General features: G+C 45.2%; 64 protein-coding genes and 2 tRNA genes (2 of these 66 cut by a window edge). 28 read left to right on the top strand and 38 right to left on the bottom strand.

All coding sequences use genetic code 11. From position 1 onward, the window contains the following. Positions 1-937, top strand: partial view of a tripartite tricarboxylate transporter substrate-binding protein gene (locus tag LZT21_RS09150; RefSeq protein WP_233924287.1) — the 3' portion only. Its footprint begins 80 nt before the window's first position; only the last 937 of its 1017 coding nucleotides appear in the window; its start codon lies off the left edge, out of view; it ends in the stop codon at positions 935-937. Here the strand turns inward: LZT21_RS09150 and LZT21_RS09145 are convergent. The 3 genes from LZT21_RS09145 to LZT21_RS09135 are packed head-to-tail and all read right to left on the bottom strand — an operon-like array spanning position 934 to position 4495. Beyond that, positions 934-1590, bottom strand: coding sequence for a hypothetical protein (locus LZT21_RS09145; RefSeq protein WP_233990330.1), 657 nt, complete (start codon positions 1588-1590; stop codon positions 934-936). The genes LZT21_RS09150 and LZT21_RS09145 overlap by 4 nt on opposite strands. Beyond that, complete coding sequence (locus LZT21_RS09140; protein WP_233924285.1) at positions 1587-2804, bottom strand: exo-alpha-sialidase; 1218 nt, start codon at positions 2802-2804, stop codon at positions 1587-1589. Before LZT21_RS09140 ends, LZT21_RS09145 begins: the two co-directional genes overlap by 4 nt. Further along, positions 2801-4495: a glycosyltransferase family 39 protein gene (locus LZT21_RS09135; protein WP_233990328.1), complete on the bottom strand. Its 1695-nt coding sequence runs from the start codon at positions 4493-4495 to the stop codon at positions 2801-2803. Before LZT21_RS09135 ends, LZT21_RS09140 begins: the two co-directional genes overlap by 4 nt. Before the next feature lie 201 nt (positions 4496-4696). On the opposite strand from LZT21_RS09135, the gene LZT21_RS09130 reads away from it, so the two are divergent. From LZT21_RS09130 to LZT21_RS09115, 4 genes are read left to right on the top strand one after another with little or no spacing between them, the layout of a single operon-like run. Beyond that, a complete protein-coding gene (locus LZT21_RS09130; RefSeq protein WP_233924283.1) occupies positions 4697-5146 on the top strand; it encodes a phosphate-starvation-inducible protein PsiE in 450 nt (149 codons plus the stop codon). A gap of 3 nt (positions 5147-5149) precedes the next feature. After that, positions 5150-5851, top strand: coding sequence for a pirin family protein (locus tag LZT21_RS09125; RefSeq protein WP_233937330.1), 702 nt, complete (start codon positions 5150-5152; stop codon positions 5849-5851). Positions 5852-5873: 22 nt separating this feature from the next. Then, positions 5874-6803, top strand: coding sequence for a DnaJ C-terminal domain-containing protein (locus LZT21_RS09120; protein ID WP_233990326.1), 930 nt, complete (start codon positions 5874-5876; stop codon positions 6801-6803). Between the two features lie 17 nt (positions 6804-6820). Continuing rightward, a complete protein-coding gene (locus LZT21_RS09115) occupies positions 6821-7138 on the top strand; it encodes a chaperone modulator CbpM (RefSeq protein ID WP_233924280.1) in 318 nt (105 codons plus the stop codon). Here LZT21_RS09115 and LZT21_RS09110 read toward each other — a convergent pair. Both LZT21_RS09110 and LZT21_RS09105 read right to left on the bottom strand, forming a co-directional pair. Beyond that, positions 7130-8782 carry an ABC-F family ATP-binding cassette domain-containing protein gene (locus LZT21_RS09110; protein WP_233924279.1) on the bottom strand — a complete coding sequence of 551 codons (1653 nt, stop codon included), beginning with the start codon at positions 8780-8782 and terminating at the stop codon, positions 7130-7132. The two genes, LZT21_RS09115 and LZT21_RS09110, sit on opposite strands and share 9 nt — an antisense overlap. Before the next feature lie 6 nt (positions 8783-8788). Further along, on the bottom strand, positions 8789-10420 hold the full coding sequence (locus tag LZT21_RS09105) for an NAD(P)/FAD-dependent oxidoreductase (protein WP_233990324.1): 1632 nt from the start codon (positions 10418-10420) through the stop codon (positions 8789-8791). A 37-nt stretch (positions 10421-10457) separates the two neighbouring features. Between LZT21_RS09105 and LZT21_RS09100 the strand changes: the two genes are divergently transcribed. Both LZT21_RS09100 and LZT21_RS09095 read left to right on the top strand, forming a co-directional pair. Further along, the gene (locus LZT21_RS09100) at positions 10458-10877 is read left to right on the top strand and encodes a GNAT family N-acetyltransferase (protein ID WP_233937328.1); all 420 of its coding nucleotides are present in this window, start codon (positions 10458-10460) and stop codon (positions 10875-10877) included. A gap of 5 nt (positions 10878-10882) precedes the next feature. Further along, a complete protein-coding gene (locus LZT21_RS09095) occupies positions 10883-11434 on the top strand; it encodes a YaeQ family protein (protein ID WP_233924276.1) in 552 nt (183 codons plus the stop codon). Between the two features lie 24 nt (positions 11435-11458). On the opposite strand, the gene LZT21_RS09090 is transcribed toward LZT21_RS09095, so the two are convergent. Further along, positions 11459-11701 carry a hypothetical protein gene (locus LZT21_RS09090; protein WP_233924275.1) on the bottom strand — a complete coding sequence of 81 codons (243 nt, stop codon included), beginning with the start codon at positions 11699-11701 and terminating at the stop codon, positions 11459-11461. Positions 11702-11808: 107 nt separating this feature from the next. Between LZT21_RS09090 and LZT21_RS09085 the strand changes: the two genes are divergently transcribed. Continuing rightward, positions 11809-12720 carry a DMT family transporter gene (locus LZT21_RS09085; protein WP_233937326.1) on the top strand — a complete coding sequence of 304 codons (912 nt, stop codon included), beginning with the start codon at positions 11809-11811 and terminating at the stop codon, positions 12718-12720. Between the two features lie 16 nt (positions 12721-12736). Here LZT21_RS09085 and LZT21_RS09080 read toward each other — a convergent pair whose 3' ends face one another. The 5 genes from LZT21_RS09080 to cfa are packed head-to-tail and all read right to left on the bottom strand — an operon-like array spanning position 12737 to position 17655. Next, on the bottom strand, positions 12737-13690 hold the full coding sequence (locus tag LZT21_RS09080; protein ID WP_233990322.1) for a tripartite tricarboxylate transporter substrate binding protein: 954 nt from the start codon (positions 13688-13690) through the stop codon (positions 12737-12739). A 47-nt stretch (positions 13691-13737) separates the two neighbouring features. Continuing rightward, positions 13738-14709 carry a DMT family transporter gene (locus tag LZT21_RS09075; RefSeq protein ID WP_233990321.1) on the bottom strand — a complete coding sequence of 324 codons (972 nt, stop codon included), beginning with the start codon at positions 14707-14709 and terminating at the stop codon, positions 13738-13740. A 42-nt stretch (positions 14710-14751) separates the two neighbouring features. Beyond that, positions 14752-15330, bottom strand: a complete 579-nt coding sequence (locus LZT21_RS09070) for an HdeD family acid-resistance protein (protein ID WP_233924271.1) — start codon at positions 15328-15330, stop codon at positions 14752-14754. 53 nt (positions 15331-15383) lie between these two features. Further along, positions 15384-16457 carry an alpha/beta hydrolase gene (locus LZT21_RS09065; RefSeq protein ID WP_233990319.1) on the bottom strand — a complete coding sequence of 358 codons (1074 nt, stop codon included), beginning with the start codon at positions 16455-16457 and terminating at the stop codon, positions 15384-15386. A gap of 28 nt (positions 16458-16485) precedes the next feature. Continuing rightward, positions 16486-17655 (bottom strand): cyclopropane fatty acyl phospholipid synthase, encoded by a 1170-nt coding sequence (gene cfa / locus LZT21_RS09060; RefSeq protein ID WP_233937321.1) that lies wholly within the window; start codon positions 17653-17655, stop codon positions 16486-16488. Positions 17656-17737: 82 nt separating this feature from the next. On the opposite strand from cfa, the gene LZT21_RS09055 reads away from it, so the two are divergent. The 3 genes from LZT21_RS09055 to LZT21_RS09045 are packed head-to-tail and all read left to right on the top strand — an operon-like array spanning position 17738 to position 19507. After that, complete coding sequence (locus LZT21_RS09055) at positions 17738-18268, top strand: cytochrome b (protein ID WP_233990317.1); 531 nt, start codon at positions 17738-17740, stop codon at positions 18266-18268. Positions 18269-18287: 19 nt separating this feature from the next. Further along, the gene (locus LZT21_RS09050; RefSeq protein WP_233990316.1) at positions 18288-18878 is read left to right on the top strand and encodes a YceI family protein; all 591 of its coding nucleotides are present in this window, start codon (positions 18288-18290) and stop codon (positions 18876-18878) included. Between the two features lie 35 nt (positions 18879-18913). Next, positions 18914-19507: a YceI family protein gene (locus tag LZT21_RS09045; protein ID WP_233924267.1), complete on the top strand. Its 594-nt coding sequence runs from the start codon at positions 18914-18916 to the stop codon at positions 19505-19507. Positions 19508-19607: 100 nt separating this feature from the next. On the opposite strand, the gene LZT21_RS09040 is transcribed toward LZT21_RS09045, so the two are convergent. Beyond that, a complete protein-coding gene (locus LZT21_RS09040; RefSeq protein ID WP_233924266.1) occupies positions 19608-20765 on the bottom strand; it encodes an aminotransferase class V-fold PLP-dependent enzyme in 1158 nt (385 codons plus the stop codon). A 100-nt stretch (positions 20766-20865) separates the two neighbouring features. On the opposite strand from LZT21_RS09040, the gene LZT21_RS09035 reads away from it, so the two are divergent. Together LZT21_RS09035 and LZT21_RS09030 are read left to right on the top strand one after the other, a co-directional pair. Then, complete coding sequence (locus LZT21_RS09035) at positions 20866-21633, top strand: hypothetical protein (protein WP_233990314.1); 768 nt, start codon at positions 20866-20868, stop codon at positions 21631-21633. Between the two features lie 2 nt (positions 21634-21635). Continuing rightward, positions 21636-22460, top strand: a complete 825-nt coding sequence (locus tag LZT21_RS09030) for a mechanosensitive ion channel family protein (RefSeq protein WP_233924264.1) — start codon at positions 21636-21638, stop codon at positions 22458-22460. A gap of 14 nt (positions 22461-22474) precedes the next feature. On the opposite strand, the gene LZT21_RS09025 is transcribed toward LZT21_RS09030, so the two are convergent. Further along, the gene (locus LZT21_RS09025; RefSeq protein ID WP_233990312.1) at positions 22475-23458 is read right to left on the bottom strand and encodes a tripartite tricarboxylate transporter substrate binding protein; all 984 of its coding nucleotides are present in this window, start codon (positions 23456-23458) and stop codon (positions 22475-22477) included. 47 nt (positions 23459-23505) lie between these two features. Between LZT21_RS09025 and yjgA the strand changes: the two genes are divergently transcribed. Further along, positions 23506-24015 carry a ribosome biogenesis factor YjgA gene (gene yjgA / locus LZT21_RS09020; protein ID WP_233924263.1) on the top strand — a complete coding sequence of 170 codons (510 nt, stop codon included), beginning with the start codon at positions 23506-23508 and terminating at the stop codon, positions 24013-24015. Positions 24016-24042: 27 nt separating this feature from the next. On the opposite strand, the gene LZT21_RS09015 is transcribed toward yjgA, so the two are convergent. From LZT21_RS09015 to LZT21_RS08995, 5 genes are read right to left on the bottom strand one after another with little or no spacing between them, the layout of a single operon-like run. After that, a complete protein-coding gene (locus LZT21_RS09015) occupies positions 24043-25056 on the bottom strand; it encodes a tripartite tricarboxylate transporter substrate binding protein (protein WP_233990310.1) in 1014 nt (337 codons plus the stop codon). Between the two features lie 22 nt (positions 25057-25078). Next, on the bottom strand, positions 25079-25396 hold the full coding sequence (locus LZT21_RS09010) for a hypothetical protein (protein WP_233924261.1): 318 nt from the start codon (positions 25394-25396) through the stop codon (positions 25079-25081). Beyond that, on the bottom strand, positions 25396-26757 hold the full coding sequence (locus tag LZT21_RS09005) for an acyclic terpene utilization AtuA family protein (protein WP_233990308.1): 1362 nt from the start codon (positions 26755-26757) through the stop codon (positions 25396-25398). The genes LZT21_RS09010 and LZT21_RS09005 overlap by 1 nt, the downstream gene beginning before the upstream one ends. Beyond that, entirely contained in the window at positions 26757-27242 is a 486-nt protein-coding gene (locus LZT21_RS09000) for a hypothetical protein (protein WP_233937315.1), read from the bottom strand. Before LZT21_RS09000 ends, LZT21_RS09005 begins: the two co-directional genes overlap by 1 nt. Positions 27243-27267: 25 nt before the next feature. Beyond that, positions 27268-28596, bottom strand: a complete 1329-nt coding sequence (locus tag LZT21_RS08995; protein ID WP_233924258.1) for an ATP-dependent RecD-like DNA helicase — start codon at positions 28594-28596, stop codon at positions 27268-27270. Between the two features lie 75 nt (positions 28597-28671). Between LZT21_RS08995 and LZT21_RS08990 the strand changes: the two genes are divergently transcribed. Further along, positions 28672-28950 (top strand): hypothetical protein, encoded by a 279-nt coding sequence (locus LZT21_RS08990; RefSeq protein ID WP_233937313.1) that lies wholly within the window; start codon positions 28672-28674, stop codon positions 28948-28950. Positions 28951-29039: 89 nt separating this feature from the next. Further along, complete coding sequence (locus tag LZT21_RS08985; RefSeq protein ID WP_233924256.1) at positions 29040-29195, top strand: hypothetical protein; 156 nt, start codon at positions 29040-29042, stop codon at positions 29193-29195. A gap of 92 nt (positions 29196-29287) precedes the next feature. On the opposite strand, the gene LZT21_RS08980 is transcribed toward LZT21_RS08985, so the two are convergent. Continuing rightward, positions 29288-29491, bottom strand: a complete 204-nt coding sequence (locus LZT21_RS08980; protein ID WP_233924255.1) for a hypothetical protein — start codon at positions 29489-29491, stop codon at positions 29288-29290. Between the two features lie 196 nt (positions 29492-29687). After that, positions 29688-30857 carry an MFS transporter gene (locus tag LZT21_RS08975; RefSeq protein WP_233990306.1) on the bottom strand — a complete coding sequence of 390 codons (1170 nt, stop codon included), beginning with the start codon at positions 30855-30857 and terminating at the stop codon, positions 29688-29690. A gap of 143 nt (positions 30858-31000) precedes the next feature. Here LZT21_RS08975 and LZT21_RS08970 point away from each other — a divergent pair, with 143 nt between their 5' ends. Beyond that, complete coding sequence (locus LZT21_RS08970) at positions 31001-32272, top strand: O-acetylhomoserine aminocarboxypropyltransferase/cysteine synthase family protein (protein ID WP_233990304.1); 1272 nt, start codon at positions 31001-31003, stop codon at positions 32270-32272. 146 nt (positions 32273-32418) lie between these two features. Here LZT21_RS08970 and LZT21_RS08965 read toward each other — a convergent pair whose 3' ends face one another. The 7 genes from LZT21_RS08965 to LZT21_RS08935 all read right to left on the bottom strand — a co-directional run bounded on the left by LZT21_RS08965 (position 32419) and on the right by LZT21_RS08935 (position 38999). Further along, entirely contained in the window at positions 32419-32862 is a 444-nt protein-coding gene (locus tag LZT21_RS08965; protein WP_233924252.1) for a nuclear transport factor 2 family protein, read from the bottom strand. A gap of 97 nt (positions 32863-32959) precedes the next feature. Then, complete coding sequence (gene moaE / locus LZT21_RS08960; RefSeq protein WP_233924251.1) at positions 32960-33412, bottom strand: molybdopterin synthase catalytic subunit MoaE; 453 nt, start codon at positions 33410-33412, stop codon at positions 32960-32962. 1 nt (position 33413) lies between these two features. After that, positions 33414-33671 (bottom strand): molybdopterin converting factor subunit 1, encoded by a 258-nt coding sequence (gene moaD / locus LZT21_RS08955; RefSeq protein WP_233924250.1) that lies wholly within the window; start codon positions 33669-33671, stop codon positions 33414-33416. 37 nt (positions 33672-33708) lie between these two features. After that, the gene (gene glp / locus LZT21_RS08950; RefSeq protein ID WP_233924249.1) at positions 33709-34947 is read right to left on the bottom strand and encodes a gephyrin-like molybdotransferase Glp; all 1239 of its coding nucleotides are present in this window, start codon (positions 34945-34947) and stop codon (positions 33709-33711) included. Between the two features lie 5 nt (positions 34948-34952). Beyond that, entirely contained in the window at positions 34953-36395 is a 1443-nt protein-coding gene (thrC, locus tag LZT21_RS08945) for a threonine synthase (protein ID WP_233924248.1), read from the bottom strand. A gap of 25 nt (positions 36396-36420) precedes the next feature. Continuing rightward, on the bottom strand, positions 36421-37731 hold the full coding sequence (locus tag LZT21_RS08940; protein WP_233990368.1) for a homoserine dehydrogenase: 1311 nt from the start codon (positions 37729-37731) through the stop codon (positions 36421-36423). An 11-nt stretch (positions 37732-37742) separates the two neighbouring features. Continuing rightward, a complete protein-coding gene (locus LZT21_RS08935) occupies positions 37743-38999 on the bottom strand; it encodes a pyridoxal phosphate-dependent aminotransferase (protein ID WP_233924380.1) in 1257 nt (418 codons plus the stop codon). Positions 39000-39102: 103 nt separating this feature from the next. Between LZT21_RS08935 and LZT21_RS08930 the strand changes: the two genes are divergently transcribed. The 8 genes from LZT21_RS08930 to LZT21_RS08895 are packed head-to-tail and all read left to right on the top strand — an operon-like array spanning position 39103 to position 46762. Beyond that, complete coding sequence (locus LZT21_RS08930) at positions 39103-39480, top strand: Mth938-like domain-containing protein (RefSeq protein WP_233924247.1); 378 nt, start codon at positions 39103-39105, stop codon at positions 39478-39480. Next, entirely contained in the window at positions 39477-41153 is a 1677-nt protein-coding gene (locus tag LZT21_RS08925) for a glycosyltransferase family 39 protein (protein WP_233990302.1), read from the top strand. The genes LZT21_RS08930 and LZT21_RS08925 overlap by 4 nt, the downstream gene beginning before the upstream one ends. Before the next feature lie 4 nt (positions 41154-41157). Continuing rightward, on the top strand, positions 41158-42351 hold the full coding sequence (locus LZT21_RS08920) for a DegT/DnrJ/EryC1/StrS aminotransferase family protein (RefSeq protein WP_233990300.1): 1194 nt from the start codon (positions 41158-41160) through the stop codon (positions 42349-42351). A gap of 37 nt (positions 42352-42388) precedes the next feature. Then, on the top strand, positions 42389-43336 hold the full coding sequence (locus LZT21_RS08915) for a glycosyltransferase (protein ID WP_370634818.1): 948 nt from the start codon (positions 42389-42391) through the stop codon (positions 43334-43336). Between the two features lie 9 nt (positions 43337-43345). Then, positions 43346-44209: a formyltransferase gene (locus LZT21_RS08910; RefSeq protein WP_233990295.1), complete on the top strand. Its 864-nt coding sequence runs from the start codon at positions 43346-43348 to the stop codon at positions 44207-44209. A 46-nt stretch (positions 44210-44255) separates the two neighbouring features. Beyond that, on the top strand, positions 44256-45305 hold the full coding sequence (locus tag LZT21_RS08905; protein ID WP_233924242.1) for a bifunctional UDP-4-keto-pentose/UDP-xylose synthase: 1050 nt from the start codon (positions 44256-44258) through the stop codon (positions 45303-45305). A 16-nt stretch (positions 45306-45321) separates the two neighbouring features. Further along, positions 45322-46257, top strand: coding sequence for a polysaccharide deacetylase family protein (locus tag LZT21_RS08900; RefSeq protein ID WP_233924241.1), 936 nt, complete (start codon positions 45322-45324; stop codon positions 46255-46257). A gap of 37 nt (positions 46258-46294) precedes the next feature. After that, entirely contained in the window at positions 46295-46762 is a 468-nt protein-coding gene (locus LZT21_RS08895) for a peroxiredoxin (protein WP_233924240.1), read from the top strand. On the opposite strand, the gene LZT21_RS08890 is transcribed toward LZT21_RS08895, so the two are convergent. Continuing rightward, positions 46736-46912: a hypothetical protein gene (locus tag LZT21_RS08890; protein WP_233937307.1), complete on the bottom strand. Its 177-nt coding sequence runs from the start codon at positions 46910-46912 to the stop codon at positions 46736-46738. The two genes, LZT21_RS08895 and LZT21_RS08890, sit on opposite strands and share 27 nt — an antisense overlap. Positions 46913-46969: 57 nt before the next feature. Between LZT21_RS08890 and LZT21_RS08885 the strand changes: the two genes are divergently transcribed. Beyond that, complete coding sequence (locus LZT21_RS08885) at positions 46970-48643, top strand: PhoH family protein (RefSeq protein ID WP_233937306.1); 1674 nt, start codon at positions 46970-46972, stop codon at positions 48641-48643. Then, a complete protein-coding gene (locus tag LZT21_RS08880) occupies positions 48624-49157 on the top strand; it encodes a C40 family peptidase (RefSeq protein ID WP_370634813.1) in 534 nt (177 codons plus the stop codon). Before LZT21_RS08885 ends, LZT21_RS08880 begins: the two co-directional genes overlap by 20 nt. A gap of 9 nt (positions 49158-49166) precedes the next feature. Here the strand turns inward: LZT21_RS08880 and dnaB are convergent, their stop codons facing one another. The 5 genes from dnaB to rpsF are packed head-to-tail and all read right to left on the bottom strand — an operon-like array spanning position 49167 to position 52137. Continuing rightward, positions 49167-50606 (bottom strand): replicative DNA helicase, encoded by a 1440-nt coding sequence (dnaB, locus tag LZT21_RS08875; protein WP_233924379.1) that lies wholly within the window; start codon positions 50604-50606, stop codon positions 49167-49169. Between the two features lie 51 nt (positions 50607-50657). Beyond that, entirely contained in the window at positions 50658-51110 is a 453-nt protein-coding gene (gene rplI, locus LZT21_RS08870; protein WP_233924238.1) for a 50S ribosomal protein L9, read from the bottom strand. A 13-nt stretch (positions 51111-51123) separates the two neighbouring features. Then, a complete protein-coding gene (gene rpsR, locus LZT21_RS08865; protein ID WP_233924237.1) occupies positions 51124-51396 on the bottom strand; it encodes a 30S ribosomal protein S18 in 273 nt (90 codons plus the stop codon). A gap of 13 nt (positions 51397-51409) precedes the next feature. Beyond that, positions 51410-51703: a primosomal replication protein N gene (priB, locus tag LZT21_RS08860; protein WP_233924236.1), complete on the bottom strand. Its 294-nt coding sequence runs from the start codon at positions 51701-51703 to the stop codon at positions 51410-51412. Positions 51704-51753: 50 nt separating this feature from the next. Then, complete coding sequence (rpsF, locus tag LZT21_RS08855; protein ID WP_233924235.1) at positions 51754-52137, bottom strand: 30S ribosomal protein S6; 384 nt, start codon at positions 52135-52137, stop codon at positions 51754-51756. Positions 52138-52454: 317 nt separating this feature from the next. Here rpsF and lexA point away from each other — a divergent pair, with 317 nt between their 5' ends. Next, positions 52455-53159, top strand: coding sequence for a transcriptional repressor LexA (gene lexA, locus LZT21_RS08850; protein WP_233924234.1), 705 nt, complete (start codon positions 52455-52457; stop codon positions 53157-53159). Between the two features lie 13 nt (positions 53160-53172). Here the strand turns inward: lexA and LZT21_RS08845 are convergent, their stop codons facing one another. The 5 genes from LZT21_RS08845 to uvrC all read right to left on the bottom strand — a co-directional run. Beyond that, on the bottom strand, positions 53173-53622 hold the full coding sequence (locus LZT21_RS08845) for a hypothetical protein (RefSeq protein WP_233924233.1): 450 nt from the start codon (positions 53620-53622) through the stop codon (positions 53173-53175). Between the two features lie 120 nt (positions 53623-53742). Further along, a tRNA-Cys gene (locus LZT21_RS08840) sits at positions 53743-53816 on the bottom strand. 49 nt (positions 53817-53865) lie between these two features. Next, positions 53866-53941, bottom strand: a tRNA-Gly gene (locus LZT21_RS08835). A gap of 44 nt (positions 53942-53985) precedes the next feature. After that, positions 53986-54558 carry a CDP-diacylglycerol--glycerol-3-phosphate 3-phosphatidyltransferase gene (gene pgsA / locus LZT21_RS08830; protein ID WP_233990293.1) on the bottom strand — a complete coding sequence of 191 codons (573 nt, stop codon included), beginning with the start codon at positions 54556-54558 and terminating at the stop codon, positions 53986-53988. A 48-nt stretch (positions 54559-54606) separates the two neighbouring features. After that, positions 54607-55796, bottom strand: the 3' portion of a protein-coding gene (gene uvrC, locus LZT21_RS08825) for an excinuclease ABC subunit UvrC (protein WP_233990291.1). It continues 700 nt past the right edge of the window; 1190 of the gene's 1890 nt are visible here — the last part of the coding sequence; its start codon lies off the right edge, out of view; the stop codon is at positions 54607-54609.

Here is a 55796-nt window from a genome sequence, read left to right as displayed (position 1 = left end):
AAGCTTGGCCTACGCCCAAAGCAAAGCCGATGAAAAATTTCCTACTCGGCCCATTAGCTTAATCGTCCCCTTTGCGGCAGGTGGGCCAACGGATATTGTGGCGCGTCTAATTGCAGTGCCAATGGGTAAGTCACTGGGCGAAACCATCATCGTTGAAAATGTCTTGGGGGCTGGCGGTACGGTTGCTGCTAATAAAGTCGCCAAAGCTAAACCGGATGGCTATACCTTATTTATTTATCACATCGGCATGGCTACTGCGCCTGCTCTAAATGATAAATTAGCGTATGACCCAATGAAAGATTTCGAATACATCGGTCAAGTAGTCGATGTACCCATGGTGCTATTAGCACGTAAAGATTTCCCTCCTAATAATCTCAAAGAACTCATTGCTTATTTGAAAAAGAATGAGAAAAAAGTCACCATGGCTAATGCTGGCCCAGGAGCAGTTTCACAATTATGTGGCTTAGTCTTTATGGATGCAATTGGTGTAAAACTCACAACCATTCCTTATAAAGGCACTGGCCCCGCATTCAACGATCTTTTGGGAGGGCAAGTGGATTTATTATGTGATCAAACTACCCAAACCTTACCGTTTATTAAATCCGACAAAGTCAAAACCTATGGGGTCACCACACCAAAACGGTTACCCAGCATACCCAATATCCCTACTTTAGATGAGTCTGGATTAAAAGGCTTTGATGTCAAAGTGTGGCACGGTATCTATGCACCTAAGGGCACGCCTGCGCCCGTACTAAAAAAACTCAATACGGCTTTGAAGGCGGCTTTAAGTGACCCCACCATTAAAGCGCGCATGGATGAATCGAGTATCGATATTGTGCCAATGGCAAAAGTATCTGAGCAGGGCCTAAAAGATCACCTTGAGAAAGAGATCAATCGCTGGGGCCCACTGATTCGGAAAGCCAATATTCCTGATTAAGCTTCATCTGTAAATCCCTTTATTGGGTTTGGCCGGTAGTAGTTAATTGCCAAACTCAATAAAGCCCAAAGGCACAAAAAGGGGTCGATTAAGTAGTCCCATAAATTGCTCGACTCATGCCATTGAAATGCCCACGCTGCTAAAGCCAGTGCGATTGCCAATACCAAGCCATAGCTACGCGCCCACCAAACAATTAAGGCTACTAGTAGCACAGCCAGCAAAAAAATCCACGACCCATATCCCCATGCATACGGGTCAAACATACTTAAACCTAGGGCGAGTGGATAAAAAACCAGTGCGATAAAAACTAAGCCTAATTTGAACTGCAGCGGTAGCAATAATTTCTCGCGCAAGAAAAAACTAGCCCATAATAAAAAGAGTGTAAGCACACTCAAATCACCAACCATACCCCGTACATATGCAACTAAAGGTAACTCGAGGGGAGCGCCTAAATAATTCCAATACTCGCTGGGCAAAAATAAAGTCCCGGTTAAGCCGCAAAGCAATAAGCTACGCATGAGTAATGAGAAACTTTGCGCAAAAATCAACTCACTAAACCAAAGTAAAATGATTGAACAAGTGATGGCCATTTCTAACAAAGCGAGTAATTGCTGTCCTGACAATGCGGTAATGGTATCGAGAAATGTACTCATGATGGGCTGAGGTCACTCCGCCGATTTTTAAGCCACTCTGCAGGCAGCTGTAAGTGACGAATTTTTTTTCTATCCCAGGTGTAAACCAAATGCGCATCGCCATTGCTGGTCACAGTTAAAAATGGATAGGAAAATTCGCGGCGTTCGGCTTCAGGTAATTTGCTATCGTCTTCAAGCACAGAAATTAAGCGCCAAGAAGAATATCGAGTCTCTTGCGGAGTCGCCATCAATAAGACTAAGCGATGCCGACCCACTGCCAAATCATTTAATACCAATAATCTAGTGCCATCGGGTAATTGCACTCCGGCAATCGCAGAATTGGGATTAGGCAACAGCAGGTCACTAGCCTGCTCCCACCAATAACCAGCGGAATGGGTCATACTAATTGGAATTTGGGCTGGCCCAATGCTACGCGCTTGTCGAAAAAAAGCTGTAGCTTGTTCGGTCGACTCAATAAAAACAAGCGGCTGTAGGCTTGTTCTTCCCGAGCTCATACGACGCTTATCAATGACTCGGTGCGCATCAAGACGCAGGAACTCACCAAACTTACCCAGCAATTCATGATAAGAAGGTAAGCCTAAACGACCATCAGCAAAACGGATGGCAGATGATTTCACTAAAGAACTGAGGTTTAAGAAAGGCGAAGTAATTAAGCGGTTTGGCCGCTCCCAATTAATACCTTCATCATTAGATACGATCGTGCTAATTGAACTACCAGCCCAACCACCCACAGATACTGTGACAAAAAATAGTCGTAAGCGTCCATCGGTATCCCATGCTGGAACTGGGTTACCCAATTTAGCGATATAACGCGATAGCCCTTTTTCGGCAGTAACGCGATCCATTACTACGGTTGGCTCACTCCAATGACCCGTTTTGGTATTGAGCATCGAAGAAAGAATCACTACATCAGCCGCCCCCTCACGGCTTCCAGCAAACCAAAATGCCCTTAAATTACCATCACTTAATGGAATTAAAGATGCTGCGTGCACAGAGGCTGCCATTGAGCTAGCAACCCAAGCACCAGTCTGCTGAGGATCAAACGCGTTCCACATTAGATTCGCAGCTACATTACTAGGCGTTTTTTCTCTGACTGCTGCCCCAACATCAAACAAGGGTGGCCTAAACTCAGACCAAACTGGTAAGCCATTCAGATAAAAAATGGCATAAGCAGCAGCAAGCAATAAAGCCGTTAAACTAAAAATTCGCTTCATCGACAAGCTTCCTTTAGTCGCAGGCTAGTTGGTAAATCAACAGCAGGTGCGGCAATCAGGTATTCGTTCACAAATAAATTTTGGTTAATTTGACCTAACAGAATCGCCAAAATTTCATCCTCGCTTTGCCGTGCGCGCATTTCACTACGCTGTCCAATAATTTTACAACCCTCGCACAAAACCAATTGTTCTGCAGGTGATGAATGCACGGCAAATAAAGGATATTGGCTGCTGAGCTTAGCTATATTGTGGGCTGCATCTTGTTGATAGCCATGAATTCGAGCGCCAGGCATAAGCAAGCGATATTCTTCATCTTTAGCCCGATAATCACACGGTACCCATACATCTTGATTCTCGATTGCTGCAATTGTTGCCGGACTATAACGCCCTAATTGCGACTCTAATGGCCCAAGGCTGCTAGCTAGCAAGGTGCAAGCAATAAAACTGCTCACTAAAGCGCTTAGTTTAGTTGCCTCCCGGCGCCAGAGCCCGATTAACACAGTGCCTAACGCGGCAGCCAATAGAACCCAATGCCAAAAAGCAAATGGCCATGATAAATTCCACCCAAACCAAACGAATGCCAGCACTATCAAGAGCTCAAGCAGTAAGGCAAGTTGAAATCCCCAGAGCGGCAAACGATTCCAATGTATAGCAATGAGGGCAGCAACAGCTGGCATGACCGGCAATAAATATCGACCGGAGCGTTGACTTGGCAAACTAAAAATTAAGAGGAAAGCAAGGATGAGTAACCAGAGGAGCACTTCTTCCATGCTGCTCCGATGGCGCTCACGCCAACTTTGCGCCAAGGTAGAAAGCAAAACAAAAATAAATAAACCCGTGTTCGCGAGGAAAGCCACTAGTAGCATCCATAGGCTATCTCCACCCCATAGCAAATCCTGTAGATAGGCAAAATTACGTATCTCAAATTTACCCGCATTTTCGCCGACCACGAATTCACGCCAAACTGCTGCCGGCTCTGGATCAATTACAAACCATAAAGAAAAAATTGCTAGCGCTAGAATGCCAATGCCAATGATCTTTAAGCCATCGCTACGCATGACTTGAGTAATAGAACGATGTCGAAAACGCCAATACCAAAGGCTTAAAGCAAGGCATACCGGTACAACATAGGCAAATGACTTATAAAGAAAAGCAATACCAAAACACCCCGCTGCGCAAAATGGAAAAAGCCATTTTGATTCAAACGCTGCGCGACCCCAATACAACAAAGCAAAGAACGGTAAGGTAAGCCAAAAGACTTCGGGTGGATCGGTGAGAAAGGGGCGCCCATATCGATAGCTCGCAAAAAAACTGAGCCAAATGAAGGCTGCCAAACAGCCAGTACGCCAGTCGCGGGTAAAGCGCCGCACCGCTAGGAATAGAAAAAATGCGGTCAGGCCAGTATATAAGACACTCGGCCAGCGCAAATTCCATAAAGACCAATGATTACCCCAGCCCGCTGTGGCGATGCCTTGCCAAAATAATAAGGGGGGCTTAGTATTTTGCATCCCCTCTAGGGCCGATTGCAGTGGCAACCAGGTCTGCGCTTCTGCAGTCATACGCGTAATATGCATATACACATATTCGTCACCATTTTTGGGGGCAAAGCGACTATCTAAGCCAAAAAGGTAGGTGAAAATAGCCAGAGCCAGTATCAGCCAAGCTACTCGAATCGATATTTGTCCCCGCATCCCCCTAGTTTATCTAGTTATCGCTTGTGCCTCTTTTTAAGCGGTTGTCATACCCGCAAAATACCCCTAGTAAGAGTCCAAATAACAACGAATAGGACTCAATTAAGGGGAAACTGCGTTCTATTAGCAGTTTTTGGCCGAATCGTTTAGCATCATCAATGCCCAATATAAATTCAACCTGGCACCATGAAAGGAGTCTTCATGCAATCCGATACACCACGTGAGGTTTCAAAGCTAGAACGCAATTTTGAGCGCTGGTCGATTCCGTTTGGCAACCTACTGGTCTCTATTTTTCATCGGCTGGCTTTATTTGCTATTGGTATGGCTACGGTTTGGTCAGCGGGAGACGCCTTTATTGCCATGTTCCAAAAAGGCTTTGCCACTGTTGGTGAACTCATTTTGCTATTTATCTATCTAGAAATTGGCGCCATGATTGGGGTTTACTTTAAAACCAACCGGATGCCAGTTCGCTTTCTCATAGCCGTGGCAATAACGGCAGTGACCCGTTTGATCATCGATATAGTTAGCACTAATCATGAAGCTAATCTGCAGATATTAATTATGGCGGGAGCGATTTTATTATTAGCTTTTTCCAGCGCAATCATTCAATACTCTTCAACTACATTTCCTGATAAAGTCGACCCTAGTTAAAGCATGCAATTACTCCGTAAGTCAAACGAACGTGGTTATGCAGATCATGGTTGGCTAAAAAGTTTTCACTCTTTTTCTTTTGCGGGGTATCACGATCCCCGCTTTATGGGCTGGGGCAATTTAAGGGTGATTAACGAAGATTGGGTGGCAGCTGGCAAAGGTTTCGGTAAACACGCTCATCGGAACATGGAAATTATTACGTATGTACTCGAGGGTGTGCTTGCACATGAAGATAGCATGGGTAATGTCGAAGGCATTCCACCAGGTGACGTACAACGGATGAGTGCAGGCACAGGAGTAACCCACAGCGAGTTTAATCATGCGCACGATACCACCACCCACCTCTTACAAATTTGGCTTGAGCCAAGTACAGCAGAAATTACCCCTAGTTATGAGCAAAAAACGATTCCCACCTTAGAAAAAGAGGGTCAGCTGCGCTTAATTGCTTCACCTAATGGTGCTCATAATTCAGTAGTTATGACGGCTGACGCCAAACTCTATGCTGGTTTATTTTCTGGTGCGCAAACTGCTGATCTCAAACTTAATCCTCAGCGTAAAGCTTATGTACATTTAGTTCGGGGAACATTAATGGTTAATGAACAGCTTCTACAGGCAGGTGATGCCTTACTCATTGCCGAGGAAGAACATCTCCACCTTAGGCAGGGGCAGGCTGCGGAAGTGCTAGTGTTTGATCTGGCACCTTAAAAATTATCTGTAAAATCAAACCATGAAATTTCAGGACTATTACGAAACGCTTGGTGTTGCCCGCACCGCAACTCAAGATGAGATTAAACAATCCTACCGTAAACTGGCGCGCAAATACCATCCCGACGTAAGCAAAGAAGCAGGCGCCGAAGAGCGCTTCAAGCAAGTTGGTGAAGCCTTTGCGGTACTCAAAGACCCAGAAAAACGGGCGGCCTACGATCAAATGGGCAGCCAATGGAAAAGCGGTCAAGACTTTACTCCGCCACCCGATTGGAATTCAGGCTTTGAATTCAACGATGGCAACTATGGTGGTGACCAAAGTGAATTTTTTGAATCCTTATTTGGGCGACAAGCACGTGGAGGTCAACGTCAACAAAGACGTAGTGCCAATATGAACTTTAAAGGCCAAGATCATCACGCCAAAATTATGATTGATCTCAACGATGCCTTTCAGGGTGCTAAGCGCAGCATTAGTCTGCAAATGCCTACTTATGATCAGAATGGTAATTTAGTCGCACAGGAACGCAAACTTGATGTCACTATTCCCAAAGGTATTCGCGCTGGGCAAAGTCTTCGCTTAGCGGGGCAAGGTGGGCCAGGCATGGGTGAAGGTGGAACTGGCGATCTCTACTTAGAAATTGCTTTTCATCCTCATCCCCTTTATCGTGTTGATGGCCGCGATATCTATATGGATTTACCGCTTACGCCATGGGAAGCTGCGCTGGGCGCTAGCGTCACCGTACCCACTCCTGATGGTCCAGTAGCGATGAATATTCCCGCCAACTCGAGTGGTGGTCGTAAACTCCGCCTCAAAGGTCGCGGCATTCCCGGTAAAGAAGCGGGTGATCTTTATGCCGTGCTCACCATTACTTTGCCGCCAGCAGATAGCGAAGCCCATAAAGAGGCCTATAGTAATTTTGCCAAAGCATTTGACTTTAACCCACGTGCGTAGAAAAAGGGGAAGATGCCATGATTCAGACTAATATCACTATTTTTCAAACCAGTGTGGTCGAAGAAGAAGTGCACATGACCATTGTGGAATTATGCCAAGCAGCAAGCACGCCTGCAGATCAAATTATGTCTTGGGTTGCTGAGGGCGTTTTAAGTCCAGCAGGCTCTAGTCCGCAAGATTGGCGTTTTAGTGGCAACTCCCTCCGTCGTGCTCGCTTAGCCGCTTCGCTTACTAAAGACCTAGAACTCAATACCCCAGGAGTTGCCTTGGCGCTCGATTTATTAGAAGAAATTGCCGAGTTGCGCGCGCGTATGCTACGCAGTAATTTACTTTGATAAGGCTTTCTTTTTTGCCATGGATGGTGCGGCAGTTTTGCTCGCCAAAATAGCATCAGCACGGGCTTTCTGAATCTTCCAATCCTCATAACCACCCTCGTACTCGCGCCAAAAGCCTTCGCCTTCGTTCGCAATAATGCTGGTGACTACGTTGTCTAAAAAATAGCGATCATGGCTGACAAGAAAAACTGTACCTTGGTAATCTTGTAATAATTGTTCCAACAAATCTAAAGTATCAATATCTAAATCATTCGTTGGCTCATCTAACACCAATACATTGGCAGGTCGAGCAAATAAGCGCGCCAATAATAAGCGATTCCGCTCGCCGCCCGAAAGTGTACTCACGGGTGAGTTCGTTCTTTCGGGGGAAAATAGGAAGTCATTCAAATAGCTCTTGACATGTTTGCGATTACCGTTAATTTCTACCCATTCACTTCCAGGGCTAATGTAATCTTCCAGTGAAGCATTCAGATCAAGGGCTTCACGCATTTGATCAAAATAGGCTACTTCAATTCGGGTTCCCATTGTTACCGTTCCAGAGTCTGGCGTAATTTCTCCTAAAATTAACTTGAGTAAGGTTGTTTTACCAGAACCATTAGGGCCCAGTAAGCCCACTTTATCGCCGCGTAAAATCGTCGCAGTAAAATTACTCACAATCGGCCGCTCATAGGCTTTAGAAACAAATTGCAGATCGGCGACAATTTTGCCACTGCGCTCACCTGCCGATACTGCTAGCTTCACTTGGCCCATCGCATCACGACGTTCTGCCCTACTTGCGCGCAATTTTTCCAGACGCACAATGCGGCTCATGCTCCGAGTTCTGCGCGCCTCAACCCCTTTGCGAATCCACACTTCTTCTTGGGCTAATAACTTATCTGCCCGCGCATTAGCAAGCGATTCAGACGATAACTCATCTTCTTTCAGTTTTTCATAAGCCGTGAAGTTGCCAGGATAAGTACGAATAATGCCTCGATCGAGTTCAATAATTTGGGTACATACGGCATCCAAAAAAGCCCGATCATGTGTCACTAACAAAATGGCGCCATTAAAATCGTTTAATAAACTTTCCAGCCAGCTAATGGAATCTAAATCTAAATGGTTGGTAGGTTCATCCAAAAGCAAAACATCGGGCATGGCCACTAAGGCTTGTGCTAAAGCAACCCGCTTTTTATTCCCGCCCGATAAAGTCGCAATTTGTGCCTCGGGATCTAAATGCAAGCGATCCAGAGTTTCATATACCCGTTGCTCCCAATTCCAACCACTAATAGCTTCAAGCTTCGATTGCAATTCATCAAGGCGGTGATGTGCTGCATCATCCCATTCGCCTACACTCAATTCTTCGTACTCTGCACGCAAGGCCTTGGCGATAGCCACGCCTTCTGAAACAACAGTAAACACTGATTCATGAGCTTCAAAAATAGGTTCTTGAGCAACATAAGCCATGCGTAGACCTTGCTGATATTGCAAGGTACCATCATCAAGCTTCTCTAGGCCAGCTAGAATTTTTAGTAAGGATGATTTGCCAGTGCCATTGCGGCCAATTAATCCTACGCGCTCTCCTACTTCTAAGGAAAAAGCGGTGTTTGCTAGTAAGTCCACATGGCCAAAAGCCAGTTTTGCATCAGTGAGTACGATTAAAGCCATGGCGCATTATCGTCGGTTTACCAAATCCAGCGCTAAAGCTTCGGCAACCCGAATACCATCTACTCCAGCGGATAAGATTCCGCCAGCATAACCAGCCCCCTCCCCTGCAGGATATAAGCCCTTGATGTTCACACTTTGATAGTTAGTGCCACGCGTAATACGTAGAGGAGCTGAAGTCCGCGTTTCAACGCCAGTCAGAACAGCATCGGCCATGGCAAAGCCTTTAATTTGCTTTTCAAATGCCGGAATTGCTTCCCGAATTGCTTCGATTGCATAGACTGGCAAACTCGTCGATAGATCAGTGAGATGAACACCCGGCTGATAGGACGGCAAAACAGCACCGAACTCTTTAGATGGTCTTGCAGCTAAAAAATCGCCTACCAACTGGCCCGGTGCCTCATAAGTCGAGCCACCCAGAGCATAAGCCTGAGACTCTAGAGTGCGTTGAAATTCTATCCCCGCTAAGGGGTGGACTGGCCCAGAACCTGATGCGTTAGCTGGTAAAAAATCAGTGGGAGTAATTCCAACGACGATGCCGGCATTGGCATTGCGCTCATTACGTGAGTATTGACTCATACCATTCGTAACAACACAGTGAGGCTCTGAAGCGGCAGCCACCACCATGCCACCTGGGCACATACAAAAACTATAAACCGAGCGCCCATTTTTGGCATGGTGAACTAATTTGTAATCAGCAGCACCAATTAAAGGATGACCAAGATGCGAACCTAAGCGGGCACGATCAATGACAGACTGTGGGTGTTCAATACGAAACCCCACCGAGAATGCCTTAGCCTCCATAAACACTCCTGCTTCATACAATACCTTGAAGGTATCGCGAGCACTATGACCTAAAGCTAAGATAACATGATTTGCTAATAGCTCCTCACCGCCTTCTAATTGCACTGCCTGAATCGCCTGAGCTTCGATACGAAAGCCCACAACTTTGCTTACAAAACGAATTTCGCCGCCTAAGCGAATGATTTCTTGGCGCATTTTTTCCACTACACCCACTAAGCGGAAGGTACCAATATGAGGTTTAGCCACATATAAAATTTCTGCAGGCGCGCCAGCTCTCACAAACTCTTGCAACACTTTGCGCCCGTAAAATTGAGGGTCTTTAATTTGGCTATATAGCTTTCCATCTGAAAAAGTTCCTGCACCCCCTTCGCCAAATTGCACATTCGATTCCGGATTTAAACGATTTTTCCGCCATAGACCCCAGGTATCCTGAGTGCGCTCGCGAACTGGCTTCCCGCGCTCAAGGACAATGGGCTTAAAGCCCATTTGCGCTAAAACTAGTGCGGCAAAAATACCGCAGGGTCCAAAACCAATGACTACCGGGCGCTCAGTATTAGCTGCTGAAGCCTGCGTTACAAAGTGGTAACTGGTATCGGGTGTTAGTCGAATCTGCTGATCACCCTTAAAGGTCTTTAAGATTGTCTGCTCATCACCCACCGCAACATCAACGGTATAGATAAATGCAAGGTCAACATTTTTGCGGGCGTCATAACTACGTTTAAAAATGGAGAATTCGGGCACCTCAAATGCATGCAGTTTAAGCCGTTGAATAATTTTCTTAACCAGATCCTCGGGGGAATGGTCAATAGGCAGGCGCAGTTCAGTAATTCGAATCATTAGGGGGTATTTAACCATTCTTTGGCATACTCAAAAGATGAAACTGCTAATTCAATCATGGCAAGAGGCGGAAGCCCTTGCGGCTCCAATACGCCGTGAGGTCTTTGTAGAGGAACAACACGTGCCAATTGAATTAGAGCTAGATAGCATCGATTCTCATGCTTGGCATGCCCTTGCCTTCCTCAACGGGGCCTGTATTGGCACGGGTCGCCTATATACAATAGATGGTATCGGCCAGATTGGGCGCATGGCGGTATTAGCGGCTTGCCGTCGACAAGGCGTAGGAAGTGCGCTATTGTCGACACTCGTGCAATACGCCCAATCGCTTAATATTCATTCCATTTACTTAAACGCCCAAATAGCGGCTATACCCTTTTATGCCAAATTCAATTTTATTCCTGAGGGAGCCATTTTTAACGAAGCTGGCATTCCCCATCGCACCATGCGCTTAGATTAACAACTATGGCCCTACGCGCAACGATCCATAAAGTTGAACTACACCTGGCCGATGCCGATCGCAATTATTATGCGAGCCATACATTAACGATTGCCAAACATCCATCGGAAACCGATGAACGTATGATGGCGCGTTTAGTTGCATTTTCACTACTTGCACAAGAAAATTTAGTCTTTAGCAAAGGGTTAAGCGATACCGATGAACCAGATATTTGGGTCAAAGATTTAACGGATGCAATTCAATTATGGATTGAAATTGGTCAACCTGAAGAGCGCCGTATTCTCAAAGCCTGTGGTCGATCAGATCAAGTCGCGATCTTTTGCTATGGCGGCCAAGCAAGTAAAATTTGGTGGCAAGCAATTCAACATAAAGTGACGCGTGCGCAAAATTTAAAGGTCATCGCGCTACCTAAGGAAGCAATTGAAACACTTGGTAAGTGGGTTGAACGCGGCATGACTATGCATGTTAATGTACAAGATGGTGAAATGCTCATCTCAACAGAGCAAGGCCAAATTACCTTAAGCCCTGAACTTTGGTACCAAGCAAAAGAAAAGTAATCTGCTGCTTAGTGCGCCAGAAACTTAACGATCAACGTGCTTATCGAGCTGCAGATTCAATTCTCGAGCAGTTTCAAGTAAACCCTCATAGCCAGAGCGTACATGGGCTGGCAAATCGACGTCACCAATCATCGAACCAATAGTTTCAGTCAAGCTATACAAAATGCCTTTCGCGGCACCAAGAGCAATGCTCTGACTAGCAATTAAATCGCCAACATGGTTAACAGCGGCATCGAGTTGTTCAAATTTGGGCTTTAAATTTTGCACAGAATTCCTTGTTGATTTGCTTTTGCCTAGTTTATCAGCGCCAGCCGATAAAATACAATAACTAACCTTCAATTACCTTGCTGAGCCCCACCTCATGAACTTTACCCTTGTTTAAAGCCCAAAAACAGTATCTTTCCAGTATTGTGATGGCGAGCATAGGAGCTGTACTCTTTTCTGGTAAAGCCATCATCATTAAATATGCCTATCGCTATGGTGTTTCGCCTGAAGCCCTATTAGCCCTTCGCATGCTGATTGCATTACCGCTATTTTGGTGCGTCTACTGGTTTGTATCTCGCAATAACAAAAAACCAGCGCTTTCCAAAACAGATTATCTTAAATTGCTCGGTTTAGGTTTTATTGGTTATTTTTTTTCGAGTTACCTTGATTTTTTAGGACTGCAATTTATTTCGGTAGGGCTAGAAAGAATTATTTTATATCTCACGCCCACTATCGTCATCCTCATATCTTATTTTTTTCTGCATAAAAAAATTACTCGTCTGCAGTGGTATGCAATGATTGTTGGCTATCTCGGGGTGATGCTGGTCTTTTTGCAAGATGCCGGCTCCAAGGGAGAAAATGCGTGGCTCGGGACGCTACTAGTCTTAGGTAGCGCCTGCATGTATGCTGCATATTTAATTGCTGCGGGCGAAATGGTAAACCGCATTGGAAGTATGCGTCTTGTTACTTACGCTACTTCCGTTTCTGCTCTCTTTAGCGCAATCCAAATTGGCTTCCATGAACCAAGCGCCCTATTTACGCAAATGCCACAAGTTTATTGGTTGAGTTTAGTGAATGCCAGTATTTGTACGGTCATTCCCATGTTTTTAGTGATGCTGGCAATTCAACGGGTCGGCTCTTCAGTAACGGCACAAGCAGGTATTTTGGGGCCCCTAGCAACTATTTTAATGGGCTGGTACTTTTTGGATGAAACCATGACCCTCATGCAAGTTTTTGGTATGGCGCTAGTCGTGGCTGCCATGTGGTTACTAGTTCGTAACCGGGAAACTATCACCAACTGAAATCTACTTGAATTTATTAATCTACTTTAGCGCCAGATATTTTGACTACTTGCGCCATCTGCTCATAGTTGCGGCGCAAGAGTTGATTCAATTCTTCTGGTGTCATGGTACCAACCTCAATACCTTGTGCTTTAAAACGTTCGCTTATCTCAGGCCGCTTTATGAGCTGGGAAATATCGGTCGAAATTTTATTAATCACCTCTTTCGGGGTAGCTGCTGGCGCCAACAAAGCAAACCAGCTATCAAAAACATAACCTTTAAGGGTATTGTTAATTGGCTGTACCCCAGGCACAAAGGGAGTTAATTTTTCTGAAGTTACCCCCAGAAAACGAATTCGGCTATCTTTAGCAAATGGCAAAGCAGAAATATTCGCAGCTATCACAGCTTGAGAGCGACCCGCTAATAATTCATTAATCGCTTCGCCAGTTCCCTTGGTTGGAATATGCGTCATCTCCAAGCCAGCTAACCCAGTAAAATAAGCCATCGCTAGATGTGAGGCGCTGCCATTTCCAGCGCTAGCATAATTAAATTGTCCAGGCTTCGATTTCACTAAAGCAATGAATTCGGCTACTGTCTTGGGTGGAAATTCGGCATTTGTCATCAATACATATCCCGTATTTCCTAGATACGCTGCCCCCGTAAAATCTTTCAAGGGATCGTAAGGCATTTTAGAATAAAGTGAGCCATTGATATTGTGGCTTGCAGCTGCAACCACTAAGGTATAGCCATCGGGTGCAGACTTCGCAACCAAGTTGGTGCCAACTGTACCGCCTGCACCAGCCCGATTTTCTACTATCACCGATTGGCCAGAAACAGTAGCTAGCTCATTTGAAAATGAACGTGCCAATAAGTCTTGCACTCCGCCAGCAGAAAAGGGTACGATTAGCTTAACAGGCCGAGACGGCCAAGCGTCGGCAGCATTAACTTGGAGGCTAAAAAAAGCCAAAATAACTAGTAGAAAAGTACGCATAGCCTCTACAGTAGCAGAAATTACCTGAGCTGTAATGATTATTGCCCTCAATTCTTAGGCCTTAAGTTAGTCGACCCCTTTTTGCTGGGCGTTTTTAACTGAGAAGAAATCACAATGCCCGCGACAATTAATCCAAACGCAGCCGCATGAAATAAATGGGGCATATCCCCCAGCAAAGCGGCGGCAAAAAGTGCCGTGAATAAAGGAATTAAGTTGCCAAAAAACCCCGCTATATTAGGCCCGGCAATTGCAACCCCTGCACTCCAGCATCGATAAGCAATTAAGGCTGGGCCAAGGCCACAAAAAATAAGTAAAGGCCAAGATAGACTCGGGCTTAAATCAATTTGCGATAAGCCCAAACTAAATTCAAAGCCCGCAAATACTAGTGACCAAATTAGACCCAAGACTATTTGCGCTAATAAAAATTCAGTCCACGGCCATTGCTTTTCTGGGCTTTTACCAGGCTTGCTTAGCATCCAGCTATAACAGGCCCAAAGCAAGGTGGCTGCAACCATCAACATATCGCCAGGCACAAACTTAAGCATCAAAATACCATCTAAATTGCCACGGGATAAAACAACCGTCACGCCAATGATAGACACTACCGCGCCAAGCATTTGCCAAGGGTTGACTCGATTTTGATAAAAAATAGAACCAATTAACAACATCCAAATGGGCATACTTGCGCCAATTAAGGTGACATTAATCGGCGAAGAAGTTTCGAGAGCGATATATAAAAAAGCGTTATAACAACCTACGCCCAATAAGCTTAAGGTCAAGAAACGTTTTTTATGCTGCCACAATAGACTTTGGGGTAATAAAATTTTCCACGCAAATGGCATCAGAACTGCTGCAGCGATTATCCAACGAAATAAATTAAGTAAGGCTGGTGACAGATGCCCAACAAACCATCGCCCCACTATTGCATTTCCGCCCCATAAAATCGTCGCCAAAATTAAGTAGGCTGCCGCATTTAAGGTTAAGCGCTGATGGGTTGAAGACATGTTAAAAACCGCCATTAGGCGGTTCAATTACTTTCAAAATCAAACAAATTTACGGTTTTATTTGGCTAATGCTTTAGCAGCCGAGCCAATAATAACCAGCGACCAACCCTGTAATACAAGCTCAATGGCAATTAACATGCCCGGAACCCACAGGCTCGAAGAAGGCCAACTACTCATAATTAAAGCAGCCAGAATAATAGAAATTAAGCCCGAAATTGCGGCCCAAACCCAGCCATTCATCAGTCGATGCTGAAATGCTGTAAAAATACGCAGCAGGCCAGAGAAGAAAAAGAATACTGCTAACCAAAGCGTTAAGCCCGCCAAACTAGCTAGGGGGAAAAAGCATACATATAAGCCTGCAGCAATATAGAGTAGCGACATAATCAATTGAATACTTACAGATTTCCAGCCATGTGATTGCAGCGCATGGTAGCCTTGTAGCAAGCCTGCAGCGATCGCAAAACCGCCCAACACACTAACCGAAATCAGCGAAAATACCGTTTGCCCAAAAAAACCGATGGTGCCTAAAACCAACATCATCACACCAAGACCAATGAGTAAATTAGCATTATGCGCAACCTTGCCTAAGACAAGGCCTTGTAATGCAGTAAGTTCTGGGATTTGAGATGATGACATGGTTTTCCTTGATGAAGTGGGTAAAACAAATATCTTACTCGGTATTTGTGAATTTATTTCTCAGAGCTGTAACTCTTATCTAAAAACAGTTGCACTCCATCAAACATTAACATGCGGTTTTTTTCCATAATGATAGAGTGTGTTCCCTCACCAATTTCCAATAAAACTCGATATGGGGCATTGGTTAATTGCTTAAAATATTCCTGTAGCATATAACTAGGTAAATCAGCATCCCATTCGGCATGAACCAGCATCACGGGTACAGTAATTTTTTTAGGATCATAGAGTGGCTTGCCTGCAGCCCAAAATTCACGCGTATCTTGCACTGTCCCATTAGGGGCTCGTAGTTTTTTTGGATTTTGGTTTTTTCCCCAAGGATCTGTTTCAAAAGTTGCCTCAGCCCACTTTTCAAACCAACCTGCAGGCATTAAGGTTGCCTGTGCATATTCTGGAACTCCGGCGGATTTCCGGCTCTTAGCATCCTCTACGGTAACTACACGATAAGCCCCCAAGGTTCCTCCCTTGTCGGTTAGTGCCGCTCCGCCTTGTCGTAACCATTGAGGAGCATATAACACTAGTTTATTTACTTTCTGATTATTTTCAGCGGTGTATTTACCCATGATAGTCGTACCCCAAGACCATCCCAGTAAATTCATTTTATTGATGCTCCGTTTTTTTAAAATAAAGTTAACGGCACTACTCACATCACTGACGGCTACCTCAGTGCGCACTATTGGTGGACTCTGATCTGCAGGTAAGTCTAATTCGGCAGGACGCGTTGACTTACCGTAGCCCCTCAAATCTACTAACCAAACATCGTATCCACGTTCTGCAATATATTCCATCCACGAAGTACCACCCAAACTCAAATCAAAAGCTGTCTCCGATGGATAAGTAGAGCCGTGTACATAGAGTAAGGTTTTATCTGGACTAAATTGCTTCATTCCTTGGGGATGTTTATTGCGCACATATAGGGATATTCCTGGGGTATCACTGGGAACCATATATTCCGACATCATTAATTTAGGCGCCGCCCCTACCTGCCAGGGCGAAATGATGAGTATCGAAAAAAGAATGAGAAAACGATGACTAATTTTATGCACAATGCCTCCCCTATTAGTATTCATTTTAATAAGTTCAGAATACCACGGGAAATTAGGTAGTTGGAAATGGTCTCATCGAACGATAAACTTCTCGACGCGAGCGTTTACTTAAGACTAATTGCCACAATTGACCTTGGCGTGAACGAAAAAAACCAGCGCAGGACAGCAGATAGTATGACCACATCCGATAAAATCGCTCACTGTATTCGCTTGCTACCTGCGGCCAAGTTTGCACAAAGTTAGCATGCCAAGCAAGTAAGGTTTTATCATAATCTTGGCCAAAATTATGCCAATCCTCAATTAAAAAACGGCCATCTAAAGCTTTAGTTAATTCAGCTGAGCAAGGAATCTTGCCATTCGGAAAAATATAACGATCAATCCATGGGTCAGTACGCGTTACTTCTACATCACTGCCAATGGTATGCAATAAAAATAAACCATTGTCTTTTAAAAGTCGCTTGGCAGCATCAAAATAAGCCAAGTAATTTTTTTCACCGACATGTTCAAACATGCCAACCGAAACAATTTTATCGAAGGTGCCTTGTAAATCACGGTAATCAATTAACTCGATCGTTACCGGTAGGCCCCTGCAACGCTCTTGTGCCAATGCTTGCTGCTCTTTAGAAACCGTAATACCAAGCACCTCTACACCATAGTTTTTAGCTGCATAGGCAGCTAAGCCACCCCAGCCACAGCCAATTTCTAATAATTTTTCACCTGCCTTGAGTTCTAATTTACGACAAATCATTTCTAATTTATCGTCTTGTGCTTGCGCCAAATTATTAGCCTTCTCCCAATAAGCGCAGGAATACATCATGCGGGGATCTAACATCCGCTCAAAGATATCATTGCCAATATCATAGTGTTGCTCACCAACCTGAAAAGCACGCTCTTTTGATTGCAAATTAAATAATTTGGCACGTATTACTTCGCCAACCATTCTAATCCGTGCAAACCCATGGACCGTTTCATTAAGGTCTTGACTAAGCAGGCGACAAATCATTTCATCGAGTTGGGCACAATCCCAATAGCCGTCCATGTACGACTCACCCAAGCCAAGCGACCATTTTGATAAAATCGCGTCATACGTCTTTGGGTTGTGTACCTGAATATCCCATGGCTGCGGACCATTAATTTCGATACCGCAATTGGCAAATAACTCCACCAAAATAGGGGGAGGGACATTCCGCTCGCTTAAGTAGGGCTGACTAATAGAATTCATAGTGAAATCAATAGATTAGACTAGACAAGTTGGTTTTCCATAATCATTCTACAATTGATCTTTGGATTTTTAAAGTAAAACTGTGAAACAGCGTTATACCCATATTGCTATTGCCCTACACTGGATTATGGCAATAGTGGTGCTCACGACTTGGTCGATCGCCCTTATTGCACACGATTTGCCCGTGAGCCCCGAGCGTATTTTGGCGATTAGTTGGCATAAATGGCTTGGGCTGACTGTTTTATGGCTGGTTTTTGTGCGCCTCTTTTGGCGTGCGACCCATCCCGCACCAGAATTAGCCGTTCGGCTACCAGCCTGGCAAGAACGCATCATGCAACTTACCCATTTAGCCTTTTATCTACTGATGATTGCCATACCTATCTTGGGCTGGCTAATGAGCTCGGCGAAAGGCTATACCGTTAATTATTTTGGGCTCTTTGAATTACCCGATTTAGTACTTAAAGATAAAGCTACGGGCCGCTTACTGAAACAAATTCATGAAGTGCTCGCTAATCTTCTCATTAGTTTAGTGGCCTTACATGTACTCGCTGCCTTAAAGCACCATTTTTGGGATAAGGATGGCTTACTTAAACGCATGTCTTTTTTTAAATAATTTTAGAGATCAATTCAAGATGCAAATTTTGCGAGCATTAACTGCCAAAGCAACTCTGTTAATAAGCGCCATTTGTAGCTTAATAAGCTTATTTTCTGGGCCTGTTCTGGCAGTGGATTTTAATTCGCTTGATACCGCTAAAAGTAAAATTACCTTCACCTGCAAACTAATGGGCTCGAGTATTAATGGTAACTTTGACCAATTTGGGGGGATAGTGAGTTTCAACCCAGATAGCCCCGAAAAGGCCAAAGCAGATCTATGGATTGCGTTGGCAAGTTTTAACGCTGGGGGCGATGAATTGCGCGACGAGGCTCAAGGCAAAGAATGGTTCAACAGTAAAGCATTTCCCAAAGCGCAATTTGTATCTGAAAGTATTAAAAATTTGGGGAATGGTAAGCTCGAATTAAAAGGTAAGCTCACGATTAAAAATAAAACCCAACCCCTTACAATTATGGCAAGCTATCAGGCCCAAGGTAAGCAAATGATCTTTAATGGTAGTTTTGAGTTACTGCGCCTGAATTACGACTTAGGAGCAGGGGCTTGGGCTGATACCAAGTCGGTTGCCAATGAAGTACCAGTAAAAATTTACCTCGTTTTAAATTCAAAATAAACTGACCGAATTTTTTATTACTTACGGAGAAATCAATGCAATCAAAATTATTTATCAATCTATGTAGTACCGTTACCTTCATTTGCAGTTTGAGTTTCAATATGCAGGTTATGGCAGCAGCCGAAAATTACGTCACAGAGCCTAATCACACCTTTGCTGAGTTTTCTTATAACCATCTCGGTTTATCTAACCAAACTAGTCGCTTTAACACGGTTAGTGGCACTATTACGATTGACCCCGTTGCCAAAACGGGGAAAGCAGATATTACGATCGATACTAAGTCGGTTGATACAAGCTCTAGCGCGTTCAATAACCATATTCAAGCTGAAGACTATTTATCCACCACGCAGTTTCCCACCGCAACATTTAAATCCGATAAATTTACTTTCTCAGGTGATAAATTAACGGGGATGCAGGGCGTTCTTACTTTAAAAGGTGTTAGCAAGCCTGTAACGCTTGAGGTTTCTAACTTTGATTGTAAAAAACATCCCATGATTGGGGTTGATTTTTGTGGCGCAAATGCAATCACAAAAGTAAAGCGCTCGGAATTTAATATGGGCAAAAATGTCCCTGCGGTAGGTGATGATGTCACGATTCGAATTGCTATTGAGGCTAAAAAGAGTAGTTAATAGCCAAACAAAAGCCGCTGACCTATTTCAGCGGCTTTTTTTATCGACGGGTTTAACTCCCTATTGCGACCATCTACCAGGTACTGTCTAAAAAAAATCCCTAAGCAGGGGCTGTCGTAAGCTGTTCAACTGCTCTCACTTGTTCGATCGCAGACTCCAAATGAGCGACAGTGCGCTCAATATGTTGCAATTTTTCTAGGCCAAATAAACCCACTCGGAAGGTCCGAAAATCGCTACGTTCATCACATTGCAAAGGTACCCCTGCGGCAGTTTGCATGCCTAGGGCCATAAACTTTTTTCCATTCTGAATTTCAGGATCAGTGGTGTAACTAACCACTACCGCTGGAGCTTGAAAGCCTTCTGCAGCAACTGAACTAAAACCATTTGCTACCATTAAGGCGCGTATCTTTGCGCCTAACTCAATTTGTTTCGCCTGCAGGTTGGCAAAACCTAAGGCTTGGGTCTCTTGCATTACATTGCGCACTAAACGTAAGGTATCTGTTGGCATCGTGGCATGGTAAACATGAGCCCCTTTTTCATAAGTCTCCATCGTAACTAACCACTTCTTTAAATCAAGTGCAAAACTATTACTTTGGGTTGTCTCTATTTTTTGACGAGCGCGTTCGCTCATACCAATTAAGGCGCAGCATGGGGGCCCGCTCCAGCCCTTTTGTGGCGCACTAATGAGAATATCAACATTACAGGCTTTCATATCGACCCACATCGCACCAGAGGCAATGCAATCCAATACAAATAAGCCGCCCACTGCTTGCACCGCTTTGCCTACAGCTGTTAAATACGCATCAGATAACATTAAACCAGCCGAAGTTTCTACATGGGGAGCAAAAACAACTGCGGGTTTTTCCTTCAAAATAAGGGCAACTACTTGATCGATTGGCGCAGGCATAAAAGCCCCATCAATCTGATCGGCTACTTGACGTGCTTTAAGAACCTGTAAGTCAGTTGTGATTTGCGCCATTTCAAATATTTGCGTCCAGCGATAACTGAACCAACCGTTACGCAAGATAAAGCATTTTTGATTCACGGCAAATTGACGTGCAACAGACTCCATGCCGAAGGTGCCGCTACCCGGAACAATTACAGTTGAATGGGCCTGGTAAGCACATTTGAAGATGCGCGAAATATCGCGCATCACTTGACCAAAATCATGCGACATATGATTGAGTGAGCGGTCGGTGTAAACCACTGAAAATTCGAGTAATCCAGCTGGATCAACGTTGGGAAGTAAGCCTGGCATAGGAATTCCTTGAAAATAAGGGAAATGCGGGTTAATTAAGGTTCATTTTACTGGTGCCCTAAAGCAAGAGCCAAACTTCTATAATGCACCTATGAATCTAATGCGCCCAATTCTTGATCACCCCTTATGGGTACTACTCATCACCTTTTCCGTACTTTCTGCAGCCGTTTCGCTTGGCGCCGCCTTGCGTCGCATCGAAGTGAAGCGCAATCCCCAAAGTACGGCCGATGCATCGATTGTGCAAAACGCCACACTTACCTTATTAGCCCTCATGATCGGTTTTACCTTTTCCATGTCGATTAACCGCTATGACCAACGTAAATTGTATGAAGAGGCTGAGGCCAATGCAATTGGCACCGAATATCTGCGCGCCGATCTATTGCCGACCGCCTATGCTACAGCGACAAAATTAAACCTCAAAAAATACTTGCAATATCGCATTGCCGAATATCAAGCACTCGCTCCCAGCGACATTCAAAAACTCGATATCGAACTAGAGCGCCAACAAAATCTACTATGGACCACTGTTTTACCCGCACTGAAAGAGCACCAAACGCCCATTCATGCCTTAGTGGCTGCTGGCATGAATGATGTCATTAATTCTGCTAGTTATACCCAAGCTGCCTGGCTCAATCGTATTCCTGCTCCCGCCTGGGCTTTATTGTTTATTATCGCTATCTTTGCGAGCATTGCTGTGGGTTTTAGCGCCAATAGCTTTAAAGCGAATCGCACGCTTTTTTTATCAATTCCGCTAGTGGTTTCAGTATCGTTTTTTCTGATCGCGGATATTGACGGCCCTCGTCACGGCATCATCAAAGTTTTGCCCGTTAATTTAATTGGCCTTGATCTGCAACTCAATAAACCTTAATCATGAATCTGTCCGAAATCGATTTCACTCGCATGCAAAATATCATTCTTACTGCGGTAACTGATATTGGTCTAAAAATTGTTGCGGCGATTTTATTTTGGTTTATTGGACGAGCTTTAATTCAGTTTACTGTTAAATTAGTTCGCGCTTGGATGGAAAAAAAAGTTCTAGACCCAACCGTCGAGAACTATGTGGCCGCAGCAATTTCAGTAATTCTGAATATTCTGCTAATCATTGGCATCTTAGGTAATTTTGGCCTCCAAACCACGAGCTTTGCCGCGCTATTTGCCACCCTTGGTATTACCATTGGCGCCGCCTGGGCGGGGTTGTTAGCCAACTTGGCAGCGGGTATTTTTCTCATTGTGCTTCGTCCATTTAAGGTGGGCGACTACGTGGTAGCGGGCGGCATTAATGGCAATATTACGCAAATTGGGCTCTTCTCTACTACCATTACTACGGCTGATAACGTCGCAACGCTAATCGGGAATAATAAAATTTTTAGTGATACGATCCAAAATTTTAGTAGCAATGCTTATCGACGACTTCACCTTAAGGTGCAGCTCACTAGCGGAGTAGATTATCAAGCGGCGATGACTTTATTACGTGAAAAAGTTGCGGCCATACCTGGTGTTCTGGCTAACCCAGCGGTAGTAATTGATATCGGCGACCTGAATTTAGTTGGACCCGTTTTAGTCGTGCGTCCTTGCTGTAGTGCGTTTGATTACACCCCGGTGCATTTTGCCACCAACCGAGTCATACTTGAAACATTAGAGGCCGCTGGTTTCGCCCCCAAGATGACAGGCCAAAATCTCTTGATCAATCAATAGAATTAATCTAATTTTTAATCTAATTTTGCCCCAGCCTGCTTCACTACTTTAGCCCATCGAGGCGTTTCAATAGATAAAAACTTCGTGAATTGTTCAGCACCTAAAAAGGCGGGGTCTGCCCCTTGCGCTATCATGCGCTCTTGAATTGTCGGTGTTTCAAGCGTTTGTTTAAAGGCATTACTCAATTTTTGAATCGCCTCTGCGGGCGTATTACGCGGTGCAAGTACACCGTAAAATCCGACCACCTCTAAGTTAGCTACACCCGTTTCAATTACCGTTGGTACTTCAGGTAAAGCAATACTTCTAGTTTTACTAGTTACTGCTAATACTTTAATTTTGCCTTGTTTTGCATAATTTGCTACTTGAGGAATCGATTCCGCCATAAATTGGACGTGTCCAGCCATCAAATCAGTAAAAGCGGGTGCACTACCTTTAAATGGAATATGCACTATATCAATTCCAGTTTCCTGTTTTAGCATTTCTGGTACTAAATGAGAAATCCCGCCGTTGCCTGCAGAGCCATAATTTAATTTGCCTGGGTTCGCTTTTGCGTAGGCAATAAATTCTTTAAGGGTTTTGACTGGCACATCATTATTGACAATTAAACCAAGGGCTTGTTGTGCAGTACGAGCGACCGGCTGAAAATCATTCAATAAAATATAAGGTGGTGGCGTGTAAATAGCAGGGTTAATGACCATCGTGCCTGTATTACCGAGCAATAGGGTGTAGCCGTCTGCAGGCGACTGAGCCACAAAGAGTGCCCCAACCGTTCCTCCAGCACCTGCTTTGTAATCAACCAGAATAGGCTGACCCAAAATGGCCTGTAACTTATCAGTTAAGAGTCGAATATGAGTATCTAAAGGGCCGCCAGCAGGAAAGCCGATCACAATTTTGATCGGTTTATCCGGATAAGCGGCTTGCGCATGGCAAGAAAGCCCCAGCAAAAAACTAGCTAAGCAAGCGCAAAGCAAAGGTCGTAAGCGGTAAGTAAACATCATAGATGCTATCTTACCTAAAATAAGCTTAGGGATGGTTAAAATGGCTGATGATTTTTAATGCCGATGAAGAAGAGCTAGGGCCCAGCAAATCCGCGCTTAAACGCCAAATGACCCAACGTCAAAAATTGGCTGAAGTTCTTTCTGAACTCAGCAGCGATGCGCTGGCTAGTATTCCAATCGAAGAAAGCCTACGTGCTGAAATTGCCGAAACCAAAAAGATTAAAACTTTTGGGGCAATTAAAAGACACAAACAACATTTAGGCAAACTCATGCGCTTTTTAGATGAAGCTGAAATTGCCGCTATTCAGTTACGACTTGATGCAATTCAAGGCCTTAGTCGAGCCGAAACGGCAAAAATGCATCGCTTCGAAGCCATGCGCGATAAACTCATTGCCGATGATGGCGCACTAACTAAGCTGATTGAGCTCTATCCTGCCTTAGACATTCAAACGATGCGGAATTTAATTCGCAGTGCCCGCAAAGAGAAGGAGTTAAATAAACCACCCAAATCATATCGGGAAATTTTTCGTCTACTGAAAGAGTTAAGCGAGCCCTAACAAAGGGCTGCTTACTGTGTTTCCATTTTACTGCTGCTCAATTCCCGCATCTTTAATGGCCTTGGCCCACTTGATGGTTTCAAGTGCATTGCGCTTAGCCAAGGCAGACGGTGGTCCTGGCTCAACCTCAAAACCTAATGAAGCAAAACGTTCTTGAACGTCCTTGTTACGAGCAGTTTGATTCAAAGCCTCATTTAGCTTTTGAATAATTGCTGGCGGAGTTTTAGCTGGGGCATAAGCAGCAAAGTACGCAATAATTTCATAGCCTTTAATACCCAAGGCTTCATTTACGGTGGGTAATTCAGGAATAGCTTTAGATCGTTTTAACGAAGTTACGGCTAAGCCCCGAATTTTGCCAGCCTGAACTTGGGGCAAGGTTACTGCAAAGTCGGCGGTAAACATCATTACCTGCCCACCAATTAAATCGGTCATCGCATTGGGGCCGCTTTTATAAGGCACATTAATCATCTTCACTCCAGTCATCGAGGCTAAAACTGAGCTCGAAACTAGCTGTGAACTGCTTGCGCTTGCAAAAGTGACTTTACCAGGAGAATCTTTAGCGATTTGGATAAACTCTTTGAGTGTTTTAGCAGGAATTTCATTATTAATCGTCACAATAAGGGGTACTTCACCCATGAAACCAATGGCCTCAAAAGCAGTATCTTGATCGTAAGGCAATTTCTTCATTAAACTTTTTAATGCTGCATTGGTACTATTGGTGCCAATTAAAATCGTATAGCCGTCAGGATCAGCCTTGGCTACCGCATCAGCGCCTAACATGCCGTTAGCGCCCGGTTTATTCTCAACCACTATCGGCTGACCTAAAATCTCCGACATCTTGGCTGCAAAAGCACGGCCAATCTGATCAGTAGCACTACCAGCAGCAAAAGGCACAATCGCTTTAATCGGTTTATTGGGATAGTTTTGCGCTGTTGCTTGTGCATTAGCGTCTTGAACTCCAGTTGTCAATCCGATCAACAAGCTGGTAATAACTATAAAAAACGGTAAACGCTTAAATAACTTATCTTTAGTCTCGAGCATGGCTTTTCCTTTTTTTAATGGTTTATTTTGACTGAATTTCCATGGTAAGTAAATGAAATGATAGGGCTTTACCGTGCATATCTAAATTCAGGGAATCATTTACACCACCATCTAAAACGCCTTCGAGCACAAAATTCATAGCACCCAGCTTTGGTAGCAAATACCGTACGACCTGAGTGGGGTGGCGAAAGGCAAAATGGGTAGCAACCCGCTCTACTGTAAGCTGTTCTACTAACCATTCATAGTCCGCTAATTGATAAGCAATAACGCTAATATTAGAGCAGTTACCTTTATCGCCCGTACGGGCATGCGCTAATTCATATAAGGTGATCGAGTTCATCAGCAGTCTGACAAAAAATAAAATGTAGCGGGAACGTGCTCACGCTCAATTAAGCAAGATTGGATAGAAAGTCTTGGTCTTTTCGCTACGCGAACGCCGCCGCCACCTGCAGGACCACCGGTCCACAATGCTGTTACTTCGCGGAGGAGTAAATCAATCATTTTCAAATCACAGTGTTGCCCTGCAACGCGTAAACGTACATCATGAATTTCACCATGGGTAGGATTTTTTATTGCATTTTTGAGAAAACTATTGGCATCATCACCAAAAATGCTGCTGATACCAATTAAATCAAAACGTAAGGTCATCGCTGAACCCAAACGATTTTGTAGTATTTCCATTGCAAGTCTTGCCCTGCCTTTTGCATTTGGCCCGGCATACGAAATCTCCCCCTCGCCAAACCAACCGCCATCAAAAAAAACATTTGTTTTTAATGTATTAGTGCGCGGATGGCCCAAAACACCAGATAAGCGCACTCGATGTGGGGCGATTTCAGTTACTGTAGCCTGAGTAATATCAGCCACCACATCAGGCGTAATATAGGCAGCAGGATCATGAAGTTCATATAAAAGTTGTTCTTTTACGGTCCGTTCATCAACCAAGCCGCCGGTATTGCTTGCTTTGGTTATCACACAGCTACCATCAAATGCAATTTCTGCAATTGGAAAACCAATGTTATGAATCTCGGGCACATCCTTCACTCCAGGATCAGCAAAGTATCCTCCAGTCACTTGCGCACCACATTCCAACAAGTGCCCAGCCATCGTTGCACCTGCAAGCGCATTCCAATTATTGTCACTCCAGCCAAAATATGCCATGGCAGGCCCTAGGGTAAGCGATGGATCAGCAACACGGCCAGTTACGACAATTTGTGCACCTGCCAAAATTGCATTGGCAATTTCTCGCGCACCTTGGTATGCATTCGCACAGACGAAATTCGCCGCATCAAATTGTTCGCCTAAATGCTGGCGCAATAAGGTCTCAACTTTTTTACCATCCAAACTATCGCCCACCACAATTGCAATCCGAGGGCTAGGTAAACCAAGGCGTTTTGCCAAAGCCTGAATGACTTTGCCAGCCCCCTCTGGGTTTGCTGCTCCAAAATTACCGACAATGGTGATCTGATGCTGCAAGCAAGCCGCCAATATAGGCTCCAGCTCAAGTTCTAATAAAGGCTCATACCCTAATTGTGGGTTAGCGCGTTTAGCTAATTGATGGCTTGCTAAGGTTCTTTCTGCTAAATTCTCAAAAATAATGGCCGCAGGACCGCCCCGCTCGATTAAGGTTTGCACCACGGGTGCAGCTGCATCGGTACGATCACCCGAAAAACCAGCTCCGCAGCCAACCGCAAAAATCGGCATTACAAATCACCGCGTTTTTTCAGCCACGCATCTCGATAGATATTCGTCATACCAATCATGATCGAAGTAGTCCAAGCTACAGAAAATAGGCCAGAAAAGGCAATAAAGAGGGGTAATACTTTCCATTCAAAAGGCATGATATTGCTAATGAAACCAATTGTGGTGTAGGTACTTCCAGCAAATAAAATGGCTTCGATAGGGTTCAGCACTAAACCTAGTAATAACAACATTACAGCCCACAGAATCACTTCAATAATATGAATTAAAGCAATAAAAGCAAATGATAAATAGAAATGAAATAGTACTAAATTGAATTTTTCACTGACAAAATCTAATTTGGTGATGTTATTAAAACGCATCAAAATAAAGTTAATCGTAATGCCATGAAATAACAAGATGAAGACTAAACCCCCTAATCCAAAAGCAGATTGAATCGCCAGATCAGTAAAGGAAAAATGCTCTAAGTCAAGGTGAATTGAATTCATCGATAAATTATCTCAAATACGCTAGCTATGTTAAACAAGCGACATAAAAGCGCTTAATTTCAGGATCGCATTGCACATCCCTTACTTGAATCGGTTTTTGTAAGCTGATGCCCTCAATTGAACGGCAGCGACTTAAAGCCACATAAACCTGACCCGAAGCAAACGTACCCGAGGAAAGATCTACTCTTACCTTATCTAAGGTTTTACCCTGACTCTTATGAATGGTTACGGCCCAGGCCAACATTAAAGGAATTTGGGTATAGGTGCCAACTACATTGGGCTTTATTTTTCCCGACATCATCTCAATTGCGTATTGATAAGATTCCCAATCAAATGACTTAACCTCCACTGTATTCATGTAGGAAGCACTCTGAATCTCGACCTTGACCGCATCGCTTTTTAATTCCTTCACCACCCCAATACTGCCATTGACCCACTTCTTCGGGAAGTCTTTGTCATTGGCAGTAAACATAACTTTTGCGCCAATTTTTAAGGCCAAATGAAGGGGCGAAGGAAGGTTGCGCTCGTCGATATTAAATTTGCCATCTAGCTTACCTAAATATGTTTTTGCCGGAGAAGTAATTGCTACAAGTTCACTATTATTAATTTGGTCGGCCCGTGCATTGGTAGTAGTGAGAGTGATACTTAACGGGTCAAGATCTTGCTTGGCTGTCGTCGCTGATTGAAAGCATTGGGCGTTAAGACGCTCTAAGGTCGCATCAATATCTTCATTCAGCCGAATTTGATTCAGCATCTGCGTAAACTCACCATCTTTTTGGCGAAATATTTTTTGTAGCTCAATCATGGTTACCGCTTTACGATGCAAGACCATGGCACAAAAAAAGTAAGCGCCTTCGTAACCGCGCTCACGCAATATTTCCATATCTTCACTTCTTACGACCGGAGGTAATTGAAATAAATCACCTACAAACATAACTTGTATACCGCCAAAAGGCTCTCCTCGTTTGGGCCCATTCGCGCGTAAAAATAAATCCATTGCATCAATCAGGTCGGCACGCACCATTGAAATTTCATCAATAATAAGTAAGCGCATCCCTTCATACAGGCGCTTATCGCGCAGCACCTTAATATCTTCTTCAGGAAATATTAGTCGAGGAGGAAAACGAAAAAAAGAGTGGATAGTCACACCACGCACTTGCAAGGCTGCTACTCCAGTAGGGGCCAAGACCACTACATTGCCAGCAAGGTTTTCACGTAAATAGCCAATTAAGGTTGTCTTGCCAGTGCCTGCTTTGCCACTCACAAAAATATAGGGGTCACCCCGAGCAATTGCCTCCATCACCGCCTCATATTCAGGGGTGATTTCAATTTCAGAATTAGCGACATTTGTCATAGGTGCAACAATAACACCCTAAAATAGGTACTTCAGATAAGATTGGCGGATTATATTAATGAGATCAATTCGAGCATGAACGAAAAGTCTAAATCAGAAGAATTTACCGAGCAGTCAACCCTTACTCCGCAAGCGCCTGCCTTATTTAGCCGCTGGCTACCCCCTGGGCTTGGTAGGAAACTAATTCTTGCATTCTTTCTTGGTATGGGGTGCTTTGGCGTTTCTGAGGGGCGCTACTTGTGGTCCCTGTATTGGTTGGTGGCTATGACATTTTCACCGCGCATGGTGGGCTATTTTGTGCGGGGCTATGGTGGACTGATGAAAAAAATTAACCACACTATCAATCGACCATAAATCCGAGAATTGGATAAAATCAAAGCCGATATTAGAGCTTGCTTTATGATTAGCCTAACGCCTTACCGTGCCCCTTTAATAGGTTTGAAATGAACAAAATAATTGCCTTATTTTTGCTATCCATTGCCATCTATGGCTGTCAGGTTGCGCCCTATTCGGACTCATCCCCCGGCATGCAAAACACGATTCAGAATCAAATTACTGAGGGCGGTTGCATGGGTATGCCATGCAATTATGGCAACTAATAAGCTTAACTAAAAAGCTCGCTTACTCCAAAAAAAATGACCCTCACTCGAGAGTCATGATTCAAGCAGCCAAATGCTGAATTATTAAGAACTTAACCGGCTGATTTATCCTGAATTGCAAAAGACAAATAACTTAAAAAAAGCGCTATACCTAAAGACGCTAAAAATACAGCGACTTTTGACTGGCCAGCAGGGAAAATTAAATAAAATGCAGTGGTAATACTAATAATCATTCCAGCAATACCAGCTAGTTTCAAAATCTTATCCATCGGGCTTTGAGATTCAGTAAAAAGCATATTCAATATCCTTTCGTTAAGCAAAAATATTCACCGTAAAGCAAGTGAAATAATTCGCACCTTAACCCACTTGCCATGCGCTTACATTACATCGTGGTCCAGCCAGAGTCAAGACTAGCCGCAACATATTCTTAAAAATATCAATTAGGCGCTCTAAACCCAATTAAAATATAGGCTTATGGCTGGGCTGAATCGGTTAGGCAGAAGTCTTCATTTGTTCGGTAGGGAAGATAAAGGCGCCAATCACAACCAAGAAGCAAAATGCTGCAAAGGCCTGTAGCATTAAAGTAAAACCACCGTTGGCATAGAGTAAGGCCACTAAGCCTACCGAAGCGCCTGCTGCAGTAAAGCCCAGGAAATAGCGAACCGCAAAAGCGCGGGCGCGCCACTCATCCGAAGTATATTTACCAACCATCGTGTCGTTTACAGTTACCTGACCAAAAATACTAATCACAATCCCAATCGAAACGAGAATTAGCATAAAACCAGATGTTTCTGCTGCAACATACAGCATCGCTACTAAAAAAATAGCTAGTGGCATAAAAATCTTTTTAAGCGGATATTTATCCAGCAAATTACCAATCGTATATTGGGCTAAAGCACCAAATACATAAACCGTAGAAGCAATTAAACCTAAAAGCGCAGTATTTTGGGTGATCTCGGCGAGTCTTTCTTGAAATAATTTTGGCAGCGCTACCGTGATCGCATTAAAAGTGGTTGAGCTAGCAATAATTGTCAAGACTAAGGACACCACCACTAGCGCCATCACATTTTTTGATACTCTGGCATTACCCACGCCCAAGGATTTTTTGGCAATTTTTTCATCATGAATGGTTTTCATAAAAATGAGCCCAATGACGATGGCAATGACACCGGGTAAAACAAAAGCCCAACGCCAGCCTAAATATTCACAAATTAAGCCCGTGATGAGTGCTGATGAGGCTACTCCTAAGTTACCGTAAACACCGTTGATACCTAGTTCCCTCCCCAGTTTTGCTGAGTAAGACGTTAGCATGGCCATGCCTACAGGGTGATAGATCGAAGCAATGATCCCAACTGCAAATAGTGCAATCCCTAGCTGCATTGGTGTTTGTATCAAGGCAATGCCTAAGAGGGCAGATCCCATGCCAATAAAAAAGATGGCAAGCATATTTCTTCTGCTCCAGCGATCGCCTAGCCACCCGCTAATTAACGACCCAGCACCAAAGGCAATAAAGCCAGGGGTAGCATACGGCAGTAGCTGCGCATAGGTCATATTAAATACTGGCGCCATCACAATGACTGCGGCTGCAAACACCAGCATGGCATAGTGATCAATAAAATGCGCCAGATTAATAAAGCCAATGACTTTTTTGGGTGAATTCATCGCCAACCCCTTATAAAACAGATGTTTATCCTAATTAAGATAGAAATTCTATTCCTGATTGTCAATTTTTTGATAATTACCCCAATCTTATCGGGCTCAATTACACTAACTACTAATAAACGTCTTAATCCGGAGGCAACCATATGAAATTTGAAACTAAAGCTGTACATGCTGGCTACAAACCCGATCCAGTTACCAAGGCAGTAGTGCCCCCAATTTACCAAACGGTAGCCTATGCCTTTGACAGCGCACAGCATGGGGCCGACTTATTCGATCTAAAAGTGCCTGGCAATATCTATACCCGTATTATGAATCCAACCCAATCAGTGCTTGAAGAACGTGTGGCTGCGCTCGAGGGCGGCATCGCTGCCCTCGCACTGGCTTCAGGGCAAGCTGCAGTCACTTACGCAATTCAAACTATCGCTGAAATGGGCGATAACATCGTTTCTTCAAATGCCCTTTATGGCGGAACCTACAATTTATTTGCCCATACTTTGCCTCAATATGGAATTGAAACTCGCTTTGCCGATTATCGTGATCCCAAAAGTTTTGAGCCGCTAATCGATGCCCGTACCAAAGCAATTTATGTTGAATCGTTGGGCAATCCCCAAGGTAACGTGACTGATATTGCTGCCATAGCGGAAATGGCACACCGCCATGGCGTCCCTCTCATTGTTGATAACACGGTACCTAGCCCCTATTTATGCCGCCCCATTGAGCATGGTGCCGATATTGTGGTGCAATCTTTAACCAAGTATATGGGTGGCCATGGCAATAGCTTAGGCGGCGCCATCATTGATTCTGGCAAGTTTCCTTGGGCCGAACATAAAGAAAAATTTAAGCGACTTAATGAGCCCGATGTGAGTTATCACGGCGTGGTTTATACCGAAGCGTTAGGACCCGCAGCTTATATTGGTCGCGCACGGGTAGTACCACTAAGAAATATGGGCGCTGCTATTTCACCGTTTAATGCCTTTTTAATTTTGCAAGGAATTGAAACCTTGCCGCTGCGCATGGATCGTATTTGTGAAAATACGTTAGCGGTAGCTAATTTTATGAAACAACAGGCGAAGGTGCAGTGGGTTAACTATGCAGGCTTACCCGACCACCCTGACCATGCCTTAGTAAAAAGAATAATGGGCGGCAAAGCATCGGGCCTAATGACTTTTGGTGTTAAAGGTGGGCGAGCTGCGGGTGAACGTTTCTTAGACGCCTTAAATTTATTTACCCGTTTAGTCAATATTGGCGATGTCCGCTCTCTCGCTACACATCCTGCTTCAACCACCCATCGCCAGCTTTCGCCAGAAGAATTGGCTAAATCTGGGGTTACCGAAGATACGGTGCGTTTATGCGTTGGCATTGAACATATTGATGATTTAAAAGAAGACCTCGCCCAAGCTTTAGCCAAGGTATAGAGTAAATAGGAGAGTCAAGCTGAGAGTTGCATGCCACATTGCTACCCACACACATTACTGAGTAGGGATTTAATCAATATGCCTACCAAGCTGCCGGAGACATTTAGGATATTTTTAATTGCCTAGTCAATTGCAGGAACGGGTAACTAAATCTTAAATGCCTGGCGTCCGATCAACTTCCACTCACCACCTTCAATTCGAAATACATAGATAATTTCTAATTCGACATGCCCTGGTTTGCCGCCCGGCGCAATATCAGCCGATACGTGATTACGTACAACGGCAAGATCCCCCATCATGACAATTTTTTGATTAGTCACATCAATTTTAGTAAATACCGACTTCCGTTCAACTAGAGCATCGATGAATTCTTTTTTGTTCTGCACCCTGCCATCCGAATGCCCATAATTAACTTGGGCTCCTGAAATTGCACTGAGCTTTTGCGCATCGCCTGAAAGAATGGCAGCATTCAACCTTTCCATCGCCTTAGATACCTCTGCTTCGGTTGCAGGTTGAGCAAATGCACTTGAAAAGCTGATGGCAAAAAGAGCTACTAATTGTAATAAACGAATCATAGTTGTCTGAACCATAGTTGTCTCCTAGGGGTAATTTTTTTAATGTCGGTCAATAATTTATAAAATAAATAATCGTCTTTTTTCTTCACTATACCTGAATAGCAATAAATTACTACTTCTGCCACCGCTTCAGTGCTTCATCATCGGTAATGCGAGCATCGACCCAATGCTCGCCAGTGGGTGTAGCCTCTTTTTTCCAAAAAGGGGCAGCGGTTTTTAAGTAATCCATAATAAATTCGCAGGCGGCAAAGGCTTCGCCACGATGTTGGCCTGTCACTGCTACCAAAACAATTTGCTCGCCAGGCAACATTTTGCCGATGCGATGAATCACTAATGTGTCGCGAATCTGCCAGCGCGCCTTCGCTTCGGCAATAATTGCTGCTAGCGCTTTTTCGGTCATGCCAGCATAGTGCTCTAACTCCATGCTGTTTACCTGACTACCATTATTCATATCGCGCACAGTACCGACAAAAGAAACAATTGCGCCGACCTCTAAATCACCAGAGCGTAGCGCAGCAATTTCGGTGCTCAAATCAAAATCAGCAACTTGAATACGAACTGTCATTTCAGCCGCCGGTAACAGGGGGGAAAAAAGCGACTTCATCGCCGTCGCTGATGCGCACATCTTCTGCCGCAATGTGTTGGTTTACAGCACAACGTATGGGCCGTTCGGCATTAAATAATTGCGCCCAAACTTCACCCCGCTGCATGAGCCAAATCCGCAACTCTGCAGTATTCACTACAGATGGCGGCACACTAACCAATTCCTCGCTTAAACCGAGGCCTTCGCGTAGGGAGGCAAAAAAGCGTAACTGTAGTTTCATCGTGCCATCCTAAACGATTTTATAGATTGAATGATGCTTAACTCAGGAGCCCACTAAAAGGCATATAAGTTACCATTGCACCGCGTTGAATTGCTTGATTTGGCGGACAGTCAACTAGACCATCGCCCCATGATGCGCTTGTTAAGACCCCTGAGCTTTGATTAGGAAATAAATCGAGGCCGCCTGCTGCGTTCTCCTTAACTCGCAAGAATTCATTACGGCGATCGGCTTTGAGCCAATCGAAATCTGCCCGCATAAAATATCTTGGTGCGTTTATCTCATGACGACCCTGTAAGCGCAAAATAAATGGCCGGACAAATAATAAAAATGTAACGAAGCTCGACACGGGATTACCTGGCAGACCCATAAACCAAGTTTCACCACTCGCAACATCAGCCCCTTTACGCACCGCACCAAAGGCCAATGGTTTACCAGGTTTAATTGCTATTTGCCAAAGGTCTAAGCGTCCTTCTGCGCTAACAGCGGGCTTAATATGATCCTCTTCCCCAACCGAAACCCCACCTGATGTAATGATCAGGTCATGATTTACACTTGCCGCCCGCAACGCCGCGCGAGTAGCGTCTAAGCGATCGGGTACGATACCTAAATCAGTAGGGATACATCCTAACGATCTTAAGCAAGCTAATAAAGTATCGCGATTCGAGTTATAAATTCCGCCAGGCTTTAATGGTTCGCCAGGTAAAGCTAGTTCATCACCAGTAAAAAATGCAGCAACTCGCACGCGGCGTTTCACCATTAAATGGGTAAGACCAGCAGATGCAGCAACCCCCAATTCTTGGGGACGTAAAAAAGTACCCGCTGACAAGGCCACTTTGCCGGCTGTAAGATCTTCGCCACGGCGACGAATCCATTGCCCCGCGAGAGGTAAATGCAGAATCTGTACGCGATCTGTTTGTCCCGCAATTTCACTTGGTAACAAGCTGGTTTCTTCTTGCATGACTATCGCATCTGCACCCTCAGGAATCGGAGCGCCAGTGAAAATACGTGCAGCTTGCCTTAACTCTAATGTCTGACCAACTGTTCCCGCAGGAATACGTTGACCAATGTGCAATGTCATATCAGCAGCGCTTAAATCGGCACAACGTACTGCATAACCATCCATCGAACTATTATCGAGGGGCGGTACGTCTACTAAACTAGCTAAATCAGCTGCCAACACTCGTCCTAGAGCTGTCTGAGTTGGCTCACGCTCTACTTCGCTAACCGCCTGAGCATGCGGCAGTAAATGATCTAAAGCTTCTTGAGCAGTGAGCATAGTTTTTATTGAAGATGTGAAGTAATAAAAGCTTTCACCTGATTGACATCGGGTCTCATTGTCTGCACCCGTTGCGGTAAAGTTTTAATACTTTGAAAAGCAGGCGGACAATCAGCCGGGCGCCCTAGCGCAGCTTCAATGGTCTCTGCAAACTTAATTGGCAGAGCAGTTTCAAGCACAATCATCGGTATCCCCGCCTGTAGATGATGGCGTGCTACCTGCACACCGTCAGCGGTATGCGGATCGATCATCACGCCATACTGCATATCGATATTACGAATCGTGTCGAGGCGATTTTGGTGACTACTACTTCCAGAAATAAACCCAAACTGCTGTATCGCTTGAAAGGCTGGGTCCGTAGATAAATCAAAGCCGCCAGTCTTCTCGACTTGCTTAAATAAAGCAGCAGTCCGTTGACCATCTTGACCTAATAAATCAAAAATAAAGCGCTCAAAATTACTGGCTTTCGAGATATCCATTGATGGACTAGTGGTATGTAAAGTCTCCGCCGCTTTACGAGCGCGATAAATACCTGTGCGGAAAAATTCATCAAGTACATTATTTTCATTCGTAGCTAACACTAAATGCTCGATTGGTAAACCCATCATGCGCGCTATATGGCCTGCACAAATATTACCAAAGTTGCCTGAAGGAACAGCAAAAGACACCTGCTCTGTATTCGCTTTAGTGGCCAGAAAATAGGCTTGAAAGTAGTACACAACCTGAGCTACAACCCGCCCCCAGTTAATTGAGTTCACAGTACCAATGTGGTAGCGGGCTTTAAATTCTAGATCATTACTTACTGCTTTAACAATATCTTGGCAGTCGTCAAACACCCCTGTAAGCGCTAAATTATGGATGTTGGCATCAGGTAAAGAATACATTTGTGCGGCTTGAAACGCGCTCATTTTGCCTTGCGGTGACAACATAAATACCTGAATACCAGCTTTACCGCGCATGGCATATTCTGCTGCGCTACCCGTATCACCCGATGTCGCACCCAAGATGTTAAGTTGTTGCCCCGTTTTTTGCAAAGCATATTCAAATAAATTGCCCAGCAACTGCATCGCCATATCCTTAAACGCTAAGGTAGGCCCGTTAGAAAGACTTAAAAGGCTGAGGCTAGTACCCTGCTCTTCTCCCAAATAATGCAAAGGAGTAATATCGCTTGCTAAATCAGTGCGACGACCATTGCAATAAACCGCTGCGGTATAGGTTTTACGAGTGATGTCAAGTAAATCTGCTGCTGGTATGTCATCACAAAACAAATGTAACACCTCATATGCTAAATCGGCGTACGTTAATTTGCGCCAAGCATCGAGTTGCGCCGAGCTGACTTGTGGATAATGCACTGGCAAATATAAACCGCCATCGGGAGCTAAGCCACCAAGTAAAATGGCCTGAAAGCTGACTAGCGGGCTATTACCGCGGGTAGATTGATACAGCATTGTGCTTATCTATACGTAGCCGCACTTACGATAAGTTTTCAAGCCGCAGCTTAACAACGTCGGCCATAACAGTCGGCAAACATTGAATCTCTTGAATTGCTGCCAACATATTTTTTTCTTTAGTCGCATGAGTTAACATCACTAAATCAGTTTGTCTTTCACCTTCGAGTGCTTCTTTTTGGATGAGCGCGTCAATTGAAACATGATGTGAAGCCAAAATTTTCGTAATTTCTGCCAAGACCCCTGCCTGATCTGCCACACATAGGCGCAAGTAATAGCTACTCGTAATTTCGCTCATGGGCAAAATAGGTAAGTTTTGCATCGCCTCGGGTTGAAAAGCTAAATGGGGAACACGATTATCTGGATCAGCTGTCATTAAGCGAGTTACATCAACTAAATCGGCAATAACGGCGGAAGCGGTTGGCTCAGAGCCGGCCCCTTTACCGTAATACAAAGTTGTGCCTACTGCATCGCCAAAAACTTGCACTGCATTCATCGCCCCCTCAACGTTGGCAATCAGGCGCTTGGCAGGAATTAAGGTGGGATGCACCCGCAGTTCAATGCCTGCAGGCGTACGCTTGGTAATGCCAAGTAATTTAATGCGATAACCCAGTTGCTCGGCATAGCGAATATCGATAGCTGACAATTGAGTAATACCTTCAATATGGGCCTGTTCAAATTGCATCGGAATACCAAATGCAATGGCACTCATAATGCTCACTTTATGCGCTGCGTCGATACCCTCGATATCAAAAGTAGGGTCGGCTTCAGCATACCCAAGGCGTTGCGCCTCCTTCAGGACGGTAGCAAAGTCTAAGCCCTTATCGCGCATTTCTGACAAAATGAAATTGGTCGTGCCATTAACAATTCCAGCGATCCATTCAATACGATTAGCCGATAAGCCTTCGCGTAATGCTTTGATAATAGGGATCCCGCCAGCAACTGCAGCTTCAAAGGCCACCATGACACCTTTTTCATGCGCTGCTGCAAAAATGGCATTTCCATGCACGGCAATTAAAGCTTTGTTTGCGGTAACGACATGCTTGCCAGCAGCAATGGCTTCCATCACTAAATCTTTGGCGATGCCATAACCACCAATAAGTTCGATCACGATATCAATTTCTGGATCGGCAATTACCGTGCGCGCGTCAGCAACCACTTGAGCCCGACCTTGCACCAATTCTTTAGCTCGAGATACATTTAAATCGGCAACGGTATGAATGTGAATACCACGCCCCGCGCGCCGTTGTATTTCCTCTTGGTTGCGCTCAAGCACCGCAAACACGCCGCCGCCGACCGTACCAATTCCTAAAAGACCGACCTGAATCGGTTTCAAGCCATTTTTTTTCATGATGATTTAGCAGTCGTTAACGCTTTGTTGGTGCCGTGTTTTAGTCGATACCGCTCCAGAAACTGGGCTAAGCGGCCAATCGCTTCACGTAAAACATCCTCATGCGGTAAAAAGACGACGCGGAAATGGTCAGGCTTGACCCAATTAAATCCAGTACCTTGCACTAATAACACTTTTTCTTCCCGCAAAAAATCAGTAATCCATTTTTGATCGTCGGTAATGGGGTATACCTCGGGATCTAATTTTGGAAAAAGATATAAAGCAGATTTAGGCTTGACACAAGTCACGCCGGGAATAGCGGTAATTAAGTTCCAGGCTAGTTCACGCTGGCGAGCTAAACGTCCGCCACTTGCTACCAAGTCATTAATGCTTTGATAGCCACCCAATGCGGTTTGAATTGCATATTGACCTGGTACGTTTGCACATAAACGCATCGAAGACAACATATTTAAACCTTCAATGTAATCTAAAACGTGGCTTTTATCGCCGGAAACCACCATCCAGCCAGCCCGATACCCACAAGAGCGATAGTTTTTCGATAAGCCATTAAAAGTAATGGTAACGACATCGGTCGATAAAGCCCCTAAGGAAATATGTTCAGCCTGGTCATAAACCATCTTGTCGTAAATTTCATCGGCAAATAAAATGAGGCCGTGTTCACGGGCAATGGCTATTAAACTCAAGAGCACTTCTGAGGAATAAATAGCACCAGTCGGATTGTTGGGATTGATTACTACAATTGCTTTAGTGTGTGGTGTAATTTTGCTGCGTAAGTCGTTTAGATCGGGCGCCCAGCCATTGGCTTCATCACATAAATAATGAATTGGGTTACCACCCGATAAACTTACTGCCGCTGTCCAAAGGGGATAGTCTGGGGCAGGCACCAACACTTCGTCACCATCATTTAACAAGGCATTCATAGCCAAAACAATCAATTCAGATACGCCGTTACCGGTATAAATATCATCTAAAGTGACACCTTGGATATTTTTTTGTTGACAGTAATGCATGATCGCTTTACGCGCAGAAAAAATGCCCTTTGAATCGGAGTAAGCGGATGCGTTACCCAAATTACGAATCATGTCGAGTTGAATTTCTTCGGGAGGATCAAAGCCAAATACCCCCACATTCCCGATATTCAGTTTGATAATTTTCTGGCCCTCTTCTTCCATTTGCTGGGCAAGGTCGAGCACAGGGCCACGAATGTCGTAGCACACGTTATTGAGTTTTGCGGATTTGAGGACGGTTTTCACAATCGGTCTACTGGTCATCTATTGGCCATCTAATGCCCATTCTTAAGGAATAGGTATATAGAGAGGCTGGCTATAATTCACTCAATTATGACAGAGCGCGCACGTGAAGCTTCATTCTGACGACCATTCCGGCCTAAATACGATTTCGGGCTATGGTACTGACTATATTCAGATCAACCAGAAAACCTATCAGCATGCCGTCTTAGTCAGCCCCTCGGGCGCAATAGTGGCTTGGCCGGTAGCAAACTTTGCAGCGCTGACCGAAGCCGATTTTTTGCAAATTTGTGCGCGCCAGCCCGAATTATTTATTTTGGGCACAGGGGCTCGTCAGCATTTTCCTCGGCCAGAACTACTAAAACCCCTTATTCAAGCACGCATGGGTTTTGAAATCATGAATTCACAGGCAGCCTGCCGCACTTACAATATTTTGATGGGCGAAGGTCGGCAAGTATTGGCTGCTATTCTGCTTGATACCGTATGAATAAGCCCCCTGTCAAACTTGGCCTAGCGTTTGCTGTGCTAGTGGTCTATACGATCATTTGGTTCGGCACTTTGAACTATCGTCACCTAATTCCTTCTGACGAAGGTCGCTATGCTGAAATGGCGCGCGAGATGCTTGCTAGTGGCGATTGGATTACGCCGCGCTATCACGACTATCTCTATTTTGAAAAACCCCCTTTACATATTTGGGCAACCGCTGTCATCTTTCAGGTTTTTGGTATTGGGGAATGGCAAGCCCGCTTATGGTCTGGCTTGTTGGGTTATCTCACGATTCTGCTGGTCGGCTTTACAGCTTGGCGCTTGTATAGCCCGCGTGCAGGACTATTGGCAGCAGTGGCCTTGGGTTCTGCCCCGATGTGGGTGGTGGGTGGACACTTTAATTCACTCGATACCGGTTTATCGGCCTGCTTAGCAGCCGCGCTATGCACTTTTTTGCTAGCGCAAGCGAGCCCTGAAACGCGTACCCGCAGCCGCTGGATGCTCGGGTGCTGGGCAGCCATGGCCTGCGCAACCCTCAGCAAAGGCTTAATTGGCATTGCGTTGCCTGCCATGGTTTTTGTGGTGTATTCAACGGCGACTTGGAATTGGCAAATTTGGAAATCATTATCTTTACTCAAAGGCTTATTACTATTGCTTGCCATCACGGCCCCGTGGTTTATTTTAGTGTCACTACGCAATCCTGAGTTTGCCCAATTCTTTTTTATCAATGAACACTTTCAGCGCTTTACCCAAGAAGAACATAGTCGTCCAGGTCCAATCTATTTTTTTCTGCCCTTTCTGTTATTGGGATTTCTGCCGTGGCTACCGCAAGTCGGCAGTGCAATGTGGCAAGCATGGCAACAGTTCCGCACTCAGCGCCGGATCCAGTTTTCTAGTCTTGGCTTATTAAGCTGCTGGGTTCTCGTCATTCTCGGTTTCTTTAGCGTTTCACAATCCAAATTACCGGGCTACATCATGCCCACCTTTCCGGCCCTAGCCTTGCTGGCTGGCTATGCCATTGATCGCAGTTTGGGCGAGCGTACTCACTTATCGACTTACTGGAAGGTACAAGCGCTATTTTTTGTCGTGCTAGGTTGTGTTGGCTTTGCTTTTTTACCGCTAATTGGCTTTGAAGCCAAGCCGGATGAATTATTGGCCTATGCCAGTTATACACAGTGGGTTATCACTGCATTGCTTATGCTTATTCTATTTAGCCTTGCTGCAGCACTATTGGCTAAACGCAATGCGTTAGTCAGTATTTATTGTTACGCGCTCGGATTCTTTTTCACCTGCACCATTGCCGGCACCGGTCATGAAGCTCTGGGACGTGCCGTTTCTGGAGTTGATTTAGCCGCCCAAGTAAAAGCCAAAATTCCTCGTGATGCCACCATTTATTCCGTGCGGATTTTAGATCACACCTTCCCTTTTTATCTTGGTAGAACCATGGTGATGGTCGAGTTTCCAGACGAACTTGAATTTGGCGTTAAACAGGAACCAAAGCGCTGGGTGCCTACCCTCGATGAGTTTATCGAGCGCTGGCAAAATGAGCCCACTGCCTATGCGCTGATGGTGCCAGAGCAATATCTGGCCTTACAAAAATTAGGCTTACCGATGCAGGAAATAGGTCGCGATTCTCGGCGAGTGGTAGTGGCTCACCCAAGTTTGCGAAAATAGCACCATGAACGAAAAAACCGCTGCAAGCCAGATTTCGCCGCCAGACTTTATTCCTTTTACTCGGCCAAGCTTTGATGAGGCCACGATTGCTGCGGTGGCAGCAGTAATGCAATCGGGCTGGGTTACTTCGGGCCCGAAAGTCGCCGAATTTGAGGCAGAGTTAAGCCGTTATTTTGGTGACCGACCAGTGCGTTGCTTTGCCAATGGCACAGCAACAATGAAAATTGCCTTGCAAATAGCAGGTATTGGCGTAGGCGATGAAGTGATCACCACACCGCTATCTTGGGTTGCCACTGCCAATGTGATTTTATCGGTTGGCGCTAAGCCTATTTTTGTCGATGTCGACCCGCGCACTCGCAACCTCGATCTCTCACAAATTGTTGCGGCCATTACCCCGCAAACCCGCGCCATCATGCCAGTGTATTTAGCGGGCTTACCCGTTGATATGGACGAGTTATACGCCATTGCCAAATCCCATCACCTGCGAGTGATTGAAGATGCTGCACAAGCATTTGGCTCACATTGGCGCGACAAACGCATTGGCAGCATAGGTGACTTAGTCAGCTTTAGTTTTCAAGCAAATAAAAATCTGACTACCGTTGAAGGAGGCTGCCTCGTTCTCAATAACTCCAATGAAACTGCCCTAGCTGAAAAACTGCGTTTGCAAGGCCTTACTCGGCATGGGCCAGATGGGATGGATGTCGATGTCTTAGGGGGTAAAGATAACCTTACCGATATCAATGCCGTTATTGGTTTACACCAGCTTAAAAATCTGCCCACTTTTCAAGCGCGACGTGTCGCCATTGCAAAACAGTATTTTGAGTTATTAAAGGCCGGATTAAATACAAGTGCGCTTAAGGGCTTTGCCCTACAACTGCCTCCCGAAAACTTTAGTGATAGTAATTGGCATTTGTATCAAGTGCTGTTACCTTTGCAGCAATTAAAAGTAGAGCGGTCGCAAATCATGACCGAATTAAAAGCACTGGGTATTGGCACAGGCGTGCACTATCCCATCATTACCAATTTCTCGCTCTATCGAAAATTAGGTTACCTTGCAGAAACGACGCCAGTAGCCGAAGTCATTGGCCGCTCAATTTTGACCTTGCCCTTATTTCCTGCCATGAGCGATGCTGATGTCAAACGCGTTTGCAGCTCTTTAATCGGGGTTTTTCAGCACCATTATCAAGCCAGCGCATAATTACGCTATGACGGCCTCAACGCAACTCAATTCGCTCATCAATGCACCGCAATTAAGCATTATTGTGCCGGTATACAACGAAGAAGCTGGCTTACCCGCGCTCTTTAGTCGCCTCTATCCTGCACTGGATATGCTGGCTCAAAAACGTCAGCTACAGTACGAAATTATTTTTATTAATGATGGTAGTCGCGATCGTTCTGCAGCCATGTTGGGTCAGCAATTTGAAGCACGCCCAGATACCACACGCGTCGTGTTATTTCAAAATAATTTTGGCCAGCATATGGCGATCATGGCTGGCTTTGAATACGCTCGCGGTGAATACATTATCACTTTAGATGCGGATTTACAAAATCCCCCCGAAGAAATCGATGCGCTAGTCCAAGAATTAGTTGCAGGGCACGATTACGTGGGGACGATTCGCACTAATCGTAAAGATACCCTATTTCGTAAAAGTGCCTCGCGGCTGATGAATCACTTACGCGAAAAAATTACCCATATCACCATGACCGATCAAGGCTGTATGTTACGCGGCTACCGGCGGCGCATTATTGATTTAGTAGGAAAATGCAATGAAAGCAATACTTTCATTCCAGCACTGGCTTATACCTTTGCTACCAATCCAACCGAAATTACTGTGCAACATGAAGAACGGTTTGCGGGAGAGTCGAAATATAGCGTTTACCAGTTGATTCGTCTTAATTTTGATTTAGTCACTGGATTTTCGGTGGTGCCCTTGCAAATTTTTTCCATTCTTGGCATGTTATTGGCCTTGGCAGCAGGCAGTTTATTTGCCACCCTCTTAATTCGGCGCTTTATTATTGGCGCTGAGGTCGAGGGTGTGTTTACCCTTTTTGCACTAACCTTTTTCCTCATTGGAGTCATGTTATTTGGGCTGGGTTTATTGGGCGAATACATTGGGCGCATCTATCAACAAATTCGCCAACGGCCTCGCTACGTAGTGCAGGCCGTACTCGAAAAACCTTAAGTTATTTTTATGCGCGCAGTTGTTTTTGCCTATCATGATGTTGGCGTGAATTGCTTGCAAGCGCTTCTCGACGCAGGTATAAAAGTTGATTTAGTCATCACCCATACCGATGACCCCAATGAAAATATTTGGTTTGCGAGTGTAGTAGAGCTCTGTAAGCAAAAAAATATTCCTTATGTACAGCCTCTGGCTAATGAATTAAATGCTCTTTTACCCCACTTACAAACCCTTCAACCAGACTATATTTTTTCGTTTTATTACCGCTACTTAATTCCTGCCACCCTTTTAGCCTGTGCCCGCATTACTGCCCTCAATATGCATGGCTCTCTACTGCCCAAATATCGGGGGCGTGCCCCAGTTAATTGGGCTATTTTGCACGGTGAAACTGAAACGGGCGCCACCTTGCATGTCATGGAAGCAAAACCAGATGCTGGCGATATTGTTGGTCAAGAAGCGGTTGCCATTGGCCCAAATGACACCGCCACAACTGTCTTCGCAAAAGTTAGCGCGGCCGCGGTTCACGTACTCCAAATTGCTCTGCCGCAGCTGTTGCTCGGGCAAATCAAACGCTTACCCAATAACCTCAAACAAGGTAGTTACTTTGGTGGTCGCAAACCTGCTGACGGCAAAGTTGATTGGTCGCAAACTGCGCAATCGATTCATAATTTGATTCGTGCGGTTGCGCCCCCCTATCCAGGGGCGTTTACCACTTGGCAAGGACGGCAAATGGTCATAGCAAGCTCGATTTTATTGGCCTTACCACCCCCACAAATTGAGCTTAGTGAGCTGGGTGTGCAGATGGTTGATAATCAGGTGTTTGGCATTTGCGGTGATCGACAGGTCATTCAGATCCTGCACTGGTATCCCGCTTAGTGCTTAGCGTGCATTTGTATTCAATTTTTTAGACGAGGCAGCACCGATGAAAAAAATCCTCATTCTTGGGGTTAATGGTTTTATTGGCCACCATCTTTCCAAGCGTATCCTTGCGACCACCGATTGGGAAGTGTATGGCATGGACATGCAAAATGATCGTCTAAGCGATTTGCTGAGTAATCCGCGCATGCATTTTTTTGAAGGTGATATCACAATTAATCGTGAATGGGTTGAGTATCACATTCGTAAATGTGATGTCATCTTGCCCTTAGTCGCCATTGCTACGCCAGCCACTTATGTGCAGCAGCCGCTTCGTGTATTTGAACTCGACTTCGAAGCAAACTTACCCATTGTGCGTTCAGCGCTTAAGTACAAAAAACATTTGGTCTTCCCCTCAACCTCTGAAGTTTATGGCATGTGCAGTGATGCCGAGTTTGACTCAGCTACTTCAAATCTAGTTTACGGACCCATTCATAAACAACGCTGGATTTACGCCTGCTCTAAACAATTAATGGATCGGGTGATTTGGGGTTACGGCATGGAAGGGTTGCGCTTTACCTTATTCCGTCCATTCAACTGGATTGGTCCAGGCCTGGATAGTATTTATACGCCTAAAGAAGGTTCGTCACGCGTTGTCACCCAGTTTTTAGGGCACATTGTGCGGGGTGAGCCAATTAATTTAGTCGACGGTGGCGAGCAAAAACGGGCGTTTACTTATATAGATGATGGCATCGATGCGTTGATGAAAATCCTCGCCAATACTAATGACATTGCGAATGGCAAGATATTTAATATTGGCAATCCTAAAAATAATCATTCTGTACGCGAGTTAGCCACCATGATGCTCGAAATTGCTTGCAGTATTCCCGAGTATGCAAAAACTGCGCAACAAGTCCAGATTATTGAAACGACCTCTGCCGCCTATTATGGTGAAGGTTATCAAGATGTGCAAAATCGCGTTCCGGCGATTGATAACACCAGGACCGAGTTACATTGGCAGCCAAGTACGACCATGCATGATGCCTTGAAACATATTTTTGAAGCCTATCGGCATGATGTTCCTAAGGCGCGGAACTTAGTCGATCAAGACAATTAAGTTGACCACTTAGCCCATGGCAAAAATCGCCCTCAAGGTGGACGTGGATACACTACGCGGCACGCGCGAAGGGGTGCCTAATTTAGCCCGCGTTCTGGAGCATTTACACCTGCACGCTACATTTCTGTTTAGTCTGGGGCCCGACCATACTGGTTGGGCACTCAAGCGCGTTTTTCGACCTGGTTTTTTAAAAAAAGTAGGGCGAACTTCTGTCGTTGAGCATTACGGTATTCGCACCTTACTTTATGGGGTCTTATTGCCAGGTCCCGATATTGGTCAATTGGCTCGCGAGGAGATGCAAGCGATTCATCGTGCGGGTCATGAAACCGGGATTCATGCTTGGGATCATGTCGCTTGGCACGATGGGGTTCGTAACCGCAATGCTAAATGGACCCTCAAACACATGCAGCTCGCCTACGATCGCTTTCAAGAAATTTTTCGTCGTCCGCCAAGTACTGCTGGCGCGGCTGGTTGGCAAATGAATGAGGTAGCGCTTCAGCAACTAGATAGCTGGGGTTTAAAATATGCCTCAGACGGTCGTGCACCCCTAAATTTAGCGCCTTATCGCCTGCTCTTCCCCGCAGAAAAAAAAGGTGCCCCACCCAGCAAAAGTCAATGCATTCAATACCCCACTACCTTGCCAACCCTAGATGAACTGATTGGTGTTGCAGGTATGGATGCTTTTGCTGCCGTTCGACATCTACTAAGTCTGACCCAAAGCAACCCCAATGATCAAGTCTTTACCCTTCATGCAGAACTAGAGGGGCAGAAGCTCTTGCCGGCTTTTGTAGAATTAATCGAGGGATGGTTGTTACAAGGTCACCATTTAGTCACCTTGGGCGAATTACACCAATCTTGGGTGGCTACGCAGCAACTCGATAAAATTATGGCTTGTCCCTTAAGTTGGGGTACCGTCCCCAATCGCAGTGGTGAATTAATGGTCTTACCGTAAGTTATTTTGAAATACTTTTTAACCCTAAAGGATTGATATGAGCATTGCTATTGGCCAACGTTTACCGAATTGCACTATTCCTGCAACCTCGCAACGCATATTTTCTCCCGCAGCATATGCGGGTCGTAAACTGGTTTTATATTTTTATCCTAAAGATTCAACCCCAGGATGCACAGTTGAGGCTGGCGAGTTTCGTGACGCCATTGATGCCTTTTCTAAAGCCAACACCTTAGTTGTCGGGGTCTCACGCGATAACCTGAAATCACATGATCATTTTCGGCAAAAACTGGATTTGCCATTTGAATTGGTGGCCGATACCGAAGAAAAACTCTGCGCCCTTTTTGGGGTAATCAAAATGAAAAATATGTACGGCAAGCAAGTCCGCGGAGTTGAGCGAAGTACCTTTTTATTTGACTCGACTGGTAAGCTCTGTAAAGAATGGCGCGGCCTCAAAGTACCTGGGCACGCAGCCGAGGTTTTACAAGCGGCAGAAGCCCTTCAATAAAAAAGCAACAATTAACCCTTGCATTGCATTTAATTTGAGGTAAAGTAAAGGCATATGCACCAAAAACGATGGTATGGTTTGATCATCAGCCTTGGCAATACAAAGCCAAGTAAGCGCAACCTCCCCCACAGTTTGGCTAATTTTTATCATTTTTTTGTCAACCGCCACCGCGCTTTGCCTGGCGGTTTTTTCTTTTAGGAGCCCTGCATGCCTTTGCCCCCACTGCCGAAGCAAATTGCCGATCAAGTGAAATTGAACCGTAAAGAAGCTCCGGATTTAAAACAAAGGCTAGTGCCCCTTGTCAGCAATGCGGTGGATACCCTCTTAGATACCCAAGTTGATCTTGAAGCCCTAAGCTCAGCAGATTGGGCAAATAGTGCTCAAGTTGATTTATCCGCCGCAGAATTAGCCCTTGAAAAAATTAAAGGTGATCATCGGCTGAAGCAAACTGAAAATAAAAATTCAAAACGCATTATCCGTAGCGGGCCACCAACTTTATTTGTGCTGGATACCAATGTTTTAATGCATGACCCTGCATCGCTCTTCCGTTTTGATGAGCACGACTTATATTTACCAATGACGACTTTAGAAGAGCTCGATAACCATAAAAAGGGGATGAGCGAAGTTGCGCGTAATGCCCGCATGGTCAGTCGTTCGCTCGATCAACTCATCGCGGGGACTACTGGCACTCTTGAGGAGGGCATCCCGCTGAACAAGTTGGGACACTCGGATGTTTCAGGCCGGCTGTTTTTTCAAACCCAATTATTTACCCATGTACTGCCTGAGGGGCTGCCCGAAGGTAAGGGAGATAATTTAATTCTCGGGGTAGTACGTGAGCTCAAGCAAACGAAACCCGAACAAGAGGTGGTCTTGGTATCGAAAGATATCAATATGCGGATTAAGGCACGGGCACTAGGCTTGCCTGCAGAAGACTACTTTAATGATCAAGTCTTAGAAGACCGTGACTTAATGTATACGGGGGTAATGCATTTACCAACCGATTTTTGGCCTAAGCATGGCAAAGCGATGGAAAGTTGGTCAGATGTCAAATCAGGCTCGATGTTTTACCGAGTCACAGGTCCATTAGTATCTAGTATGCTAGTTAACCAATTTGTCTATCAAGAAAATCCCGATGGCTCGACGCCGTTTTATGCGCAAGTAAGAGAAATTAATGGCAGGACTGCGCTCCTACAAACGCTGCGCGATTTCTCCCATCAAAAAAATAATGTTTGGAGCGTAACCGCACGCAATCGCGAGCAAAATTTTGCGATGAACTTGCTGATGAATCCCGATGTTGATTTTGTTACCCTACTCGGCCAAGCGGGCACCGGCAAAACCCTTCTTGCTTTAGCGGCTGGCCTTGAGCAAGTGCTAGATAGCAAACGCTATAACGAAATTATCATTACTCGCGCGACCGTACCAGTCGGCGAAGATATTGGCTTCCTGCCTGGCACCGAAGAAGAAAAAATGCAGCCTTGGATGGGTGCCTTTGATGATAATCTTGAAGTCTTGCATCGCAATGAAGATAACTCTGGTGAATGGGGTCGCGCTGCAACCCAAGAACTCATTCGTTCGCGTATTAAGGTCAAGAGTATGAACTTTATGCGCGGCCGCACCTTTGTCAGTAAGTTTGTGATTATTGATGAGGCGCAAAACTTAACGCCAAAGCAAATGAAAACCTTGGTTACCAGAGCTGGTCCTGGTACGAAAATTATTTGCTTAGGCAATATCGCCCAAATCGATACCCCCTATTTAACTGAAGGCTCATCTGGTCTAACCTATGTCGTTGACCGCTTCAAAGGTTGGCGTCATAGCGGTCACGTGACTCTCGCCCGTGGCGAGCGCTCACGCCTTGCCGATCATGCTGCAGAAGCCTTATAACTATCGCTTTAGTCTGCTTATTGGTCTTGCTGTTTTTGGTCTCACGGCGTGCGGCATGTTTGGCGGGCGTTCAACTCAAGTCTCGCCATTTTCTTCGCCACGAGTAAGCCAGTTTAAGGAAGATACCAGCGTTGGCGCTGAAGATATATCCATTGCTGCTGTTGGTTTAGTTGATGTGCCATATCGTTTTGGAGGCAACACTCCAAATGGCGGTTTCGACTGTAGCGGCTTAATTGTTTATGTTTATAACAAAGCGGTTTCAATAAGACTGCCGCGAACGATTGAAGAAATGAGTAGAAAAGGAAGTGGCATTGGTCAACAAGCGCCAGCGCCAGGCGATTTGATCTTTTTTAATACCACTGGAGAAAAGTATTCGCATGCAGGAATTTATGTGGGTCAAGGTCGCTTTGTGCATGCGCCTAGCGCCGGTGGCACGGTTCGTTTAGACCGCATTGACACGCCCTATTGGGCCGCACGCTTTACTGAAGCAAGGCGCATCGTACCTAACAACTAAGTGGCGCAATTAAAAGGGTTCGTACCCACTAAAGCTACTACCAGAACCATTGGAGCCATTACTCGATGAAAAGCCGGCAGCCCCGAGCGCCAAATTATCAAATTTAGTGTATGGGCCTTGCCAGCTGAGGCGAATCGTTCCAATCGGTCCATTACGCTGCTTGCCAATAATAATTTCCGCCACGCCTTTATCGGTAGTGGTATCGGGGTGATAAACCTCATCACGATAGATAAACATAATTAAATCGGCATCTTGTTCAATTGCACCCGACTCACGTAAATCAGACATGATGGGGCGCTTATTGGGGCGCTGCTCTAAACCACGATTTAATTGTGACAATGCCAGCACGGGGCATTGCAATTCCTTAGCAAGTGACTTTAAAGAACGAGAAATTTCTGAAATCTCAGTGGCGCGATTTTCAGAACTAGACCCGCCACTACCGCTCATTAATTGTAAATAATCAACAATCACCAATCCTAGTGTGCCGCCAAATTTTCGCGCAATACGGCGTGCTCGCGCGCGTAACTCGAGACTTGATAAAGCACCAGACTCATCAATTAAAATTTGGGTATTACTTAAGCGGGCAATCGCATCCGTAACTCGCGGCCATTCATCATCTTGTAACTTCCCGGTACGCATGCGTGATTGATCAACGCGCCCTACTGAGCCCAAAAGGCGTGAAGCTAATTGTGTTCCTGACATTTCCATCGAAAACACTACTACCGGTAAGCCCTCAACTAAAGCGACATTTTCAGCGATATTTAGTGCTAACGCGGTTTTACCCATCGAAGGTCTGCCAGCCACAATGACTAAATCCCCTTTTTGCAAGCCACTTGTTTGTTTATCTAAATCAATAAACCCAGTGGCAATACCCGTAATATCGCTGCCGCCCTGACGGTTATATAGCTCGTCAATGCGTGACACTACCTCTTGCAAGAGCGGCTCAATTTCTAGGTAATCGCCTTTGCGGCTACCCTCTTCCCCAATTTGCAAGATGCGTGATTCAGCTTCATCTAATAAAGTGCGAACGGAACGACCTTCAGGTACAAATGCAGAATTCACGATGCTGTCTGAAACCGCAATCAGTCGGCGCAAAATACTGCGGTCACGCACAATTTCAGCATAGCCTTTGATATTGGCTGCACTGGGCGTATTTTGCGCTAAGGAGTTCAGGTAGTCGATACCCACTAATTCACCCCCCTGCTCTGTCTTCATGGCCTCGTGCACGGTAATCACGTCAGCAGGGTGGTTATCGCCAATTAAGTTTTGCACTACGCGAAAAATTAAGGTGTGTTCAGGGCGATAAAAATCGACCTCGGTGAGAATGCCACCCAGCCTATCCCAAGCAGAATTATCTAGAAGTAAGCCCCCCAGCAGAGACTGTTCAGCCTCTACCGAATGGGGGGGTACTTTTAAGGCCTGTAGTACCGCATCCCCTGACCCCGCCATGCTAGGATTAAGCGTAATAGAACGGGAACGGGATTCAGCCATAAGGCTATATTAAGCCTGTTCGCCAACCACGCGAATCACGATGTTAGATATCACATCGGTATGAACCGCCACCGCAACAGGATGATCGCCCACAATTTTTAAAGGGCCAGTGGGCATACGCACAAATGATTTTTCAATCTCAAAACCCTTGGCTTTTAAGCCATCGGCAATATCATGGTTGGTGACTGAACCAAACAAACGGCCATCGACTCCTGCCTTTTGACTGATTTCCAGCACTAAGCCATCGAGTTTTTGGCCAACTGTTTGCGCTGCAGCCAGTTTTTCTGCGGCCAGTTTTTCAAGTTCGGCACGACGCGTAGCAAAATCTGCAATCGCTGATTCAGTAGCACGACGCGCTTTACGTTGGGGTATCAAGAAATTACGTGCATAGCCATCTTTGACGCGCACGACATCACCGAGGTTGCCTAAATTAGTGACTTTTTCTAAGAGAATGATTTGCATTAAGGGCTCCCAATTATTTCTTGTGTTGATCTGAATATGGCAACAAAGCCAGGAAACGGGCGCGCTTAATCGCCGTATCTAACTGACGCTGAAATTTTGCTTTTGTACCAGTTAAACGAGCGGGCGTAATTTTTGCATTCTCACCAATAAAATCTTTGAGGGTATCGATATCTTTGTAATCGATTTGCTCAACACCGCCGACCGTAAAGCGACAATAACGCTTCCGCTTAAACAATGGGTTTTGCGCGGGTTTCTTTTTGAAATCGGGTTTCTTTCCAAACGCCATGATGAATTCCTCTTTAATCTTTCAATTGAATATGGGTAATATGAAATACAAGACGCTGATTACGTAAGGTTTTGGGGGCTAAAAATCCTGCAAACTCTGCCATACTTCCTAGGTTCATTTGCTCTAAACCCCGCTGTACAGGGCCAATCGCAATTGCCTCAACACGCATCTGAATTTTCCTTGGCATGGCTACTTCGCTAACCTCGCCAACATACTCAAGTTGGCAATGCATCACGGGTAGACCTGCTGGGGTAAATCGAATCGCGTCTTTGGATACCAGGGAAGCAGTTAGGGTGAAATGATTCAACGCCGTTCCGCCACTTGCTTACGCTCTATCGCCTCCGTATTTCTCTTAAATTAACTAGCTGATTCCGTCGCAACTGGTGCGTCGGCTTGCGCTTGCTTGCGTGCGTCTTCACGTTGCACTTCCTTCATCATGACGGAAGGCTCAACTTCAGCCTTGCTTGCCTTGATGATTAGGTGACGCAAAACCGCATCGTTAAATTTGAAGGCATGTTCGAGCTCTTCCAGCGTTTTCTGGTCACACTCAATATTCATGCAAACATAATGGGCTTTAGCAAGCTTATCGATCATGTAAGCCATCTGCCGACGACCCCAATCTTCAATGCGATGAACTTTTCCGCCTGCAGCAGCTAACACCGCTTTGTAGCGCTCAATCATCGCGGGCACTTGCTCGCTTTGGTCCGGGTGGACGATAAAGACTATTTCATAATGACGCATCTAACACTCCTTCTGGATAAAGTCATCTGGGCGTCTTGCTAACTTCTGATGGTTTTGAAGTCGGCAGCCAGTATGACAAGGGTGGAAACAAATTGTAGAAAAACTGCAACTCCGATTTATCTAAATTCAGATAAGAGGGCTATTCTAGCAAAAAAGACTGCTCAAGACTCAAATTCAGCGCCCTCGAGGCTTAAAAAGCCGCTTGGGCAGGCATGGGAGCATTTTTTTGGGGGTTTAATGATAAATTTTCGTGGTTTTAAGGGCATTCAGTCGATAAAAGTTCTTGAAGTATCAAAACTACTGTATACAATATCAGTATGGACATAAATACAGTCGAATTTCTCAATTTACCCAAATTAACCCCCCGCCAGGGAGAGATTTTGGCCCTTATCTCTCAATCTATTGAAGAAAGTGGTTTGCCGCCTACCCGCGCTGAAATCGCTACTCGACTGGGCTTTGCTTCGGCCAATGCCGCTGAGGAGCACCTGCGTGCCCTCGCCCGCAAAGGGTATGTTGAGTTAAGTCCTGGTACCTCTCGTGGAATTCGGATTCCCCCCCAACATACGCAAAGGCGCGCGCAACATGCTTACCAAATGGCACTGCCCTCAGTGGCCTTACAGCAATTAACCCTACCCCTCATTGGTCGAGTAGCTGCTGGCTCGCCCATTATGGCAATTGAACATATTGAAAAACAAGTGCCAATTGACCCCAGCTTATTTAGTAAAGGTGCTGATTATTTATTAAAAGTAAAAGGGATGAGCATGCGCGATGCAGGCATTTTCGATGGCGATTATTTAGCCGTGAAAAAAACCAGTGAAGTGCGCAACGGGGATATCGTGGTAGCTCGGCTAGATGATGAAGTTACCGTAAAACGTTGGCACCAAAAAAGGACGGCGCAGGGCTTGGTAATTGAATTACAGGCAGAGAATCCCGACTTTAAAAACATCTTAGTCGATGCGCGCCAGCCTAACTTTGCCGTTGAAGGTCAGGCGGTTGGCTTAATTCGCTCGCAGGGTTTATAAGCCGAAGTTAGTCTTACTTTTTTGTCGGTGCAACCACATTGGCGTTTTTTGGCGATGAAGTGAGGATGATCTGTGATTTTGGTCCCACCATCGAACCATCAGCAACTTCAACCAGCACAGTGCGGTCACCCTTGGTAAAAACCAAAATACTCCATTTCGCCTTAACGGCGCTAATCGTAGTCCATCCTGCTTTAGGAAACTCAGACTGAAAAAATGCATAAATATCAGTTGGGGTTTGCAAACCGCTCAATACCACGCGCCCCACCCAGGCATCGCCTCTGCCAATAATTAAAGACTCGGCACCAATGATGCGCGCGCCAGTGGGTAAGGGTAAACCGCCCAATAATTCAGCTTGAGTTTGGTTAATTTCATCGGGCGTACCAGTGGCGATATCACCCGAACCCGAGCTTGCGCAGGCAATGAGGAAGCAGGGGAACAAACAACTAAATAAGATTTTGCGCATCACCGTGTCTTTCAGCGATATAGAAAAAGAACTATTCCCATTTTAGGGTGCATTCGAATTTCGTCAAGCAGTGGCATTGAGGCCTCAACTACAGGATAAAGGGGGCTAAATGAAGATAAGTGGAGGTGCGTGAGGGAATCGAACCCCCGTAAGAAGCTTTGCAGGCTCCGGCCTAACCACTCGGCCAACGCACCAAATTCTCGAAGCGAAAATGGGAAGCTTTTTAGGGCTTCCCATCGAACTTGGAGCGGGAAACGAGGCTCGAACTCGCGACCTCAACCTTGGCAAGGTTGCGCTCTACCAACTGAGCTATTCCCGCGTAATAGGGCGCTAGTTTAGCAAATAATCCCTTAACCTGCCTCTTTACTGCTTATCAACCAATTGAGGGAAGGCTTTTTGCAAATAATAAAACATCGACCACAGCGTTAATAGGGCAGCGACCCAAATTAACCAACTCCCTACCCGCGCACAATCAAGCCAGCCAAACAGGATATCGTTAAGTAGCAAAAAGGGAATAGCCACAAGCTGCGCCCCGGTTTTTAGCTTACCGATGAAATGCACCGCCACGCTCCGTGAAGCTCCGACTTGAGCCATCCATTCGCGTAAGGCCGAGATCGTAATTTCACGCCCAATAATCACCAGCGCAACCCATACCTGCACCCGATCGAGATTTAATAAAACCAACAGTGCTGCCGCCACAATTAATTTGTCGGCTACCGGATCGAGAAAGCCGCCAAAAGCTGATTCTTGACCCCAGCGGCGGGCTAAAAAACCATCTAACCAATCGGTTAATGCGGCTAAGACAAAAAGAATGGTGCCGAGTAGATTTTTTTCAAAAGGAGTAAGCCAACTATTAGGTAAATAGAAAATACCAACAATGATTGGAATTGCACCTACCCGCAACCAAGTTAATGCAATCGGTAAATTAAAAGGCATCCTGCAAGCATAAACTAAACCTTGCCAGAATTTAAAAAACCCTTAAGGTTAATGAAGCTGCCGGTAAATTTGTTCGGCTAAAACCTGTGAGATACCCTCTACTCCAAGTAACTCTTCAATACTGGCATTCGCAACGCCGCGCAAACCCCCAAAACGGGCTAATAATTTTTGCCGCCGCTTGGCACCAATGCCTTCAATTTCCTCAAGCCGCGATACGGTGCGGGTTTTGGCTCGCTTCGCTCGCATTCCTGTAATGGCAAAGCGGTGAGCCTCATCACGAATTTGCGCTAACAACATTAATGCTGCACTATCGACTCCTAAAGCAATCGCGGCGCGATCGTCAGCAAAAATTAAGGTCTCTAAACCGACTTGGCGATTCTCGCCCTTAGCGATGCCAACAATCAAACTAATATCCATACCAAAGTCGACTAGTACTTGGCGAGCCATTTCCACCTGACCTTTACCCCCATCAATCAAAATAACTTGCGGTAATCGTTCGGGTGGAATTTCTTGAAAATTAGCGTAACGACGTTGCAACACTTGGCGCATCGCTGCGTAATCATCACCGGGGGTAATATCCTTAATATTAAAACGCCGATATTCGCTGGCTTGCATGGCATTTTTTGCATACACCACACAAGCTGCTTGAGTTGCCTCACCTGCGGTATGACTAATATCAAAGCACTCAATACGTAACTGCTCTAAATTGTCGACCTCCAAAGCCAAAATATCGGCTAAGGCGCGCGCTTTAGCGAGTTGTCCACCCGCTTCAACTAAACGCTTGGCGATGGCAATTTTTGCATTGCCTTCAGCCATCGCTAACCAATGGCGTCGTTGGCCATGGGGTTGATGCAGAAAATGGATTTTACGACCCGCTCTAGCTTGTAATACCTCTGGTAAATCAAACGCTAATTCAACGTCGCCTTCAACTTGAGTCAAGTGACTCAAAATAATCGTCGGTGGAATAAAATGACTATCTGAAGCTACGTCTCCATCTAAGTAATGTTGTTGCATAAAAGCTTCTAAAATTTCTGCTGGGGCAGGCAATTCACCAGCCACCGAGCGCAAGGCCTTCGGAAAATACGCACGGTCGCCTAAGTGACGTCCGCCACGAACCATTGCCAAATTAACGCAGATCATTCCCTCTAATTCGGCTACTGCCAAAATGTCCACATCGCCTTCACCATCGGCAACCGCGTCCATCGATTGTTGTTGCAAGACGCTCGATAAATCGGCAA

The organism is Polynucleobacter sp. IMCC 30228 (genome assembly GCF_021395205.1).
Taxonomy (GTDB): domain Bacteria; phylum Pseudomonadota; class Gammaproteobacteria; order Burkholderiales; family Burkholderiaceae; genus Polynucleobacter.
Note: the sequence above shows the minus strand (reverse complement) of the source record. Positions and strands in the feature narration are given on the sequence as shown.

Excerpts from the sequence above, each read along its gene's own strand:
- LZT21_RS09145 (WP_233990330.1), bottom strand. The coding sequence starts at position 1,590 with ATGAGTACATTTCTCGATACCATTACCGCATTGTCAGGACAGCAATTA.
- LZT21_RS09140 (WP_233924285.1), bottom strand. The coding sequence starts at position 2,804 with ATGAAGCGAATTTTTAGTTTAACGGCTTTATTGCTTGCTGCTGCTTAT.
- LZT21_RS09135 (WP_233990328.1), bottom strand. The coding sequence starts at position 4,495 with ATGCGGGGACAAATATCGATTCGAGTAGCTTGGCTGATACTGGCTCTG.
- LZT21_RS09130 (WP_233924283.1), top strand. The coding sequence starts at position 4,697 with ATGCAATCCGATACACCACGTGAGGTTTCAAAGCTAGAACGCAATTTT.
- LZT21_RS09125 (WP_233937330.1), top strand. The coding sequence starts at position 5,150 with ATGCAATTACTCCGTAAGTCAAACGAACGTGGTTATGCAGATCATGGT.
- LZT21_RS09120 (WP_233990326.1), top strand. The coding sequence starts at position 5,874 with ATGAAATTTCAGGACTATTACGAAACGCTTGGTGTTGCCCGCACCGCA.
- LZT21_RS09115 (WP_233924280.1), top strand. The coding sequence starts at position 6,821 with ATGATTCAGACTAATATCACTATTTTTCAAACCAGTGTGGTCGAAGAA.
- LZT21_RS09110 (WP_233924279.1), bottom strand. The coding sequence starts at position 8,782 with ATGGCTTTAATCGTACTCACTGATGCAAAACTGGCTTTTGGCCATGTG.
- LZT21_RS09105 (WP_233990324.1), bottom strand. The coding sequence starts at position 10,420 with ATGATTCGAATTACTGAACTGCGCCTGCCTATTGACCATTCCCCCGAG.
- LZT21_RS09100 (WP_233937328.1), top strand. The coding sequence starts at position 10,458 with ATGAAACTGCTAATTCAATCATGGCAAGAGGCGGAAGCCCTTGCGGCT.
- LZT21_RS09095 (WP_233924276.1), top strand. The coding sequence starts at position 10,883 with ATGGCCCTACGCGCAACGATCCATAAAGTTGAACTACACCTGGCCGAT.
- LZT21_RS09080 (WP_233990322.1), bottom strand. The coding sequence starts at position 13,690 with ATGCGTACTTTTCTACTAGTTATTTTGGCTTTTTTTAGCCTCCAAGTT.
- LZT21_RS09075 (WP_233990321.1), bottom strand. The coding sequence starts at position 14,709 with ATGGCGGTTTTTAACATGTCTTCAACCCATCAGCGCTTAACCTTAAAT.
- LZT21_RS09070 (WP_233924271.1), bottom strand. The coding sequence starts at position 15,330 with ATGTCATCATCTCAAATCCCAGAACTTACTGCATTACAAGGCCTTGTC.
- LZT21_RS09065 (WP_233990319.1), bottom strand. The coding sequence starts at position 16,457 with ATGAATACTAATAGGGGAGGCATTGTGCATAAAATTAGTCATCGTTTT.
- cfa (WP_233937321.1), bottom strand. The coding sequence starts at position 17,655 with ATGAATTCTATTAGTCAGCCCTACTTAAGCGAGCGGAATGTCCCTCCC.
- LZT21_RS09050 (WP_233990316.1), top strand. The coding sequence starts at position 18,288 with ATGCAAATTTTGCGAGCATTAACTGCCAAAGCAACTCTGTTAATAAGC.
- LZT21_RS09045 (WP_233924267.1), top strand. The coding sequence starts at position 18,914 with ATGCAATCAAAATTATTTATCAATCTATGTAGTACCGTTACCTTCATT.
- LZT21_RS09040 (WP_233924266.1), bottom strand. The coding sequence starts at position 20,765 with ATGCCAGGCTTACTTCCCAACGTTGATCCAGCTGGATTACTCGAATTT.
- LZT21_RS09035 (WP_233990314.1), top strand. The coding sequence starts at position 20,866 with ATGCGCCCAATTCTTGATCACCCCTTATGGGTACTACTCATCACCTTT.
- LZT21_RS09030 (WP_233924264.1), top strand. The coding sequence starts at position 21,636 with ATGAATCTGTCCGAAATCGATTTCACTCGCATGCAAAATATCATTCTT.
- LZT21_RS09025 (WP_233990312.1), bottom strand. The coding sequence starts at position 23,458 with ATGATGTTTACTTACCGCTTACGACCTTTGCTTTGCGCTTGCTTAGCT.
- yjgA (WP_233924263.1), top strand. The coding sequence starts at position 23,506 with ATGATTTTTAATGCCGATGAAGAAGAGCTAGGGCCCAGCAAATCCGCG.
- LZT21_RS09015 (WP_233990310.1), bottom strand. The coding sequence starts at position 25,056 with ATGCTCGAGACTAAAGATAAGTTATTTAAGCGTTTACCGTTTTTTATA.
- LZT21_RS09010 (WP_233924261.1), bottom strand. The coding sequence starts at position 25,396 with ATGAACTCGATCACCTTATATGAATTAGCGCATGCCCGTACGGGCGAT.
- LZT21_RS09005 (WP_233990308.1), bottom strand. The coding sequence starts at position 26,757 with ATGCCGATTTTTGCGGTTGGCTGCGGAGCTGGTTTTTCGGGTGATCGT.
- LZT21_RS09000 (WP_233937315.1), bottom strand. The coding sequence starts at position 27,242 with ATGAATTCAATTCACCTTGACTTAGAGCATTTTTCCTTTACTGATCTG.
- LZT21_RS08995 (WP_233924258.1), bottom strand. The coding sequence starts at position 28,596 with ATGACAAATGTCGCTAATTCTGAAATTGAAATCACCCCTGAATATGAG.
- LZT21_RS08990 (WP_233937313.1), top strand. The coding sequence starts at position 28,672 with ATGAACGAAAAGTCTAAATCAGAAGAATTTACCGAGCAGTCAACCCTT.
- LZT21_RS08985 (WP_233924256.1), top strand. The coding sequence starts at position 29,040 with ATGAACAAAATAATTGCCTTATTTTTGCTATCCATTGCCATCTATGGC.
- LZT21_RS08980 (WP_233924255.1), bottom strand. The coding sequence starts at position 29,491 with ATGCTTTTTACTGAATCTCAAAGCCCGATGGATAAGATTTTGAAACTA.
- LZT21_RS08975 (WP_233990306.1), bottom strand. The coding sequence starts at position 30,857 with ATGAATTCACCCAAAAAAGTCATTGGCTTTATTAATCTGGCGCATTTT.
- LZT21_RS08970 (WP_233990304.1), top strand. The coding sequence starts at position 31,001 with ATGAAATTTGAAACTAAAGCTGTACATGCTGGCTACAAACCCGATCCA.
- LZT21_RS08965 (WP_233924252.1), bottom strand. The coding sequence starts at position 32,862 with ATGGTTCAGACAACTATGATTCGTTTATTACAATTAGTAGCTCTTTTT.
- moaE (WP_233924251.1), bottom strand. The coding sequence starts at position 33,412 with ATGACAGTTCGTATTCAAGTTGCTGATTTTGATTTGAGCACCGAAATT.
- moaD (WP_233924250.1), bottom strand. The coding sequence starts at position 33,671 with ATGAAACTACAGTTACGCTTTTTTGCCTCCCTACGCGAAGGCCTCGGT.
- glp (WP_233924249.1), bottom strand. The coding sequence starts at position 34,947 with ATGCTCACTGCTCAAGAAGCTTTAGATCATTTACTGCCGCATGCTCAG.
- thrC (WP_233924248.1), bottom strand. The coding sequence starts at position 36,395 with ATGCTGTATCAATCTACCCGCGGTAATAGCCCGCTAGTCAGCTTTCAG.
- LZT21_RS08925 (WP_233990302.1), top strand. The coding sequence starts at position 39,477 with ATGAATAAGCCCCCTGTCAAACTTGGCCTAGCGTTTGCTGTGCTAGTG.
- LZT21_RS08920 (WP_233990300.1), top strand. The coding sequence starts at position 41,158 with ATGAACGAAAAAACCGCTGCAAGCCAGATTTCGCCGCCAGACTTTATT.
- LZT21_RS08910 (WP_233990295.1), top strand. The coding sequence starts at position 43,346 with ATGCGCGCAGTTGTTTTTGCCTATCATGATGTTGGCGTGAATTGCTTG.
- LZT21_RS08905 (WP_233924242.1), top strand. The coding sequence starts at position 44,256 with ATGAAAAAAATCCTCATTCTTGGGGTTAATGGTTTTATTGGCCACCAT.
- LZT21_RS08900 (WP_233924241.1), top strand. The coding sequence starts at position 45,322 with ATGGCAAAAATCGCCCTCAAGGTGGACGTGGATACACTACGCGGCACG.
- LZT21_RS08895 (WP_233924240.1), top strand. The coding sequence starts at position 46,295 with ATGAGCATTGCTATTGGCCAACGTTTACCGAATTGCACTATTCCTGCA.
- LZT21_RS08890 (WP_233937307.1), bottom strand. The coding sequence starts at position 46,912 with ATGATAAAAATTAGCCAAACTGTGGGGGAGGTTGCGCTTACTTGGCTT.
- LZT21_RS08885 (WP_233937306.1), top strand. The coding sequence starts at position 46,970 with ATGCCTTTGCCCCCACTGCCGAAGCAAATTGCCGATCAAGTGAAATTG.
- LZT21_RS08880 (WP_370634813.1), top strand. The coding sequence starts at position 48,624 with ATGCTGCAGAAGCCTTATAACTATCGCTTTAGTCTGCTTATTGGTCTT.
- dnaB (WP_233924379.1), bottom strand. The coding sequence starts at position 50,606 with ATGGCGGGGTCAGGGGATGCGGTACTACAGGCCTTAAAAGTACCCCCC.
- rplI (WP_233924238.1), bottom strand. The coding sequence starts at position 51,110 with ATGCAAATCATTCTCTTAGAAAAAGTCACTAATTTAGGCAACCTCGGT.
- rpsR (WP_233924237.1), bottom strand. The coding sequence starts at position 51,396 with ATGGCGTTTGGAAAGAAACCCGATTTCAAAAAGAAACCCGCGCAAAAC.
- rpsF (WP_233924235.1), bottom strand. The coding sequence starts at position 52,137 with ATGCGTCATTATGAAATAGTCTTTATCGTCCACCCGGACCAAAGCGAG.
- lexA (WP_233924234.1), top strand. The coding sequence starts at position 52,455 with ATGGACATAAATACAGTCGAATTTCTCAATTTACCCAAATTAACCCCC.
- LZT21_RS08845 (WP_233924233.1), bottom strand. The coding sequence starts at position 53,622 with ATGCGCAAAATCTTATTTAGTTGTTTGTTCCCCTGCTTCCTCATTGCC.
- pgsA (WP_233990293.1), bottom strand. The coding sequence starts at position 54,558 with ATGCCTTTTAATTTACCGATTGCATTAACTTGGTTGCGGGTAGGTGCA.